The organism is Streptomyces hokutonensis, assembly GCF_000376565.1.
Lineage (GTDB): Bacteria > Actinomycetota > Actinomycetes > Streptomycetales > Streptomycetaceae > Streptomyces > Streptomyces hokutonensis.
In genome coordinates this window covers 1-56,799 of record NZ_BARG01000004.1, presented here as the reverse complement: position 1 = coordinate 56,799, position 56,799 = coordinate 1, and the positions used below count along the sequence as shown (strand labels likewise).

Here is a 56,799-nt window from a genome sequence, read left to right as displayed (position 1 = left end):
CGTAGGTGTCGTGGAAGTGCACGCCCAACACATCGGTGGGGACGTGCTGTTCGTTGAGCGCGGCGAGAAGTTCCAGGACATGCCCGGGAGTTGCCACGCCGATCGTGTCGCCGAGACTCAGCTCGTCGCAGCCCATGTCGACCAACGCCCGGCAGACCCGCACCACTTGGGCGATGGGGACCTCGCCCTCCCAGGGGTCGCCGAAGCACATCGAGAGATAGCCGCGCACATGGGCGCCCTCGTCCTTGGCGCGGGCCACGACCGGGGCGAACACGGCCAGCGACTCGTCCACCGTGCGGTTGAGATTGGCCTTGGCGAAGGACTCGGTGGCGCTGGCGAAGACGGCGACGCGGTTCGCGTCCAGGGCCAGGGCCCGGTCCAGGCCACGACCGTTCGGCACGAGGACGGGCAGGTGCACGCCCTCCAGGTCCCGCACGAGCGGGAACAACTGCTCGGCGTCGGCCAGTTGGGGCACCCACTTGGGGTGGACGAAGCTGGTGGCCTCGATGGTGGTCAGGCCCGCGTCGGCCAGCCGCCGGATGAACTCGGCCTTGACCTCGGTGGGCACGGTCGACTTCTCGTTCTGGAGTCCGTCACGGGCCCCCACCTCGTGGATGCGCACCCGCGCGGGCAGATCGGGGGCCGGTACGACCATCGGGAGTGTCACTGGTCCTCCTCCGCAGGTGTGACGATCACGGGTGTGTCGATCAGGGGTGTGTCGATCAGGGGTGTGACGACCGCCAGCACCTGGTCCATGGCGACCGTCGCGCCGGGGGTCACATCGAGTTCGGCGACGGTGCCGGCGTGCGGCGCGGAGACGACGTGCTCCATCTTCATCGCCTCGACCACCAACAGGCTCTGCCCGGCGGTCACTTGATCTCCTACGGCGACCTTCACCACGGTCACCGTCCCCGGCATCGGCGCGGTCAGCGAACCGGCACCGGAGCGGTCGGCCCCACTGAGGGAGGCGGCCACCGGATCGTGGTCCCGCACCTGCCAGGCGTCCCCGTTCCGGCCCAGCCAGTCACCGGCCCGCCAGAAGGTGTGCCGGACCCCGTCGAGGGTGACGGCGACCTGGTCCGCGGTGACGGCGTGGGTGCCGCGCGGGACGTACTCCACGGGCTCGGTCACCCGCAGCTGGAATCCGACGGGCTTCGGAGCACCGCCCAGCCGCCAGCCGCTCGGCACCGAGAACGGGTCGGTCCAGCCCTCGCCCGTCGGCCGCAGAGCGTCCAGCCGTACGGCGGCCGCCGCCTCGTAGACCTCCTCGGGCACCTCGTCCGGGATGAGGGAGTCCGCCTCGCGCTCGACGAGCCCGGTGTCCAACTCGCCCGCCACGACCGCCGGATGGGCCAGCAGCCGCCGTAGGAAACCGGCGTTCGTCGGCACGCCCAGGGTGACCGTGTCCGCGAGGGCGGCCCGGAGTTTCCGCAGCGCGGTCGCGCGGTCGGGGCCGTAGGCGATGACCTTGGAGAGCATCGGGTCGTAGAGGCTGCCGACCTCGGTGCCCTCGGAGAGCCCGGAGTCGGTGCGGACGCCGTCGCCGGAGGGTTCGTGCAGCGTCAACACCGTGCCGCCGGAGGGCAGGAACCCGCGCGCGGGGTCCTCAGCACAGATACGGGCCTCGATCGCGTGCCCGGTGAGCGTGATGTCCTCCTGTGCGAAGGGCAGCCGCTCGCCCGCCGCGACCCGCAGCTGCCACTCCACCAGGTCGAGTCCGGTCACCAACTCCGTGACCGGGTGCTCCACTTGGAGGCGGGTGTTCATCTCCATGAAGTAGTACGACGACGGGTCGTTCCCGGGGACGATGAACTCCACCGTGCCCGCGCCCGCGTACCCGCACGAGCGGGCCGCCTGGACCGCCGCCTCGCCCATCGCCGCGCGCGTGGCCTCGTCCAGGAGGACGCTCGGGGCCTCCTCGACGACCTTCTGGTGCCGGCGCTGCAGGGAGCACTCGCGTTCGCCGAGGTGGACGACGTTGCCGTGGCCGTCGGCCAGGACCTGGATCTCGATGTGGCGGGGCCGGTCCACCCACCGCTCTACGAGCAGCGTGTCGTCGCCGAAGGATGCGCGGGCCTCGCGGCGGGCGGCGGCGATCTCGTCGTCCAGGAGGGTGAGGTCGCGGACCAGGCGCATGCCCTTGCCGCCCCCGCCGGCGGATGGCTTGAGGAGGACGGGCGCGCCCAACTCATGTGCTGCTTTGGCGAGTTCGGGGTCGCGGCCGCCGGGGACGACCGGAACGCCGGCCGCCTCCACCGTCTCCTTGGCGCGGATCTTGTCGCCCATGAGGGCGATCGCGTCCGCCGGGGGACCGATGAAGACCAGCCCGGCGTCGGCGCACGCGCGCGCGAAGGCCGCGTTCTCGGCGAGGAAGCCGTAGCCGGGGTGCACGGCCTGCGCGCCGGTGCGGGCCGCCGCCTCCAGGAGCCGTTCGACCGACAGATAGCTCTCGGTGGCCGGGGCGGGACCGATCCGTACCGCCGTGTCGGCCTCCCGGACGTGCCGGGCGTCCGCGTCGGCGTCGGAGAAGACGGCCACCGAGCGCACACCGAGCGAGCGCAGGGTGCGGATCACGCGGACCGCGATCTCGCCCCGGTTGGCCACCAGGACCGTCTCGAACATGTCGACCATCTCGGGCACCCTCATCACATCCGGAAGACGCCGAACTGGGGGTCTCCCAGGGGCGCGTTGGCACAGGCGGTCAGGGCGAGGCCCAGCACCTGGCGGGTCTCCAGGGGGTCGATGACCCCGTCGTCCCAGAGGCGGGCGGTCGCGTAGTAGGCGTTGCCCTGGCGCTCGTACTGCTGCCGGATCGGGTCCTTGAAGGCGTCCTCGTCCTCGGCGGGCCAGGACTCGCCGCGCGCCTCCAACTGGTCGCGCTTCACGGTCGCGAGGACCGACGCGGCCTGCTCGCCGCCCATCACGGAGATCTTGGCGCCGGGCCACATCCACAGGAAGCGGGGGGAGTACGCCCGGCCGCACATCGAGTAGTTGCCCGCGCCGTACGAGCCGCCGACCACGACCGTCAGCTTCGGCACGCGCGCGCAGGCGACGGCGGTGACCATCTTGGCGCCGTGCTTGGCGATGCCGCCCGCCTCGTAGTCCTTGCCGACCATGAACCCCGAGATGTTCTGGAGGAACACGAGCGGGATGCCGCGCTGGTCGCACAGTTCGATGAAGTGGGCGCCCTTCTGGGCGGATTCGGAGAACAGGATGCCGTTGTTGGCGACGATGCCCACCGGGTGGCCGTGGATGCGGGCGAAGCCGGTGACCAGGGTCTGCCCGAACTCGGCCTTGAACTCCGAGAAACGGGAGCCGTCGACCACGCGCGCGATGATCTCCCGTACGTCGTAGGGGGTACGGGAGTCGACCGGGACCGCGCCGTAGATCCCGTAGGGGTCGACCTTCGGCTCCACCGCCTCGGTGACCTCCCAGGGCAGCGGCCCGCGCGCGGGGAGCGTGGCCGCGATGTTCCGCACGATCCGCAGGGCGTGCGCGTCGTCCTCCGCGAGGTGGTCGGTGACGCCCGACACGCGCGCGTGGACGTCGCCGCCGCCCAGCTCCTCGGCGGTGACGACCTCGCCGGTGGCGGCCTTCACCAGGGGAGGCCCACCGAGGAAGATCGTCCCCTGATTCCGGACGATGACGGCTTCGTCGCTCATCGCCGGGACGTAGGCGCCCCCGGCGGTGCACGACCCCAGCACGGCGGCGATCTGCGGAATGCCCGCCCCCGACATCCGGGCCTGGTTGTAGAAGATCCGCCCGAAGTGCTCGCGGTCCGGGAACACCTCGTCCTGCATGGGCAGGAAGGCACCCCCGGAGTCGACGAGATAGATGCACGGAAGCCGATTCTCCAGGGCGATCTCCTGGGCCCGCAGATGCTTCTTCACGGTCATCGGGTAGTACGTCCCGCCCTTGACCGTGGCGTCATTGGCGACGATCACGCACTCGCGCCCGCTGACCCGCCCGATCCCGGCGATGACGCCGGCGGCCGGGGCGGCCCCGTCGTACATCCCGTCGGCGGCCAGCGGCGCCAGCTCCAGGAAGGGTGAGCCGGGGTCGAGAAGCGTGTCCACGCGGTCGCGGGGGAGCAGCTTGCCGCGCGCGGTGTGCCGTTCCCGGGCCCGCTCACCCCCGCCGAGCCGGGCCGCAGCGAGCTTCTGCCGCAGCTCCTCGCCCAACGCGCGGTGCGCCGACTCGTTGGCCCGCCACGCCTCCGACGCGGGATCGGCCGCGCTCGTCAGCTCCGGTGCCTCTTGCATTCTGTGGTCCCCTCGCACAGCGATCGGCTGCTCTCGACTGTTAATGAGCGTTAACCATTCCCTCCAGGTTAACGACCGCTAACCTCCCTGTCTAGAATTGCTTTCATGACCACGAGAACCGACGCCCCCACCCGCCGCGAGCAGATCCTCAAGGAGGCCGCGCGGCTCTTCGCCGAGCGGGGATTCCACGGCGTCGGTGTCGACGAGATAGGCGCCGCGGTCGGCATCAGCGGCCCCGGCCTCTACCGCCACTTCCCCGGCAAGGACGCGATGCTCGCGGAACTCCTGGTCGGCATCAGCGGCCAGCTCCTGACAGGCGCGAAGCGCCGACTGGCCGAGGCGGAGGGCGTGACCTCCTCGGAGACCCTCCTCGACTCCCTCATCGAGGGCCACATCGACTTCGCCCTGGACGACCGCCCCCTCATCACCCTCCACGACCGCGAACTGGACCGCCTCCGCGACACCGACCGCAAACTGGTCCGCCAGCTCCAGCGCCAGTACGTGGAGCTGTGGGTGGAGGTCGTACGGGACGTCTACCCGGACCTGGCCGAACCCAGCGCGCGATCAGCGGTCCACTCGGTCTTCGGCCTGCTCAACTCGACGCCGCACCTGGGTCGACCGGGCTCGCTCCCCGGGCGGGGGGCGACGGCGGAACTGCTGCATCGGATGGCGCGCGGGGCGTTCGGGGCGGCGGCTTCGGCGGGGTGACGGGGGCGAAGCCGGGCCGGGGCCGACGGGCGAGAGAGGGAAGCCGGAAGCCGCAAGCCGGAGGCTGGAGGCTGGAGGCGCGAAGCCGAAAACCGCAAGCCAAGGTCCAAGGGCCGAAGACCGGAAGGGGTCGGGCCGCAGGCTGCGGACCGGGTGCGGTCGACGGATGCAGCCGCGGCCGGCGACGAGGGCGAGGGCGAGCAGCCCCCGGGGTCCGGGGCAGAGCCCCGTGTCGGGCCCTCTCGGCCCACCGAGTCGGGCGGGTGGGTGGGCAAAGGCGGCGTGACGAGCGTTACGTGCCCGATCCGCTGGACGCTCCCCCTACTCGCCGGTACCGTGATGTTCTGAGCAAGCGCTTAGAAATGCGTCAGGTATCCATGCGGAGGTGGCGGCGGTGCGCCGTACTGTGTTCAACGAGGACCACGAGGCGTTCCGGGAGACCCTGCGGGCCTTCATCGAGGCCGAGGTCGTCCCCGTCTACGACGAGTGGTTCGCCGCCGGCCAGGCGCCGCGCGAGTTCTACTACAAGCTCGCCGAGCTCGGCGTCTTCGGCATCCGCGTGGACGAGGAGTACGGCGGCGCGGGCATCGACTCGTACAAGTTCGAGGCCGTCCTCTACGAGGAGACCGCGCGCGCGGGTGTCTCCTTCGGCGGCTCCGGTGTGCACGTGCTGCTCGGCCTGCCCTACATCAAGCTGCTCGCCAACGACGAGCAGAAGAAGAAGTACCTCCCGAAGTTCGTCTCCGGCGAGGAGATGTGGGCCATCGCGATGACGGAGCCGGGCACCGGTTCCGACCTCGCGGGCATGAAGACCACCGCCAAGCTCTCCGAGGACGGCACGCACTACGTCCTCAACGGCGCCAAGACCTTCATCACCGGCGGTGTGCACGCCGACCGCATGATCGTCTGCGCCCGCACCTCCCCGTCCACCAAGGAGGACCGCCGCCACGGCATCTCCCTCTTCGTGGTGGACACCAAGGCCGAGGGCTACTCGGTCGGCCGCAAGCTCGACAAGCTCGGCCTGAAGACCTCCGACACCGCCGAGCTGGCGTTCGTCGACGTCAAGGTGCCCGTCGAGGACCTCCTCGGCGAGGAGAACAAGGGCTTCTACTACCTCGGCCACAACCTCGCCTCCGAGCGCTGGGGCATCGCCTTCGGCGCCTACGCGCAGGCCAAGGCCGCCGTCCGGTTCGCCAAGCAGTACGTCCAGGACCGCGTGGTCTTCGGCCAGCCCGTCGCCGCGTTCCAGAACACCAAGTTCGAACTGGCCGCCTGTCAGGCCGAGGTGGACGCCGCCGAGGCCGTCGTCGACCGCGCGACCGAGGCCCTGGACGCCGGCGAGCTGACCCCCGCCGAGGCGGCCAGCGCCAAGCTGTTCACCACTGAGGTCGCCCACCGCGTGATCGACCGCTGCCTCCAGCTGCACGGCGGCTACGGCTTCATGAACGAGTACCCGATCGCCCGCCTGTACGCGGACAACCGCGTCAACCGCATCTACGGCGGCACCAGCGAGATCATGAAGACGATCATCGCCAAGGACATGGGTCTGTAAGGTCCCGGCAATTACTGCCCGGTACAACTAACCCCATGAACCAGGCACTACAGGATCTCCTCGATCTGCTCGACCTCGAGCAGATCGAGGAGAACATCTTCCGCGGCGAGTCCCGCTCCGCCGTCGTCCCCCGCGTCTTCGGGGGCCAGGTGGCGGCCCAGGCCCTGGTCGCCGCCGGACGGACGGTCCCCGCCGACCGGTACGCGCACTCCCTGCACGCGTACTTCCTGCGCACGGGAGACCCCGGAGCGCCCATCGTCTACACCGTCGAGCGCATCCGCGACGGCCGTTCCTTCACCACCCGCCGCGTGCTCGCCGTCCAGCACGGCCGGCCGATCTTCGCGCTGTCGGCGTCCTTCCAGGCGTACGAGGAAGGCCTCGACCACCAGGCTCCCATGCCACCCGCGCCCGACCCGGAGACGGTGCCCACGGGCCGTGAGCGGCTGCTCGGCTACGACCACCTCGATCAGAGGATCGTTGAACGATTCCTGGAGGCGCGTGAGGCGATCGACCTCCGGTACGTCGACGACCCGCCGTACGGCCGCTTCGGCGAACCGCGCGAACCGCACTCCCAGGTCTGGTTCCGCACCAACGGCAAGCTCGTGGACGACCCGCTGCTCCACGTAGTACTCGCGACCTACGTCTCCGACATGACCCTCCTCGACTCGATCCTCCTCGCGCACGGCCGCGGCGGCTGGGCCGTAGGGGATGTCGTAGGAGCGTCGCTCGACCACGCGATGTGGTTCCACCGGCCGTTCCGCGCGGACGAGTGGCTGCTCTACGACCAGGAGTCGCCGTCGGCGTACGGCGGGCGCGGGCTCGGGCAGGCCCGGATCTACACCCAGGACGGTCGGCTGGCCGTTTCGGTCATCCAGGAGGGTGTCGTGCGGGTTCCTCGGGAACACTGAGGGGCATGGCAGAAGCAGAGGAAACCGAGGGCGGCGGCGAGTCCACCCTCACGGTGATCGTCGCGGCCGTCGCCAACCTGGGGATCGCGCTGGCCAAGGCGGTCGCGGGCGTCATCAGCGGCTCCAGCGCGATGCTCTCCGAGGCCGCGCACTCCGTCGCCGACACGGTCACCGAACTCCTCCTCCTCACCGCCCTGAAGCGCAGCGAGAAACCCGCCGACGAGGAACACCCCCTCGGCTACGGCCCCGAGCGCTACATCTGGGCGATGCTCGCCGCCGTAGCCACCTTCGTCGGCGGCGCCGTCTTCTCGATCTACGACGGCATCCACACCCTGGTCGCCGGCGAGGACCTCGGCGACCCGCTCATCTCCTACATCGTGCTCGGCGTCGCCTTCCTCCTGGAGGGCTACTCCCTGCGGACGGGCGTACGCCAGGCGCGCGGCGAGGCGGCCCGCTTCGACGCCTCCTTCAAGCGCTACCTCCGCTACACCCCCGACACCGCGGTGAAGGCCGTAGTACTGGAGGACTCCGCCGCCCTGGTCGGCCTGGTCCTCGCGGCCGGCGGCCTGCTCGGCGGACAGCTCACCGGCTCCGGCGTCTGGGACGGCCTCGCGTCCCTCTGCATCGGCCTGCTCCTGCTCTACGTCGCCTGGGTGCTCGGCCGCTCCAACGCCGAACTCCTCATCGGCCGCCCGCTGCCCAAGGCCATGCGGGACCGCATCCGCGAAGAGCTGCTCGGGGTCGAACACATCGAAGCCGTACTGGAGTTGACGACCCTCGTGCAGGGCCCGCGCGAGGCACTGGTCGCCGCGAAGATCGACTTCCGGGACCGGTCGAGTGCCGCGCAGATCGAGTGGGCCTGCGAACAGGCCGAGCAGCGGCTGCGGGAGGCGTTCCCCTCGGTGAACCGGGTCTATCTCGACCCGACACCCGGGTACGCGCAGCGACGGGCCGAAGGGCTCAACCCCTGGCCGTGAGAGGGGAGTTGAGCCGGGCGGTCAGGACAGTCCCGCCTCCGCCAGCAGATACGCGGTCAGCGGGTCGTAGTACCTGGGGCTGACCACATGGTCGTCGAGCGGGACGGCCACCTGGAGAGTGCCCTCGGACTCGGCGAGGAAGAGCGCCGGGTCGTTGCAGTCCGCGTAGCCGACGGAGTCGACGCCGTGGCGGCCCGCGTAGCCCGCCCAGCCGTGGTCGGCGACGACGAGGTCGGGCAGCGGGCGGCCCTCGCGTTCCATGGCGGTCAGGATCGCCTTCATCGGCTCACCGGAGTGCGTGTGCCAGAGCGTGGCGCCGTGCTCCAGGACGGCCACGTCCGCGAACTGCATGACGTATCCCTCCTCCGTCTGCAGCCCCTCCGGGATCACCACGATCTCGCAGCCGGCCGTGCGCAGCGCGGCGGCCGTGGAGTGGTGCACTTCGAGCAGCCCGCCCGGGTGGCCGGTGGCGAAGAGGACCCGCTGCTGTCCGTCGGCCGCCTTGCGCAGCCGCGCGGCGAGGCGGTCGAGCGCCGCGACCGTCAGCTCCGGGTCGATGGTGTCCTGGCCGTAGCGGTACTCGGGATCGTCGTTCACCCCCACCCGCTCCGCCATCACCGCGAGCACGTCCTGCTCGTCGGACCAGCGGTTGCCGAGCTCCAGGCCGAGCCAGTAGTGGCGGTCGCCGTTGGCCAGCTTGCGGTAGTGGGAGAGGTTGTTCTCGCGGGGGGTGGCTACGTCGCCCGCGATACGGGTCTTCACAAGGTGATCGACGAGCTCGGCGCGGCTTGGGGTCCCGGGTATCGGCATGGTTCCCATTGTGGAGCAGCGGGCTGTGCCGGTGCCCGACGTCCCGCACGCTGGGATGTGGATCACTCGCCCCCCCGCTCACAGATGGCGCAGGCCGAACCACAGCTCCATCCGTACGTCCGGATCGTCCAGATCCGCGTCCAGCAGCGCCGCGCACCGGGCGATCCGCTGCCGCACGGTGTTGCGGTGCACGGCCAGCGCGACCGCCGTACGGTCCCAACTCCCGTGCAGGGACAGCCAGGTGCGCAGGGTCTCGGTGAGCGCGGGGCTCGCGGCGAGCGGGGCGAGGAGGGTGCGGGCGTGTGCCTCGGCCTCTCCGTGGGGGAGCAGTCCGGCGAGGCCGGGGCGGCCGGCGGCGCCGTGCCGGACCAGCGGGGCGCGGGTCGCACGGGCCCGGGCCAGGGTGCGGGCCGCCTGGGTGTCGGCGGCGGACCAGTCCTGTGGAGCTACGGGGGCACTGACACCGAGGGTCCAGCCGGGCTGCGGGCCGGGTTCGCGGTCGGCGGGGACCAGTACCCGTACTACCTCCGGCGTCAGGTCGATCAGCGCGGAACCGAGGGCGGCGCCGAGCGCGGACGCGGCGACGGGGTCGGAAACAGGGGTGTCGGGCGCCGCGTGCACGACGACCCACCGGTCCGTGCCGAGCAGCGGCGCGACCTCCTCCGGTGCGGCGCCCAGCAGCAGTCGTACCAGCGCCGACGAACGGTTCGCTCCCGTGCGGCTCTGGTGTTCGCCGGTGAGGAGGGAGAGCAGTACGGCGGCGACGGAGGCGATGGTGTGGTCGCCGGGGTCGCGGTGCGGGGCGGCGACCCCTAGGACGAAACCCTGACCGGTACCCAGGGCGTAGGCCGCGAGATGGGCGCCGGGGACGGTGTCGGTGGCGGAGGCGGGGGGCGTGGCGGAGGCGGGCGTTTCGGAGGGGCGTACCACCTGCGCCAGCTCTGCCAGCGCCTCCGTTCCCGCCGCCCCCCGCCCCGCCGCCGCGATCTCCGTGCCGTCGGGCCCGTACAGCACCGCCCGGCCGCTCACCCGCTGGGCGAGCTGCCGTAGCACCGAAGGGACCGGATCGGGGCGGGAGGCCGCTGCCGCCAGGCTCTGCTGGGCCTCGGTGACGCGGCGGAGTTCGGCGAGGCGGGCCTGGGCCATCAGCTGCCAGACCGCGCGGGCCACGCGGGAGAAGGGGGTGGGCGGCGGGACCTCGAGGAGCGGCAGGTCGTAGTGGTCGCAGGCCGCGACCAGGGCCCTCGGTACGGTGTCGTGGACCGGCGCGACGCCGAAGCCGAGGGCCACCCCGCCCGCCTCGACGATCCGGGAGACGTAGTCGGCGAAGTACGTGCCGGAGCCCGCCGCCTCCGGGATGTGGACGCCCGCCGTCAGCAGCAGCTCACCGCCCAGCAGATACGGATACGGGTCCGGCATCTCCGACGTGTGCGCCCAGTGGATGACGATGTCCGGGTCGGTGGGCCCCGCGATCTGCCGCAGCCCCAGGTCCTCGCGGGCGAGGAGGGCGGTGAGGGGTACGGGAGGTGTAGGGGGCGTCGGGGGAATCGTGAGGTCCGGCATGGTGGACGTTTCCTCCATCACCTCGTGCTCGAATGGATGAAACGTACACTTCGCAGCCGCTTTCCGGCCACCTAGGGTCAGTCGCGACGCAAGCCCCCCGAGACATCGGGACGACCCCGAGAGTGCGCGAAGGAGGCCCCCGTATGGCCGTCGACTACACCGTCATCGTCGTCTACCTGGCCGGCATGCTGGCCATGGGCTGGTGGGGCATGCGCCGCGCCAGGACCAAGAGCGACTTCCTGGTCGCGGGCCGCCGCCTGGGTCCCGTCATGTACTCCGGCACCATGGCCGCCATCGTCCTCGGCGGCGCGTCCACCATCGGCGGGGTGGGCCTCGGCTACCAGTACGGGTTGTCCGGGGCGTGGATGGTCTTCACCATCGGCCTCGGCCTGCTCGCCCTCTCCGTCTTCTTCTCCGCCCGCATCGCCCGCCTCAAGGTGTATACCGTCTCCGAGATGCTCGATCTCAGGTACGGCGGCCGCGCGGGAGTGATCTCCGGCGTGGTCATGTGGGCCTACACCCTGATGCTCGCGGTCACCTCGACCATCGCCTACGCCACGATCTTCGACGTCCTCTTCGACATGAACCGCACGGTCGCGATCGTCCTCGGCGGCTCGATCGTCGTCGCGTACTCGACGCTCGGCGGCATGTGGTCCATCACGCTGACGGACATGGTCCAGTTCGTGGTGAAGACGATCGGCGTGCTCCTGCTCCTGCTTCCGATCGCGGTCGTCAAGGCGGGCGGCTTCAGCGAGATGAAGGCGAAGCTGCCCACCGGGTACTTCGACCCGCTGGGCATCGGCGGCGAGACGATCTTCACCTACGTCCTGATCTATACGTTCGGCATGCTCATCGGCCAGGACATCTGGCAGCGCGTGTTCACGGCCGGCAGTGACAGGACCGCCAAGTGGGGCGGCACGGTCGCTGGCACCTACTGTCTCGTCTACGCCCTCGCAGGCGCCGTCATCGGCACCGCGGCGAAGGTCCTCTACCCCAACCTCGGCAGCGCGGACGACGCCTTCGCGACCATCGTCAAGGACGAACTCCCGGTCGGTGTACGGGGGTTGGTGCTGGCCGCCGCCCTCGCCGCCGTGATGTCGACGTCCTCCGGCGCGCTGATCGCCTGCGCCACGGTCGCCAACAACGACATCTGGTCCAAGCTGCGGGGAGCCGTCACGCGGGACGGCGAGGAGGAGCAGCACGACGAGGTGCGCGGCAACCGTGCCTTCATCCTCGTCATGGGCGTCGCGGTGATCGTCACGGCGATCGCGCTCAACAACGTCGTCGAAGCGCTGACCGTGGCGTACAACCTGCTCGTCGGCGGTCTCCTCGTCCCGATCCTCGGCGGCCTGCTGTGGAAGCGCGGTACCGCACAGGGCGCGCTCGCCTCCGTCGCCGTCGGCGGCCTCGCGGTCGTCGGCCTGATGGCGGGCTACGGCATCCTCGCCAACGAGCCTGTCTACTACGGCCTGTTGGCGTCCCTCGCCGCCTACGTCGCCGTGTCGCTCGCGACGCCCGCGACCGACGCGGCGGTACTGGCCGCCTGGCGGGAGCGGCTCGCCGGGCGTGGCGCCCCCGAACTGGCGTCCGAGCCGGTCGCCGCCCACCAGTAGAGTCGTAGCAGACGCACAAGAAGCCCATACGCGACGAAGCGTAGGAAAGAAGGCAGTCCCCATGACCAGCAACGAGACGCCCCGCGGCCCCGTCGACTCCTCGCGCACCCCGCGCTACGCCGGGCCCGCGACCTACGCCCGGCTGCCGCGGCTGGACGAGGTCGGCAGCGCGGATGTCGCCGTGGTCGGGGTGCCGTTCGACGCCGGTGTCTCCTACCGGCCGGGCGCGCGCTTCGGCGGCAACGCGATCCGCGAGGCGTCCCGGCTGCTGCGGCCGTACAACCCGGCGCAGGACGCGTCCCCGTTCACCCTCGCGCAGGTCGCGGACGCCGGTGACATCGCGGCGAACCCGTTCAACATCAACGAGGCCGTCGAGACGATCGAGGAGGCCGCGGACCAACTCCTGGACACCGGCGCCCGGTTGATGACCCTGGGCGGCGACCACACCATCGCGCTGCCGCTGCTCCGCTCCGTCGCGAAGAAGCACGGCCCGGTGGCCCTGCTGCACTTCGACGCCCATCTCGACACCTGGGACACGTACTTCGGCGCCGAGTACACGCACGGGACGCCGTTCCGCAGGGCAGTTGAGGAGGGCATCCTCGACACCGAGGCGCTCTCGCACGTCGGCATCCGCGGCCCGCTGTACGGCAAGCAGGACCTCAAGGACGACGAGAAGATGGGCTTCGGCATCGTCACGTCCGCCGACGTCTACCGGCGCGGCGCCGACGAGGTCGCCGACCAGCTCCGCCAGCGCATCGGGGACCGCCCCCTCTACATCTCCATCGACATCGACTGCCTCGACCCGGCCCACGCGCCCGGCACCGGCACGCCCGAGGCCGGCGGCCTGACCTCCCGCGAACTTCTGGAGATCCTGCGCGGCCTGTCATCCTGCAACCTGGTGTCGGCGGACGTCGTCGAGGTGGCACCGGCGTACGACCACGCCGAGATCACGTCGGTGGCCGCGTCCCACACCGCGTACGACCTGATCACCATCATGTCCCGTCAGATTGCCGAGGCCCGTTCGAAGTGACCCACGACCACGACCTGGAACTCCGCCCCACGGCCGCGCAGATCACCGCCGCGCTGAACCCGCCCCCCGGGCGCAACGGCGGCGACCTGGTCGTGGAGACCCTGGCGGGCCTCGGCGCGACGACCGTCTTCGGCCTGCCCGGCCAGCACGCGCTCGGCATGTTCGACGCGCTGCGCCGCTCCGACCTGCGGTACATCGGCCTGCGGGTGGAGAACAACGCCGGGTTCGCGGCGGACGCGTACGGCCGCATCACGGGCGAGGCGGCACCGCTGCTGCTGTCCACGGGGCCGGGTGCGCTGACGTCACTGGCCGCACTCCAGGAGGCACGCGCGGCCTCGGCCCCCGTCCTGGCGATCAGCAGCCAGATCCCGACGGCGGGCCTGGGCGGCGGCCGTCACGGCTATCTGCACGAACTCCCGGACCAGTCCGCCTCGTTCAGGGGCGTGGTGAAGTCGGTGCACACGGTCCGCACGCAGTCACAGATCCCGTCCGCGATCGCGGAGGCGTGGAAGTCCGCGCTGACGGCCCCGCACGGCCCGGTGTGGGTGGAGATCCCGCAGGACGTCCTGCTGGCCGAGACCCAACTCCCCGTGGTGACGGCGGTGGACGCGACCCCGGAGGACCTGGTCCCGCGCCCCGAACTGACCGCCGTGGCGGCTGACTTGCTGTCGAAGGCTTCCCGTCCGGCGATCATCGCGGGCGGGGGAGTCGTACGGGCGGACGCGTCGAAGAAGCTGCGGCAGCTGGCGGAGAAGCTTCAGGCTCCGGTGGTCACGACCCCCGGCGGCAAGGGCGCGTTCCCGTGGACGCACCCCCTGTCCCTCCAGTCCTGGCTCGAGGACCGCCACACGACGGACTTCCTGGAGGAGGCGGACGTACTGCTGGTGGTGGGGTCGGGGTTGGGTGAACTGTCCTCGAACTACCACACGTTCGCCCCGCGCGGCCGGGTGATCCAGATCGAGGCGGACCTCGGCAAACTGGAGTCGAACCACCCGGCGTTGGGCATCCACGCGGACGCGTGGCACGCGGTGCAGGCGCTGTTGGAGACGGTGACGGAACGTCCTGATCCGACGGCGGCGGAGCGGGTGGCCGAGCTGCTCGGCCGCGTCCGGGAACGTATCGTCGCTCAGGAACTGACCCTGGAACAGGGCGTGTTGGAGTCGGTGCGCCGGGCCCTGCCGGCCGACTCCCCGTCCTTCTGGGACATGACGATCCTCGCCTACTGGGCCTGGTCGGCGTTCGACGCGAAGGGCCCCAACCACCTCCACTCCGCCCAGGGCGCGGGCGGCCTCGGCTACGGCTTCCCGGCGGCACTGGGCGCGGCTGCGGCTGACCCCACGCGGCCGGTGCTGGCGGTGTCGGGGGACGGGGGCGCGCTGTACTCGATCGCGGAGTTGGCGACGGCCAAGCAGTACGACCTGAACGTCACGTGGCTCATCGTCGACGACGGCGGCTACGGGATTCTGCGGGAGTACATGACGGACGCGTTCGGCGAGGCGACGGCGACGGAACTGACCCGGCCGGACTATGTGGCGCTGGCGGAGTCGTTCGGGGTGCCTGGGGTGCGTACGTCGCCGGAGGCACTGGAGTCGGACCTGGCGAAGGCGTTGGCGGAACCGGGGCCTTCCGTGGTCGTACTCCCGGCTGTGTTGCGGATGTTCGCGGCCACGCACTTGGGGTGACGGGGGGCGGCCGTCTTTGCCGGCCCCCCTCCCACGTTCTTCGTCACATCCGCGGGTCCGGCTTCAGCAGGGCGAAGGCCGCGCCGAAGGGGTCCGCGAGCCAGGCGATGCGGCCGACCTCCGGTACGTCCGCCGCCGGCATCAGTACGGAACCGCCGTTGGAGCGTGCCGAGTCGATCGTGGCGTCGACGTCCGTCGAGTGGAAGTACGGTACCCAGCGCGGCTGTTCGCCCTCGCCGGGGTTCAACGGCGCGACCCCGCCGAAGGAGGCGTCCTGCTGGTCGCCGGCGCTGGTGCTCAGTACGCGGTACGTCATGCCGGGGGCCTGCATGTCCTGGCTGCGCCAGCCGAACAGGCCCTGGTAGAAGGCGATGTCGGCCTCCGGGTCGGTCGCGTGCAGTTCCACCCAGAGCAGGGTGTTCGGGGCCGAGGTGAGTTCCAGGCCCGCCGTCCTGCCGGGCTGCCAGAGCGCGAACTGCGCGCCCTGCGGGTCGGTGGCCTGCGCCAGCATGCCCTCGCCCATGACGTCCATGGGCTCCATCCGCACGGTGCCGCCGCCGGCCGTGACCGCCTGGACGGTGGCCGCGATGTCGTCGGTCTTGAAATGGATCATCCAGGCGGAGCGCGCCCCTTCCTCGGTGAGCGGTCCGAGGGCCGCGACGGTCCTGCCGTCCACCTGGAAGAACCCGTATCCGCCCGTGTCGGGCCCGGCGGAGACGAACTGCCAGCCGAGTACGGCGCCGTAGAACGCGGCGGCCGCGTCGGTGTCGGGGCTGCCGAGGTCGAGCCAGTTGGGTGATCCGGTGATGAAGTCGGTACCGAGCATGAGGTCCTCCTGGAGTGCGGGTCGGGAGCCACGATGCCGTTCCGGTCGCCGCCGTTCGCGTACGAGCACCGGCGGGACTCCGGTTTCCACCGAACGGGCGAACGCCTGGGCCGCCGGAGTGGACGGTGGATGGAGGCCGGCTCGGAGGCCGCAGCAGTTCAGGGATTTACGGAGAACCGGCTTTCCCGATCCGCGCAGGATCGCGTAGTGAGCACGCGCCGCCGTCCGCCCGTCAGACGAAGTCGGCCGGGCTGTCGCTCCGGGGATCGGAGACGCGGCGGCTGCGGTAGATGTCGCCCTGGCGGGCGCCGGCTCGCCAGGGGCGGGCCTTGTTGAGGGCGATGTCGAACTCGGGTGCGTCGCGGTCCAGTTCGCCGATGATCAGCTCGGTCGTGGCGTCGGCCCGGGCCAGGACGACGCCGTCCGGGCTGATCAGTTCGGAGTTGAGGAGAGCGGTGGTCTGGGCCGGCGTGGCCATCGCCAGCCAGTAGTTGTTGATCGCGGCATGCGCCCGGGCCTTGACCTCGAAGACCGAATCGACCGGGTAGGCCGACAGCAACACGCAGTCCACCCCGAGGCGTTCGTACTCCACGAACAGTTCCGGGAAGTTGATCTCGATGCAGATGGCACAGCCGAACCGGTATCCGTCGACCGTGAAGGTGGTCGGTGTGAACCCCGGTGTGTAGTAGTGGAGGATCTCGGTGTTGGAGCAGTAGCGCTTGTCGTAGCGGTCCACCACCCGGCCGTCGTCGGCGATGACGTACAGGCTGTTGTGCGGGCGGTGCGGCGGGGTGAGCCGGTGGGCGCTGCCCAGCACCACCCACAGCCGCAACTCGGCCGCCAGCGCGGCCACTTGACGGAGCTCCTCCTCGACCGCGGGCCAGTCCACCTGGTCCCAGTCCCGGATCTGTTCCTTGGCGTAGCCCGACAGACAGCCTTCGGGAAACAGGATCAGGCGGGCACCCGCCTCGGCGGCCTCCCGCATCAGCCGTCGGATCACCGGACCGTTCCGGCGGGCGTCGTCGCTGATCATTACCTGGGCTGTCGCAATGCGGAGCGACGACGGGGAGGCCATGGATCCATCGTAGATATGGGGGGCTGGGGCGTGCGTCCGCACTGGCAGACTCCCGCACATGGGTGGACGCGAGGTGGGCGAGGACGGCCGGGCGGTCGAAGTCGGTGGGACCCTCGGGCTGTTGGCGGCCTGGGCAGTGCATGATCTGGAGGAACTGGCCGCGATGCCCGGCTGGGCCCGAGGGCGGGTCCCCGAGCTACGGCAGCGTTACCCGCGCGTGCCGGAACTGGTGTGGCGGCGGCTGGAGGCCATCGACGGGCGGGAGTTCGCCACGGCCGTCGCCGTGATGGGCGGGGTGGTCGCGCTCGCCGCCGCCGACGGGCACCGTACGGGTGGACGGTCAGGCTTCTACCAGGCGGCTCTCAACGGATTCGGGCTGCACACCCTGGCGCATATGGCCCAGGCCGCCGCCGTCCGTGGGTACACACCCGGGGTGGTGACCTCGCCGCTGGTGGTCGTCCCGTTCACGCTGTGGGCACGGGGGCGGTTGCGGCGGGCCGGTGTCCTGCGTCCCGCGCGACCGCGTGACGTGGCACAGGGGCGGCGCTCGCCGTGGCGGCGACCGTCGGGACGCATGCGGTGGCGCGGCTTCTGCTGCGGCGGAGGTGATCGAGGAACAGTTGAACTCCCCCTGTATCAGGGGGAGTTCAACCCGGTACCGCCGTCTACCAGATCGCCTCGACCCACTCCGGGTGGTCGATGAACGGGTTCCGGTTGTGCTGGTACGTGTTGTAGATGACGTTGTTGCGGTTCTCCTCGAAGGCGCTCGGCGGGTCCGCCTCGTTCCAGGCCTTGAGGACGGAGAGCTTGCCCATGTAGGGGTTGCTGCCGTTGCCCACCTTCTCGTTGGGCTCCAGGTCGGCGAAGCCGTCGTCGCCCTCGTAGCGGACGGCCATGTAGAGGATCATGCGGGCCACGTCGCCCCGGTCCGCCGCGCGCGGCGAGAAGGAGTCGGAGTCGACCGTGCTGCCGCCGCCGTTGGTGACCGCGCTGCCGCCGTTGTCGAAGTCCAGGTTGCCGCGGATGCTGTTGACCTGGACGTCGGCGGGACGCAGGTGGTGCAGGTCCGTGCCGGGGCCGACGACCTCGCCGAAGTCGCCGTGCGACTTGGCCCAGGTGTGCTCGCGGTTCCAGTCGCCGACGTCGCCGCCGTTCAGGGACTTGGCGCGGGAGACACCGCTGTACAGCAGGATCACGTTGCTGCTGTTGTTCGGGTCCTGGTCGGTGGCCTTCAGCGCGTCCCAGACCGCCGCGTACGAGATCTTCGTGACGCCGGTGCTGATGATCGTGTGCAGCGAGGACTTCAGGGTCGTCCCCGTCTTGCCGACCGCGTTCTTGTAGTACGTCGAGTCGTACGCCGTGGTCGTGGCGGAGGCCGGAGTCGCCGTCAGGGTCGGGGCCGCGAGGCCCACCAGGACCGCGGCGGTGGTCAGCGCCACCGTTTTCCAGCGGTGCATGCGAGTCACCAACAACATAAAGAGTGTCCCATCTACGCGGGTTGAATGGGGCGGCAAACGGAGCGTGACATGCACATGCGGTCCTGTAAATAAACGAGACGTGTCGATCAGGTGACCGGGCGCGACAATTTGCCTCGTGTCTACGCGAGTTGACTGCGCGGAGGCATACGGGAACGGCCCCCGACCGTGTGGTCGAGGGCCGTTCTACCCGTGCTTGGGTCAGCTGACGTCGGACGGGTCCAGCCGGTACAGCGTCGAGGTGTTGGTGGTGGAGGTCGTAGAAGAAGACGACGAACTCGAAGAGCTGGACGCGCTCTTGCTGTACGCGCTCTCCTTCACCGCCGTGCCGTTCTTCTGCACCCACGAGTTCACGGCGGAGCTGACGGAGTTGCCGCCGCCCATGCCACCGCCCATCCCGCCGCCGCTGCTGATCTGGATGTAGTGCAGCTTGCCCGCCTTCACCAGTTCCTTCAGCTTGGCGACGGTCATCGCCTTGTCGCTGCTGGTGAAGCCCCACATGGAGATGACGGGCTTGCGCGTGCTCAGCTCGATCTGCGCCGAGGACTGCGAGTTGGAGACCGCCAGCAGCCAGTAGGCGCCGTCCTGGTGCTTCTCCAGGTAGGAGATCAGGTCGCTGCTGACGCTGCCGCCCATGCCGCCGCCACCGCCGCCGAAGCCGCCGCGCGTACCGCCGGCCGTGCCACCCGGAGCCGTACCGCTGCCGGTGCCGGTGCCGCCCGGAGCCGTGCCGCCGCCCGGGAACTCCCCGGTGGTGCCGCCCTGTTGGCCGCTCGGCGCGCCGCTCGGCGCCCCGCCGCCCTGCGGCAGTTCACCGGTGCCGCCGCCACCCGGCGTCATCCCGCCGGGAGCCTCGCCGCCCGCCTGTCCGCCGGCCCGGGTGCCGCCGGGCATCTCGCCGCCGAAGCCGCCGCGCGTGCCGCCGGTGCCCCCGCCGGGCCCGCCGCCGAAGCCGCCGCTGCCCGTCGAGGGGCCGGCCGTCGGGTTCGTACCGCCCATGCCGCCGCCGGCGGAGCTGCCGAACGGGTCGGCCGCCGCGTACGCCGTCGGGCCCGCGAGGGCGGCGACCACGGCCGCCACCAGCGAGGCCGCCAGCAGCCGGCTCCGGTTGCCGGAGCGGAACAGCAGCATGCCCACGATGCCGGCCACCGTCAGGACGCCGATCGTCGGCCACAGCCAGGTGTTCCAGCCGGAGGCGCGGCGCAGCAGGACGATCGCCCAGATTCCGGTCACTCCGAAGGCGAGGGGGAGCACCCAGATCCACCGCTTGTCGCTGCGGAACGCGTTCAGCAGCATCACGCCACCGCCGCCGACCAGCACGGCGATGCCGGGGGCCAGCGCGGTCGTGTAGTACGGGTGCATGGTGCCCTGCGCGGTCGCGAAGATCACGTAGTGGAGGAGGGTCCAGCCGCCCCACAGGACCAGTCCCATCCGGCGCAGGTCGGTGCGCGGGGCGCGCCCGCACAGCACCAGGCCGCCGATCAGGGCGATCGCGGAGAAGGGCAGCAGCCAGGAGATCTGGCCGCCGAGGATGTCGTTGAACATCCGGCCGAGACCGGCGGAGCCGGAGAAGCCGCCTCCGCCGCCACCGCCTCCGCCACCGCCTCCGTTGCCCTCGCCGCCGAAGACGCGGCCGAGACCGTCGTAACCCATGATCAGGTTCCAGGCGGAGCCGTCCGTCGAGCCGCCGATGTACGGGCGGTCGGAGGCCGGGACCAGGGAGACGGCGACCGCCCACCAGAAGCTGGAGACGGCCAGGACGACCGCGGCCAGCCCCAGGTTGACGATCCGCTTCACCCAGGGCGCCTTCGACGCGTACAGGTAGAGCGCGAAGACGGCCGGGAGCGCGATCCAGCCGGCGAGCAGTTTGGTGTTGAAGGCGAGGCCGAAGCAGGCCGCCGCGCCGAGCAGCGGGAGCAGCTTCTCGTCACGGGTGGCGCGGAACGCGAGCGCCGCGCCCGCGACCATGAGGAAGACCAGGATCGTGTCGGGGTTGTTGTCGCGGTTGATGGCGACGGTGATCGGCGTCAGGGCGAGGACCAGCGCGGCGACGGTCGCCGCGCCGTGGCCCCAGATCCGCTTCACGTTCGTGTGCAGGATCCAGATCGTGCCGAGGCCGGCCGCGATCTGAGGCAGCATCATCTGCCAGGTGCCGAAGCCGAAGATCCGGCAGGACAGACCCATGACCATGAGCGCGAACGGCGGTTTGTCGACCGTCAGGAAGTTGCCCGGATCCAGCGAACCGAAGAACCAGGCCTTCCAGCTCTGCGTCCCGGCCCAGATGGCACCGCTGTAGAACGTGTTCATGTTGGAGCCGGACAGGCCCCAGGAGTACAGCGCCGCGGCCAGGACCATGATCGCGACCAGCGCGGGCAGCGACCAGCGGGGCGCCTTCTCGGGCGGTGCCGTCTCGGGTGGGGCCGGCGGCGGCCAGTCGGCGGACGCGGGTTCGATGTGGGGGTGTGGATCGGTGGCAGATGTCACCCGGCCATCGTGCGAAGGCAGGGTGGGTGCGTGCTGTGCCGGACCTGGTACTCGGCTGTGAATTCGCAAAGGCCCGGGTAACGGGTCGTACAACCGTTCCCCAACCCGTACAACCTTTCATGCCTTCCTGTGAGTCAAGTCATGCATGACTCAATGGATATCCCGCCGAGCCAGAGTGCTGGCGGCCGGCGTGGGCGCCGGGGTGCTCATACCCGTGCTGGCCGCCGCAACGCCCGCTGCCGCGGCCACCCCGACGGTCAGCTGTACGTCCGCCAGGGCCGGCCTCGCCGACAAGCTGAAGAAGGACATCACCGCCGCGCTCGCGACCCGTAAGGGAACCGTCGCCGTCGGCCTCTACGACCGCAAGACCAACACCACCTGCACCCTGCGGGCGACCACCGCCTACGACTCGGCCAGCACCGTCAAGGTGACCGTGCTCGCCACGCTGCTGTGGGACGCGAAGAAGCACAACCGGCTGCTGACGTCCCGCGAGACGACCCTCGCCAAGGCCATGATCACCAAGTCGGACAACGACGCGACCTCCACCCTGTGGAGGCAGTTGGGCCTGACGAAGATCAAGGGCTTCCTCGCCGCCGCCGGCATGACCCAGACCAAGCCGGGCGCGAACAACTACTGGGGCCTGACCCAGGAGACCGTGACCGACGAGCAGAAGCTGCTCAAGCTGGTCACCGCCAAGAACACCGTGCTGAGCGACAACTCCCGTGCGTACATCCTGAAGTTGATGAACCAGGTGATCTCCAGCCAGCGCTGGGGCACGCCGTACGGTGCTCCGTCGACCGTCACCGTGCACGTCAAGAACGGCTGGCTGCAGCGCTCCACGCACGGCTGGCGCGTGCACAGCCTGGGCACCTTCAACGGCGGCGGCCACGACTACATGATGTCCGTGCTCACCCAGGACAACAGCACGATGAGCTACGGCATCACCACGATCCAGGGCGTCGCAAAGGCGATTCACAAGGACCTGGCTTAACCGACGGGTCTCCCGCCCGTCACCCGCCCGTCCTACGGTGGCGCCCATGCGCCTGAGAACCGTACTCGCGACCGCGACCGCCGGCCTGGCGGCGGCCACCTGTCTCACCGCCGCCGGGCCCGCGAGCGCCGTCAGCAACTCCAGCACCAACTCCCGTACCGCCAACGCCTGTTCGTCGTCCGTCTCGATCGACCGCTTCTCCGATGCGCTCGACAAGACGACGTACGACGGCACCTTCGTCGGCAACTTCTCCGCGCTCGCGGTGGACAAGGACGGCTCGCTCGCCGCGCTGGAGGACCGTTCCTCCCTGTTCGACCTCGACGCGAAGACCCTCCAGCCGAAGCGGGTCGTCCCGCTCGCCGACGAGAACGGCGCCGCGCTCGACTCCGAGGGCCTGGTCGTCGACCGGGACGGCACCCGCCTGATCACCTCCGAGACCGAGCCGTCGATCCGCCGCTACTCCGTCGACGGCAGGATCCTCGACCGCCTCCCGGTCCCGTCCTCGCTGCTGGTCGCCCCGGCCGGCCGGGCCGTCTCCAACCAGACCTTCGAGGGCCTGACCCTGCTGCCCGGCGGCCGTACGCTCCTCGCGTCGATGGAGTACCCGATCGCCGGCGACACCTCCGGGGCCGTCCGCTTCCAGACCTGGACCCGGACCAAGGGCGACCACTTCGAGCTCGCCGCGCAGTACGCCTACAAGACCGACGCGGCCTTCCTCGGCGTCCCCGAGGTGCAGGCCCTCCCCGACGGCCGCCTCCTCGTCCTGGAGCGCGGCTTCACCAGCGGCGTCGGCAACACCGTCCGCCTCTACCTGGCCGACCCGCGCCACGCGACGGACACCAGCAAGATCGACACCCTCACCGGCCAGCCCGGCGTCCGCCTCGTCAAGAAGACCCTCCTCGCGGACATCGCCGACTGCCCGTCCCTCGGTGCGACGGCGAAGCAGCCCCAGCCCAACCCCCTCCTCGACAACATCGAGGGCATGGTGATCACGGGGAAGGAGAAGGGCCGCTACAAGGTGTTGCTGGTGAGCGACGACAACCAGAACGCGGTCCAGACGACACGGTTCTACTACCTCCGGGTGCGCACAACGCCCGCCCCTTAGGGGCGCGAGGAAAGTCTTTTGGGGGCGCGGGGCTGTATCGATATGCGGCTCCGCCGCGTGGGCGCGACCAGCCACGACGCACCCGCACCCGACAACCGGCCCTCGCGAAGCGTTTTGTTGCGGAGGGATGAAATCCGCTCCGCCGCGCGTTGGTGCCTTCCGTAGATCGGCGAACGGAAGGCACCCGCGTGGCAGCGAAGCAGGGGGAACCGCAGGGCTGGGCCAGAAGGCTCGCCGGGTACGCCTGGCGATACCCCAAGGACGTGGTCCTGGCCCTCGGCGCCTCGCTCGCCGGCATGGCGGTCATGGCCGTCGTCCCGCTGGTCACCAAGGTGATCATCGACGACGTGATCACCGGCCACACCCGCTCCATGGCCCCCTGGGCGGCCGCCCTGATCGTCGCCGCCCTCCTCGTCTACGTCTCGACGTACGTCCGCCGCTTCTACGGCGGCCGCCTCGCCCTGGACGTCCAGCACGACCTCCGCACCGAGATGTACGGCACGATCACCCGCCTCGACGGCCGCCGCCAGGACGAGCTGTCCACCGGCCAGGTCGTCGGCCGCGCCACCAGCGACCTCCAGCTGATCCAGGGCCTGCTCTTCATGCTCCCGATGACCATCGGGAACGTGCTGCTCTTCCTGATCTCCCTCGCGATCATGGCCTGGCTGTCGCTGCCGCTGACCCTGGTCGCCCTGGCCGTCGCCCCCGCGCTCGGCTTCATCGCCCGCCGCAGCCGCAGCAAGCTCCACCCCTCCACCTGGTACGCGCAGGCCCAGGCCGCCGCCGTCGCGGGAGTCGTCGACGGCGCCGTCAGCGGCGTACGCGTGGTGAAGGGCTTCGGCCAGGAGGACCAGGAGACCGGAAAGCTGCGCGAGGTCGGCCGCCGCCTCTACGCGGGCCGCCTCCGCACCATCCGGCAGAACGCCCGCTACACCCCCGCCCTCCAGGCCGTCCCCGCCCTCGGCCAGGTCGCGATGCTCGCGCTCGGCGGCTGGCTCGCGGTGCGCGGTCACATCACGCTCGGCACGTTCGTCGCGTTCTCCACCTACCTCGCGCAGCTCGTCGGCCCGGTCCGCATGCTGGCCGTGGTCCTCACGGTCGGCCAGCAGGCCCGCGCCGGCACCGAGCGCGTCCTGGAGCTCATCGACACCGAGCCCTCGATGACGGACGGCACCAAGGAACTCCCCGCCGACGCCCCGGCTACGGTTGAGTTCGACGACGTCTCCTTCGGCTACGACGACGACCGCCCCGTCCTCAACGGCCTCAGCTTCGAGATCCGCCCCGGCGAGACCCTCGCGGTCGTCGGCTCCTCCGGCTCCGGCAAGTCCACGGTCTCGCTCCTGCTGCCCCGCTTCTACGACGTCACCCACGGCGCCGTCCTCGTCGGCGGCCACGACGTCCGCGAACTCACCCTCGACTCCCTCCGGGCCGCGATCGGCCTGGTCCCCGAGGACTCCTTCCTCTTCTCCGACACGGTCCGCAACAACATCGCCTACGGCCGCCCCGACGCGACCGAGGAGGAGATCCTCACCGCCGCGCGTGCCGCCCAGGCCGACCGGTTCATCAAGGAACTCCCCGACGGCTACGACACGACGGTCGGCGAGCAGGGCCTCACCCTCTCCGGCGGCCAGCGCCAGCGCGTCGCCCTCGCCCGCGCGATCCTCACCGACCCGCGCCTGCTGGTCCTCGACGACGCGACCTCGGCGGTGGACGCGCGCGTCGAGCACGAGATCCACGAGGCCCTGAAACAGGTCATGGAGGGCCGGACCACCCTGCTGATCGCGCACCGGCGCTCCACCCTCAACCTCGCCGACCGCATCGCCGTCCTCGACGGGGGCCGCCTCGCCGCCATCGGCACGCACGACGAACTCCAGCAGCGCTCACCGCTCTACCGGCGCCTCCTCACCGACCCCGACGAACTCGGCGGCGTCTCGCCCGGCCACGCCCTGCCCGCCTGCGAACCGGCCGAAGACACCTCCGTACGCGCGGAGTTGGACGCCGAGTTCGACGCCGAGCGCGGGCTCACGCCCCGCCTGTGGACCGGTGACCGCGAGCCCAAGGACACCGCGCTGTCCGGGATGCCCGCGACACCCGAACTCCTCGCCCAGGTCGACGCGTTGCCCCCGGCGACCGACACCCCCGACATCGACGAGGCGCGCGCGGTGCGTGCCGAGGACTCGTACGGACTGCGCCGACTGCTGCGCGGTTTCGGCGCCCCGCTGCTGATCAGCCTCGGCCTCGTCGCCGTGGACGCGAGCATGAGCCTGCTGCTGCCGGTCATGATCCGGCACGGCATCGACCAGGGCGTGACGAAGATGGCGATCGGCGCGATCTGGTCCGCCTCGCTGCTGGCGCTCGTCGCGGTGGCCGTGCAGTGGGTGGCACAGCGCGGCGAGACGCGGATGACCGGACGCACCGGGGAGCGGGTCCTCTACACGCTCCGCCTGAAGATCTTCGCCCAGCTCCAGCGCCTCGGACTCGACTACTACGAGCGGGAGTTGACCGGCCGGATCATGACGAGGATGACGACGGACGTCGACGCCCTCTCCACGTTCCTCCAGACGGGCCTGGTCACGGCCTTCGTCTCGGTCGTCACCTTCTTCGGCATCATGGTCGCCCTGCTGGTGATCGACGTACAGCTCGCGCTGGTCGTCTTCGCGACCCTCCCGCCCCTCGTCATCGCCACGTTCTTCTTCCGCCGCGCGAGCGTGAAGGCGTACGAACTCGCCCGTGAGCGCGTGTCGTTGGTCAACGCCGACCTCCAGGAGTCGGTGTCGGGGCTGCGGATCGTGCAGGCGTTCCGGCGCGAGCGGGACGGCGGCAGGCGGTTCGCCGAGCGCAGCAGCAGCTATCGCGCGGCCCGCACCAGGGGCCAGCGGCTGATCTCGGTCTACTTCCCCTTCGTGCAGTTCCTGTCGTCGGTGGCGGCGGCGTCCGTACTGATCGCGGGTGCGGGACGGGTGGACGACGCGACCCTGACGACAGGCGCCCTGGTCGCGTACCTCCTCTACATCGACCTGTTCTTCGCCCCGGTCCAGCAGCTCTCGCAGGTCTTCGACGGCTACCAGCAGGCCACGGTCTCCCTGGGCCGCATCCAGGAACTCCTCCAGGAACCGACCTCCACCCGAGCCGCCGACGAACCCCTCGAAGTCCTCTCCCTGCGCGGCGACATCGCCTTCGAGGACGTGCACTTCGCGTACGGCGACGACGAAGAGGCCATCGGGGGCGTCGAGTTGAGGATCCCGGCGGGCCAGACGGTCGCGTTCGTCGGCGAGACGGGCGCGGGCAAGTCGACGCTCGTGAAACTGGTGGCCCGCTTCTACGACCCGACGGGCGGCCGGGTCACGGTCGACGGCACCGACCTCCGCTCGCTCGACATCACGTCGTACCGCCACCACCTGGGCGTCGTCCCCCAGGAGGCGTACCTCTTCCAGGGGACCGTCCGCGACGCCATCGCCTACGGCCGCCCCGACGCGAGCGACGCCGAGGTGGAGGCGGCGGCCCGCGCGGTCGGCGCGCACGAGATGATCGCCACGCTGGACGGCGGCTACCTCCACGAGGTCGCCGAGCGCGGCCGCAACCTCTCGGCGGGCCAGCGCCAGCTGATCGCCCTGGCCCGCGCGGAGCTGGTCGACCCCGACATCCTCCTCCTGGACGAGGCGACAGCGGCCCTGGACCTGGCCACGGAAGCCCAGGTCAACCAGGCCACCGACCGCCTCGCAGGCCGCCGCACCACCCTCGTCGTCGCCCACCGCCTGACAACGGCGGCCCGCGCGGACCGGGTCGTGGTGATGGATCACGGCCGGGTGGTGGAGGACGGCACGCACGACGAGTTGCTGGCGCTGGGCGGGTACTACGCCGAGCTCTGGCGGACGTTCGTCGGCGAGGACGCGCCCGCGACCGCCGCCTGACCTGCGCGGGCTCGCGGCCGCCGTCTCGATGCCCGAGAGGTGCGAGAGCGGCATGGGGAGGCTCTGCCGGCACGCACGACGAGTTGCTGGCGCTGGGCGGGTACTACGCCGAGCTGTGGCGGACGTTCGTCGGTGCCCCCGAGACCGAGGAGCCGGTCGGTACGGTCCGCTGAGGGGCGGTCGGTACGACTCGCCGAGGGCCGCGCAACCGTTCGACATACGTCGTGCGTCCGTACATCAGTACGCTGTTCGGCTGCTGTGCGGGAGGGATGACTGTGGACATGGGTGCGCTACGACGGCGGGTGGCGCTCGGCATGGCCGTGCTCACCGCGTCCGGACTGCTCGCGCTCGCGGCCCCCGGCAGCGCCCAGGCGGCGTCGGTCTGCCCGGGGCGGGAGGTGGCGACGCTGCCCTTCTCCACCGGCACCGTCCATGTCTTCCGCCGGGGCGACTACATCTGCGCGTACACCGCCCCCAAGAACCCCGGCGCCAAGCGCACGATGTCGGTCAGCGTCCAGGCCCGCGGCAGCCGCCCGGTCGTCGACAAGGGGCGGTACGTCCGCCGGGCCGGACCGGTCACCGTGCACGCCGGCCACCGCTGCGTACGGATCAAGGGCGCGGTCGCGGGCGGCTCGGTCGGCTCGGGCTGGATCCTGTGCTGAACCGACGCACAGCTCCCTGAGTGAACAACCTCCTCTGGTGTGACGGTAGTTGCTCCGATAGCTTCCGGTTCACAACTGCCTCACAGGGGAGATCGCATGCGCAAGGCGCTCAGATGGCTGCTGGCGCTCACCGTGCTCATAGGCACGCTGAGTACGGCCGGGGTGGCCACCGCCGCCCAGGCCGGCCAAGTCACTGACATCAAGGACCAGTTGCTGGCGATACCCGGCATGAGCCTGGTCCAGGAGAAGCCGTACACCGGCTACCGCTACTTCGTCCTGAACTACACCCAGCCGATCGACCACCGGCACCCGTCCAAGGGCACGTTCCAGCAGCGGATCACCGTGCTGCACAAGGACGTCTCGCGCCCGACGGTCTTCTACACCAGCGGCTACAACGTCTCCACGACCCCCAGCCGCAGCGAACCGACCCGGATCGCGGACGCCAACCAAGTCTCCCTGGAATACCGCTACTTCACGCCGTCCCGGCCCGAGCCGGCCGACTGGTCCAAGCTCGACATCTGGCAGGCGGCCAGCGACCAGCACCGCGTCTTCAAGGCCCTCAAGTCGATCTACACCAAGAACTGGATCGCCACCGGCGGCTCCAAGGGCGGTATGACGGCCACCTACTTCGAGCGGTTCTACCCCCGCGACATGGACGGCGTCGTCGCCTACGTCGCCCCCAACGACGTGGTGAACAACGAGGATTCGGCCTACGACCGCTTCTTCACCAAGGTCGGCACCAAGGAGTGCCGCGACCGCCTGGACGCCGTACAGCGCGAGGCGCTGGTGCGCCGTGAGCCGCTGGAGCAGAAGTACGCGGCCTACGCGGCCGAGAACGGGTTCACCTTCACCACCGTCGGCAGCCTGGACAAGGCCTACGAGGCCGTCGTCCTCGACTACGTCTGGGGCTTCTGGCAGTACAGCCTGCTCTCCGACTGCGACACCATCCCCGCGAACGCACAGGCCGCCACCGACGACGAGATCTGGACCTCGGTCGACACGATCTCCGGCTTCTCCTTCTACACCGACCAGGGCCTGTCCCCGTACACCCCGTACTACTACCAGGCGGGCACCCAACTCGGCGCGCCCACCATCCAGTTCCCGTACATCGAGAAGAAGTACATCCGCTACGGCTACCAGCCGCCCCGCAACTTCGTCCCGCGCTCCATCCCGATGAAGTTCCAGCCGGGCGCGATGCGGGACGTGGACAGCTGGGTCCGCCACCACGCCGACCACATGCTCTTCGTCTACGGCCAGAACGACCCGTGGGGCGCCGAGCGCTTCGCCGTCGGCAAGGGCGCGAAGGACTCGTACGTCTTCACCGCGCCCGGCCTCAACCACGGCGCGAACGTCGCGGCCCTGACCGCCGACCAGAAGGCGCTGGCCACCGCCCGCATCCTGGCCTGGGCCGGTGTCCCCGCCGCGACGACGGCACAGGCGAAGCCGCTGGCACCGTACGACGCGCGGCTGGACCGGCAGGGCGTCGAGCGCGAGCCGACCCTGCGCCCGTAACACCCGTGCTGCGCCCGGCCGTTGACTACACGGGCCGGGCGCAGCCCACCGGTCGGCTGCCGCCGAGCTGGACGTACAGGGCCGTCGAGGCCGGGCAACTCGCGCGTTTCAGCACGGCCTTGACCACCTTGTACTGCGGCTTCTTCTGCCCCGAGCCGTCGCACGCGGTCTCCCGGACCTGACCGCTGCCCGAGCTGTAGACGCAGTCGCCGACGATCGTGCGCGGCCCGCCCCCGCCGCCCGGGTCGCCGGGATGCGGGGGTTCGAGGTTGCGCATACAGGCGTAGCCCTTGGGTACGGCGCTGTCGCGGCCCGTGCCCGGGGTGCCCTGGGCGCTGATGTGCAGCACGAAGTCGGTGGTCGCCGGGCAGGCGGGACCGCTGCCCACATCGCCGTCGTGGCGGGCGATGACCCGGGCGGCGGCCCGCTCGCTGGTGCAGGGCACCTCGGTGAAGCTCGTCGTACCGAAGGAGCTGCACTCGTCGACGCCGAGGAACACCGCGCCGTAGCCGGAGGGTTGGGTGGTCGAGGACGCGGACGCCCTCGCGCCGGGGCTGCTGTCACCCGCGTCGGAGCCGGACGAGCAGCCTGCCAGCAGGGCGGCGAGCAGCGCGCACACTGCCCCCGCGCTCCATCTCTCACCCATCGTTCCCCCCGGACTTCCCCCGCCCAGCGTGACCCTCGGTGGCGGGCGCACGCCAGCGGTGTGGGGGGCTTTGGGCTATTTGGCGGGGGTGGGGAGGGTTGCCGACGTACCTCTAGTACGACAGTCCGTGACCGACCGGATACAGCACCTGCGCCGGGTCGTCCGCGCGCTGCACGGCCACCGGGAGCTTCCCGCGCGGGGCCGCTCGGCCCGCGATCACCCGTGCCGCCGCCCGCAGTTCGACGTCGGTCCAGGAGTAGGACGCCAAGTAGGCCGGGACAGCGGGCAGTTGGGCAACATCGTAGGGGTTGCGGACGGCGACGGCCACGACCGGTGTGCCCGTCGCGACCAGGTGCTCGACCAGGGCCTTCTGCGGGTCGGTTGCCGTGACGTTGTAGGTCGCCGCCACCACCGCGTCCGCCGCCCGCGCCGCTGCCACGGCTTTCGTGACGGTCTCGGCGGAGGGGGTGGTCCCGGTGGACAGGACGGTCGCCGTGAAGCCCAACTCCCGTAGCGCGGCGGCGAGTACACCGGTCGGCGGTCCCGTCGTACCGGAGGGGGAGGCCGGATCGGCGCCGACGACCAGGACGTTCCCGTGCGTACGGCGGGACAGCGGGAGCAGCCCGGCCTTGTTGACCAGCAGGGTGGTGGTGCGCTCGGCGATGCGGTCGGCGGTGGCGAGATGTTCGGCGCTGCCGACCACGTGGTCCACGCCCGCCCGGCTGACGTACGGCTCCTCGAAGAGGCCGAGCCGGGCCTTCAGCCGGAGCACCCGCAGCACCGACTCGTCGAGACGGGCCTCGGCCAACTCCCCGTCCCGCACTGCCTTGAGGACGGCGTTCCACGCGATGTCCAGGGAGGGCGGGTCGAGGAGTTGATCCACCCCGGCCTTCAGCGCGAGCACCGGCACGCGGTCGTCGCCGTACTTCTGGCGGACGCCCGCCATGCCCAGCGAGTCGGTGACCACGACGCCGTCGTAGCCGAGTTCGCCGCGCAGTACGCCGGTGACGATCGGGTGGGAGAGGGTGGCCGGGTCGCCGGAGTCGTCGAGGGCCGGGACCTTGAGGTGCGCGGTCATGATCGCGTCGATCCCGGCCTTGACGGCGGCCCGGAAGGGCACGGCGTCCAGCTTTCCCCACAGCTCGCGGCTGTGTGTGATGACGGGGAACCCGGTGTGGCTGTCGACGGCGGTGTCCCCGTGCCCGGGGAAGTGCTTGGCGGTCGCCGCGACCCGGCTGTCCTGGTACCCCGTGACCTCGGCGGCGACCAGGCCGGCCACCGCGTCCGGGTCGGCGCCGAAGGACCGCACGCCGATGATCGGGTTGGCCGGGTTCACGTTCACGTCGGCGTCGGGGGAGTAGTCCTGGTTGACGCCCATCGCGCGCAGTTCGGCGCCGGAGATCCGGCCGACCGTGCGGGCGTCGGCGCGGGAGCCGCCGGCGCCGAGCGCCATCGCGCCCGGGAAGAGGGTCGCGGGCTTGCCGATCCGGCAGACGATGCCGTGCTCCTGGTCGGTGGCGATCAGTACGGGCAGCCCGCGCGGCTGGGCCAGGGACGCCTTCTGGATGCCGTTGGAGAGGCCGGCGATCTGGTGCGGATCGCGGGTGTTGTGCGCCCAGCTGAAGTAGATGATCCCGCCGACCCGGTACTTCGCGATCAGCTCGGCGGCCGTGCGCACCCCGAGCTCGCTCAGGTTGGCGTCGGCATCGGCCTGGTCGGGGGCGGTGGCGGAGTGGCCGTAGACCCGCGTCACGAAGAGCTGGCCGACCTTCTCCTCCAGGGGCATGCGGGAGATCAGCGAGCGGAGTGCGGTGTCGTCGGCGTGGGCGGGGGTGCCGACCGCGAGGGACGCGGTGACGCCCATGGTCGCGGCGAGGACGGTGCGTCTGGAGGGCACGTGCGCTCCTTCGGGAGGTGATCCGATGAAGGAAACTTCCGAGCTTTCAGCAGTATCCGGGAAGTTTCTGCCAGTCAAGGGAGCGCACAGTAAACCCGAGGAGGGGCCGCCATCGGCGCAGTTGGAGGGGGGCGCGCCGATGACGGCTTGCTGCCGGCCGCGGTACGGAGGAGAGGGTTGGTCAGCGTTCGCAGCCAGCAGCGAGGCCGACGCCGTACCGCGGAGACTCATCCGGCAGCATGCCGGTTGGACGGAGTCGAACGGGCCCGGGTTCCCGTCCGGGGGCCGATTCCCGGAAGTTGGTGAACCCGTGCACAACGGGACGGATGTGGTCACGCACAGGTACGCGTGGGCGAACGGAGGTCGTCCATCCCGTGGACGTCCCGGCGCGGCGGGCGGCCACGGACCGATCATGAGGGCATGACCGTAGTCGACATTCCCGGTTCCAAGTCCGTCACCGCCCGCGCGCTCTTCCTGGCCGCCGCGGCCGACGGCGTCACCACCCTCCGGCGTCCGCTCCGCTCGGACGACACCGAGGGCTTCGCGGAGGGCCTTACCCGGCTCGGCTACCGGGTCGGCAGGACCCCCGACGTCTGGCAGATCGACGGCCGCCCGCAGGGGCCGGCGGTCGCCGAGGCCGACGTGTACTGCCGGGACGGCGCGACCACGGCCCGCTTCCTGCCCACCCTGGCGGCGGCCGGCCGCGGCAGCTTCCGCTTCGACGCGTCCGCGCAGATGCGCAGGCGTCCACTGGGTCCTTTGAGCAAGGCGCTCCGCGACCTGGGCGTGGACCTGCGGCACGAGGAGGCCGAGGGCCACCACCCGCTGCGCATCGAGGCGTCCGGTGTCGAGGGCGGCGAGGTGGTGCTCGACGCCGGCCAGTCCTCGCAGTACCTCACCGCCCTGCTCCTGCTCGGCCCGCTGACCAGGAAGGGCCTGCGGATCAGGGTCACGGACCTGGTCTCCGCGCCGTACGTCGAGATCACCGTCGCGATGATGCGGGCGTTCGGGGTGGAGGTGCGCAGGGAGGGCACGGTCTACGTCGTCCCGGCGGGCGGCTACACCGCGACCACCTACGACATCGAGCCCGACGCCTCCACCGCGAGCTACTTCTTCGCGGCGGCGGCCGTGACCGGCGGCGAGGTCACCGTCCCCGGACTCGGCACCGGCGCGCTCCAGGGCGACCTGGGCTTCGTCGACGTACTGCGCCGCATGGGCGCGGAGGTGACGACCGACGCGCACGGCACCCGGGTGCGCGGCACCGGCGAACTGCGCGGCCTCACGGTCAACATGCGGGACATCTCGGACACCATGCCGACCCTGGCCGCCATCGCCCCCTTCGCCTCGGGACCGGTCCGCATCGAGGACGTCGGCAACACCCGCGTCAAGGAGTGCGACCGCCTGGAGGCGTGCGCGGAGAACCTCCGGCGGCTGGGCGTGGAGGTGGCGACGGGGGACGACTGGATCGAGATCCGGCCGGGTGCGGAGGCTCCCGTCGGCGCGGAGATCAAGTCCTACGGCGACCATCGCGTCGTCATGTCCTTCGCGGTGACCGGGTTGCGGGTGCCGGGTATTTCGTTCGACGACCCGGGGTGCGTACGCAAGACTTTCCCGGGTTTCCACGAGGCGTTCGCCGCGCTGCGGGGGCAGTTGCCGGCATGAGGGGATCAGTGTGGGGTTCGAACTGAAGGCACCGGTCCTGACGGGTGAGCTGGTGCGGCTGGAGCCGCTCGACCACCGGCACGCGGCCGAGCTGGCGGTGGCGGCGGAGGAGGACCGGGGGTCGTACGCGTTCACCTGGGTGCCTCGGGCGGACCAGGTCGGCGCGTACATCGATGCCCAGCTGGCCCGCGCGGCCACGGGCATGCTCGCGCCGTACGCCCAGATCTCGACGGCGACCGGGCGGGCGGTCGGCGCCACGGCCTACTGGGAGCCCCGGTCCTGGCTGACGGACGATCAACTCGACGCCGTCGAGGTCGGGTTCACCTGGCTGGCGCGTTCGGCGCAGGGCACCGGCATCAACACGGAGGCCAAACTCCTGCTGTTCCGGCACGCCTTCGAGGAGTGGCACGTCTCCCGGGTCGACCTCAAGACGGACGCCCGCAACGACCGCTCCCGCGCCGCGATCCAGCGCGTCGGCGCCCGCTTCGAGGGCGTCCTGCGCAACTGGTCCCGCTCCTGGGCGCCCGGCGAGGAGGGCCGGCTGCGGGACTCCGCGATCTACTCGATCACGGCGGAGGAGTGGGCGGAGTGCCGGGTGCGGCTGGAGGAAAGGGTGTCCACGTCATGACCGCCTGTCTCATCCTGCACGGCTGGCAGAACCACCGCCCCGAAGGTCACTGGCAGCACTGGCTCGCCGACCGGCTCCGCACGCTCGGCCACCAGGTGACATATCCCCAGCTGCCCGATGTCGACGACCCCGACCTGGAGGTGTGGCTCGGGGAGCTGCGCCGCCATCTCGACGGTATCGACGGACCGCGGGTCGTCCTCGCGCACAGCGCCTCCGCCCTGCTGTGGCTGCACGCCGTCGACCGCGGGGTGGTCCGGGACGGTGACGCGGACCGGGTACTGCTCGTCGCACCGCCGTCCGCGTCCGTCGTCGTACAGCATCCCGAGATCGCCGAATTCGCGCCGCCCACCGGTGAGTTGACGCTCCCCGGAGCCACCCGGCTGGTCGCCGGCGACGACGACCCGTACTGCCCGGAAGGCGCCCGCACGATCTTCGGCGACCCGCTCGGCATCCCCACCGAGATCATCCCGGGCGCGGGTCACCTGGACCTGGACGCGGGGTACGGGTCCTGGCCGGCGGTACTGGAGTGGTGCCTGGACGGGACGGCGCGGCTCACGGCTCGATGAACTTGGAAATCGCGGGTCGAGCCTACGCCGAGTCGTTGAGCAGCCGCGCCAGATGGTGCTGACCGGCGGCCAGCAGTTCAGGCAGCGGGGCGGCGGTCTCGTACCAGCGCTTCTCGTACTCCCAGCACAGCCAGCCGTCCCAGTCGTGGCGGGTCAGGAGTTCCACGCACTCGGCGAGGGGGAGGACGCCCGCGCCGAGGGGGAGCGGGGTGGTGTCGTCGGGGGACGCGATGTCTTTGACCTGGACGTATCCGAGGTACGGGCCCAGTGCGGCGAGCGTCTCCGCCGGCTGCTCGCCGCCCAGCCAGGTGTGCATGACGTCCCACAGGGCGCCCACCTGCCGGTGTCCGACCGGGCCGAGCACGCGGAGTGCGTCGGCGCCGGTGCGGTGCGAGTCGTGGGTCTCCAGCAGGATCCGTACGCCGAGGTCGGCGCCCCACTCCGCCGCCGTGCCGAGCCGTCGCGCGGCGGTCGCGTCGGCTTCCTCGGGAGGCCGCTCACTGCTGCCGCCGGGAAACACCCGTACGAACGGAGCTCCCAAGTCCCGGGCCAGTTCCAGGAGTTCGCGGATCTCCGTGAGTACGGGGGCGTCGTCGCCCGGTGCGGCCACGCGTGCGTACCCGGCGAGGCCCAGGACTTCGACCCCGGCGGCCTTGAACTCGGCGGCCACGTCGGCCCGTTGGGCGGCGTCGAGGCCGGGGTGCACGGGCTCCTCCGGATGTGCGCGCAGTTCCACGCCGTGGTAGCCGTGGGTGACGGCGAGGTGCAGCACGTCGGCCACGGGGAGCCCGGGGACACCGAGGGTGGAGAAGGCGAGCTTCATGGTCACGACCCTACTCGTCACTCTCCGGTTCCGTGCAGGTCGAGGCGCCAGTCCTGGCCGACGAGGTCCTGGCCGAAGGAGCGGTGGGGTTTCTCGGCGACCAGGACGAAACCGTGCCGCTGGTAGATGCGGCGGGCGGCGCCGAGGATGTCGTTGGTCCACAGCACGAGGTCGCGGTAACCGACACCGCGCGCGAACTCGACCACCGCGGAGACCAGTTGGTCCCCGATGCGAAGCCCTCGGGCATCCGGCTCGACGAGCAGCAGCCGCAGCCGCGCGGCCCCCGGGGCGTCGTCCCGCACGCACATCACACACCCGACCGGCCGCCCGTCGAGCTCGGCGATCCACACCCGCTCCAGATGCGGGTCGTGGTCTTCGGCGAAGTCGGCGACGATCCGTGCCACGAGCCCCTCGTAGTCGGCGTTGAAGTCGTACTCGGCGGCATACAGCGCCGCGTTGCGCTGCACGATCCACCCCAGGTCACCGGGCCCGGGCTCCCGCAGCACGACATCCTCGGGCCGGGTGGGTCGAGGCTCGTCCGACAGGAGGGTGCGTACGGTGTGCAGCGCCTCGGAGAGCCGGGGCCGGTCGGCGGCCGGCACGGTCGCGAGCAGCGCGCCGACGGATTCGTCCGCCCGCTCGGCCAGCAGGTCGGCGGTCTCCCGCCCGCGCGCGGTGAGCGTGATCTGCCGCCGCCGCGGATCCCGCCGCGAGGGCGCCCGCTCGATCAGCCCGTCCTGCTCGAACCGGTTCAGGATCCGGCTCAAGTACCCGGCGTCCAGGGACAGTTCGGAACGGAGGTCGGCCGCGTCCGTGTGCGGGGAGTGCGCGAGTTCGTACAGGACGCGGGACTCGGTGAGGGTGAAGGGGGCGTAGAGGTGGCGGCTGTAGTCGAGGGCGCCGATGACGTTCGTGTAGAAGCGGTTGAAGGCACGGATGTCCTGGACGGTCATGATCAGTCCCCGGTGCTCGCTCAGGGTAGTTGACTCAGTCAGAGGTATTGCGGTTCCGACGGTAGTCCTCCGGGGTGGGCAAGGCAACGGGCTAGTCCCACCAGAGGCGCCACAGATACCGCCCCGGAAGTTCGTTCGCGTACTTCGGGAACGGGGTCGGCGGATCGTCCACGATGTTGTCGGCGGTGGTCAGCACATGCTCCAGGGCGAGCCGTTCGGCCTGCGCGAGGTCCTGGGGCGGTCGGGCGACCGACACGGTCAGGGCGCCCCCGAACCCGGACAGGACCCGGGCCCCGAACCGTTCCTCCCAGCTCCGCAGCAGCGCGCACAGCAGCGGAAGGGGACCCCCGGCCGACCACCCGACGATCGCCGGCACGTCGGCGCCACGGCGGGCGGGCACCAGCGCCAGCTGGCAGGTGCCCACGAAGGGCTCGGTGCGGAGCAACTGGTCCACGGCCCACCCCGCGGTCTCCGCGGGGCTCAGTCCGGTACGGCTCGCCGGCTCGGCCGGCGCGAGCCCGGGCCAGGACTCGAAGGGCGGTCCCGGGTCGTGCGGCCAGGGTGCGACGTACTCCCGGACCTCCTCCGGCACGCTCGCCGCCCACTCCTCGTCCGACACCGGATTCGACCAGCTCGGCAGCCGTCGGCGCCGGTACTCGTCGAAGTCCGCCGCGAGCACGGCGTCGAGCCGGACCGCGTCGACCTCGCTCAAGTCCTCGGGCCGGTAAGGGTCGTCCCGCCAGCAGATGAACGGATACAGCCCGCCGGCCTCGGCCCGCTCCAGCAGCCGCGGCCACAACTCCGCAATGTCGTCGGGCAGTTCGTCGGCGAACCAGACCTCCACCTCCCCCCGGGTCTCGAAGCGACCGGAGGACAGGGACAGTTCGTCGGGCAGTGGGAAGACCATGGCCGGACGATAGGGGGAGGCACTGACAATGCGATCGGCCGCGCTACTTCCGAGGCACCCCCGAAGACCCCCGCACCATCAACTCCCCGCGAACCGTGGCGATCCCGCCCGGCGGCGGCTCCTCGCGCCCCATCGCGATCCGCCCGGCCCTCGCGCCCGCCTCCGACAGCGGCAACCGCACCGTCGTAAGAGAAGGCACCGCGTCCACGCTGAACGGCAGATCGTCGAAGCCGGCGACCGAGACGTCGTCCGGGATGCGGCGGCCGGACTCGCGCAGGGCCGCGCACGCGCCCACCGCGACGGAGTCGTTCGCCGCGACCACGGCCGTCAACGACGGGTCGCGGCGCAGGAGTTCGAGGGTCGCCTCGTAGCCGGACCGGCGGTCGTAGCGCCCGTGCACGGTCCAGCGGGGGTCCTCCGCGATGCCGTGCGCGGCCAGCGCCTCGCGGTGGCCCTCCAGCCGGTGCCGGGTGGTCGTCCGTTCCTCCGGCCCGGCGATATAGCCCAGCCGTCGATGCCCGAGCCCGATCAGGTGCTCGGTCAGCTCCCGCCCGCCCCCGCGGTTGTCGAAGGTCAGCGCGAACGCCCCGGTGTCCGGCGCCGGCGGGCGCCCGCACAGCACCACTCGCGTCCCGGCCTCCCCGAGCTTCCGCAGCTTCGCCGCGACGGCGGCCGCGTGCGGCGCGTTCTCCATGGCGCCGCCGGTCAGGACGACGGCAGCCGCCCGCTGCCGCTGGAGCAGGGTCAGGTAGGTCAGCTCACGCTCCGGGGAGCCCCCTGTGTTGCACACCACAGCCAGCCGCTCCCCGCCCGCACGCCCGCCGGGCCCCCCGATCTCGGACTGGATCGCGCTCGCCATGATCCCGAAGAAGGGGTCGGCGATGTCGTTGACCAGGATGCCGACCAGGTCGGAGGTGGCCGCCGCGAGCGCGCTCGCGGGACCGTTGAGGACGTAGTCCAGCTCGTCGACCGCCCGCAGCACACGCTCGCGCGTGGTGGCCGCGACCGGGTAGTTGCCGTTCAGTACGCGCGACACCGTCGCGGGGGAGACCTGGGCGCGGGCCGCCACGTCCGCCAGGGTCACCGTCATGTCGTTCGTCCTCCGGTCGCGCATCTTCGGTCGCGCATCTTGTCGTACGCCGTTGTACATAGGCTGCTCAAAGGAAGCCCCCGTCCGAGCAGACGATAAGGCCATCCACCCCTGTCGTTCGCCCCCTCGAACAACTCGACCCCATCACGGTCTTGTACAGACCTGTGTGCAAAGGCTAGCTTCTGCATATATAGAAAGCGCTTGCTGCATTCTTGGAACGTACGTGGAAACGTACGAGGCCGAAGGGAAACACGTGACACGCAAGACGGTGCGTATCGCCATGAACGGCGTGACCGGGCGCATGGGCTACCGCCAGCACCTCGTCCGCTCGATCCTCGCACTGCGGGACCAGGGTGGTCTAGACCTCGGCGACGGAACCGTGCTGTGGCCGGAACCGATCCTCGTCGGCCGCCGTGAGCACGCGCTGAAGGCGCTTGCCGAGCAGCACGGGCTCGACCCCGAGAACGTCTCCACGGACGTCGACGCGGTGCTCGCCGACCCGACCGTCGAGATCTACTTCGACGCCCAGGTCACCTCCGCCCGCGAGGAGGCGCTCAAGAAGGCGATCGCCGCGGGCAAGCACATCTACACCGAGAAGCCGACCGCGACCGGTCTCGACGGCGCCCTGGAGCTGGCCCGCCTCGCCGACGCCGCCGGCATCAAGCACGGCGTCGTCCAGGACAAGCTGTTCCTGCCGGGCCTGCTCAAGCTCAAGCGGCTCATCGACGGCGGCTTCTTCGGCCGGATCCTGTCGATCCGGGGCGAGTTCGGCTACTGGGTCTTCGAGGGCGACTGGCAGAGCGCCCAGCGCCCCTCGTGGAACTACCGCGCCGAGGACGGCGGCGGCATCGTCGTCGACATGTTCCCGCACTGGGAGTACGTCCTCCACGAGCTGTTCGGCCGCGTCAAGTCCGTCCAGGCCATCGCCACCACCCACATCCCGCAGCGCTGGGACGAGAACGGCAAGCCCTACGACGCCACCGCCGACGACGCCGCCTACGGCATCTTCGAGCTCGACAGCGGTGCCATCGCCCAGATCAACTCCTCCTGGGCCGTCCGCGTCAACCGTGACGAGCTCGTCGAGTTCCAGGTCGACGGCACGGAGGGCTCGGCGGTCGCGGGCCTGCGCAACTGCCGTGCCCAGCACCGCAGTTCCACCCCCAAGCCGGTCTGGAACCCCGACATCCCCGCCACCGAGGTCTTCCGCGACCAGTGGCAGGAGGTCCCCGACAACGCCGACTTCGACAACGGCTTCAAGGCGCAGTGGGAGCTGTTCCTCCGCCACGTCTACGCCGACGCCCCCTACCACTGGGACCTGCTGGCCGGCGCCCGTGGCGTCCAGCTCGCCGAGCTGGGCCTGAAGTCGTCCGCCGAGGGCCGCCGTCTCGACGTCCCGGAGATCTCGCTGTGACCATCCAACTCCCGGACGCGTCAGGGGCCTTGAAGGCCTACGAGCCCCGCTCCGAACCCCTCGCCGTCACCACCGGCACCCCCTTCACCTCTCGTACGGTGTTCTCGGCGGCGCATGTCGTCGCGGACCCCTTCGCCGACACGAGCCCCGACTCGCCCGCCGCCGTCGACTGGGACGCCACCCTCGCCTTCCGCCGCCACCTCTGGTCCCACGGCCTCGGTGTCGCCGAGGCGATGGACACCGCCCAGCGCGGCATGGGCCTGGACTGGGCGGGCGCGGCCGAGCTGATCCGCCGAAGCTCCGCCGAGGCCAAGGCCGTCGGCGGCCGGATCGCCTGCGGGGTCGGCACCGACCAGATCACCGGCGGCACCCTGGCCGACGTACAGGCCGCGTACGAGGAGCAGTTGGCCCTCGTCGAGGAGTCGGGCGCGCAGGCCATCCTGATGGCCTCGCGGGCGCTCGCGGCCGTGGCGAAGGGTCCCGAGGACTACCTGGAGGTCTACGGCCATCTGCTCCGCCAGGCCACCGAACCCGTCGTCCTGCACTGGCTGGGCCCGATGTTCGACCCGGCGCTGGAGGGCTACTGGGGCTCGTCCGACCTGGACGCGGCCACCGACACGTTCCTCGAAGTCATCGCGGCCCACCCCGACAAGGTGGACGGCATCAAGGTGTCGCTCCTGGAGGCTCAGCGGGAGATCGACATCCGGCGCCGTCTGCCGCAGGGCGTCCGCTGCTACACCGGCGACGACTTCAACTACCCCGAGCTGATCGCGGGCGACGACCAGGGCTTCAGCCACGCCCTGCTCGGCATCTTCGACCCGCTCGGCCCGCTGGCGGCGGAGGCGGTGCGTGTCCTGGACACCGGGAACACGGCCGGCTTCCGTGAACTCCTCGACCCCACCGTCGAGTTGTCCCGCCACCTCTTCCAGACCCCGACCCGCTTCTACAAGACGGGCGTGGTGTTCCTGGCCTGGCTGGCGGGCCACCAGGCGCACTTCACGATGGTCGGCGGCCTCCAGTCGGCCCGCTCCCTCCCGCACTTCGCCCGCGCCTACCGACTCGCCGACGGCCTGGGCCTGTTCCCCGACCCGAAGCTCGCGGAGGAACGGATGAAGAACCTGCTCGCCCTGTACGGAGTGACCCAGTGAGCAATCCGGAGCTGTCCCGCTTCTCCATCAACCAGATGACGGTGAAGCAGCTGTCGATGCCCGAACTGGTGGACGCCTGCCTGGAATTGGGCGTCCCCGGCGTGGGCCTGTGGCGCGAGCCGGTCCAGGCGTACGGCCTGGACGCCACCGCGAAGCTGGTCCGCGACGCGGGCCTCGCGGTGACAACGTTGTGCAGGGGCGGCTTCTTCACGGCACTCGACCCGGCCGAGCGGGCCGCCGCCCTGGACGACAACCGCAAGGCGGTCGACGAGGCCGCCACGCTCGGCACGGACACCCTGGTGCTCGTGTCCGGCGGCCTCCCGGCCGGCTCGAAGGACCTGCACGGCGCGCGGGAGCGGATCGCCGACGCGCTGGGGGAGTTGGGGCCCTACGCCGAGGAGCGCGGCGTACGGCTGGCCATCGAGCCGCTGCACCCCATGTTCGCCTCCGACCGCTGTGTGGTCTCGACGCTCACCCAGGCCCTCGACCTCGCCGAACGCTTCCCCGCCCAGCAGGTCGGCGTCACGGTCGACACGTACCACATCTGGTGGGACGACCAGGCCCCGGCGCAGATCGCCCGGGCGGGCGCGGGCGGCCGTATCCACACCTTCCAACTCGCCGACTGGACCACCCCGTTGCCCGAGGGCGTCCTCAACGGCCGCGGCCAGATCGGCGACGGCGCGATCGACATGCGGGAGTGGAAGTCGTACGTCGAGGCCGCCGGATACACCGGCCCCATCGAGGTCGAGCTGTTCAACGACGGCCTGTGGGCACGGGACGGCCGCGAGGTCCTGGCGGAGACGGCTGCGCGCTTCGTGGAGCACGTGCTCCCATAGGTCCGTGAGCGACTCGAACACGTCACCGGGCCCGCTGGGACGGGCGGACGCGCGTTGGGACTCCCTGACGCGGGCGTCCGCCCAACCCGTGATCGTCCTGGAACGGGTCGCCCGCGCGGCCGGCCGGACGAACTGGTTCGCCTGCCGGACGGCCGCCGAGTACGACGGGATCGTGTCCGGGTTCCTCCCCGGCAGCAAGGTCAGTGCCTACTTCGACGGCCGTCTGTCCTTCCATCGCTACGACGACTCGGTGCGCGCCGAGATCCTCCGCATCGCGCGCCGGGACCACGACTGCGTGGTGGCCGTCCTCGGGGCGGCCCCTCCGCGGTTGGAGGTGGAGTTCATCGCGGGCGCGGGCGAACTCGACGAGTTCGAGGAGACCCTGGGCGACCTGTCGGAGGTCTGCTTCGGCGCCTACCCCGGCGACGAGAACGACGGCACGAACGCCCTCACCTGGACGGTCCCGGACGCGGACGGGGTCGTACGGATGCATCCGCACTGATCCGAGTGTTCTGCCCCGCATCGGAGATTCGTCCTGCGGGGCAGTTTCATGTCCGGCGCCGAATGTGAGAGTCACCTTCACACAGGTCCCTTTAATAAATGCAGTTCACGACGTGTGTATTGGCGGCAATTCCTGTGACTGAGCTGTCGATTCACCTTTTTCGGAGCCTTCCGGAACCGTATCTCCCCAGGTCGTGTCTATAGGATCGTGCTCGCCGCGGGGCCGGGAGAAATCCCGGAAACGCGGCGGGCCGGGCTTTCTCTTGCATGAGAGAAGTCTGAGAGCCGCATAAGAGAAGTAATTCTCGGAATCGAACAAGGAGTTATCTGTGAACGTGCGTATCGCCGCCGTCTCCCTGGCTTCCGCCGCGCTCGTCGCCGTCGGCGCCACCGCCGCCGTCGCCGCGCCCGCCCCGGCGCCGAGCATCACGCTCAAGGCCAACCACACCACCGTGAAGCTCGGCGACGTGGTGACCTTCACCGGCAAGTCCGCCGGTCTGAAGGAGGGCTCCAAGGTGACGCTCCAGGTCAAGTCGGGCGCGACCTGGAAGTCCCTCCCCGTGACCGCCAAGGTCAACCACAGCGCCTACAAGCTGACCGACAAGTTCCAGAAGAAGGGCGTCTCGGTCCTGCGCGTCAAGGACGGCGCCACCGTCTCCAAGGCGGTCTCGGTCACCGTCCGCTGACGTCGGCCGCCCCGCGCCGAAACACCCCTGAGGTACCCCTGAGCCCTGCCCCACCCCGTTCGATCCGGGGTGGGGCAGGAGGTCAGGAGTATGCCGTACCCGCCCGCCCTACTTCTTCGCCGCCCGCTTCGTCAGCACCGCCAGCACCACCGGGACCAGCATCTCGACGACCCGTGTGACGGTCGCCGGCGGCAGCCCCGTCTTCTTGGCCACCGCGTTCGCCACCGGCTTGGCCGCCTTGGCCAGCACCCCGGCCATCAGCCCGCCGGTCGCGAAACCGCCCAGTGTGGCCACGCCCTGGAGGGGAGCCTCCTGGGGCGTCTCCACGGTCGCCGCCTCACCGGACAGCGCCGAGACCGTCGTACCGACAACCTCCCTGGCGCCCGCCTCGTCCGTCCCCAGCAGGCCCGCGATCTCCTGGACCTTGGCGTCGCCCAGCTCGTCGAGGACCTCGCCCTGGAAGGCCGTAGCAGAGTCTTCGCTCATGCCTGAAACGCTACGTCTGCCCCGATCGGTCGGCATCTGGAAGCGGTTTTGAAAAATTCTCAAGACGGCGTACAACCCTCCCCGCAGTCCGCGGGTCCTACTTGGCATCAGGACTCTTGGAGGGGGATCTGGGGGGATCTTGAGGGGTCCTGATGTTGGAGGGGAATAGCCGAGGGGGCTTGGTCGACGGACCAGGCCCCCTCGAATGTGTCCGGGGCCGCGCCGGCCCGACGGGACTCTGCGGACGCGACCTAGAAGAACACCCCGCACCGCAGCAGCACATTCGCGTACGGCCGTGCCTCGCCCGTCCGTACGATCAGCCGCGCACCCGCCGACAGCTCCTTGAGCTTCTCGTGGGGGACGAGGTCGAGGTCGGGGAAGCGGGCGTCGAGGAGGGCGGTGGCGGCCCGGTTGGCACCGCGGATCTCGCGGGCCGCCGTCGCGCCCTCGACGACCAGCTCGGCCAGCAGCCCGTCCAGCACCTCCGCGAACGACGGCACCCCGGCCCGGAACGCCAGGTCCACCACCCGGGGGCCGGACGGGATCGGCATCCCGGCGTCGCACACCAGCACCCCGTCCCCGTGCCCCAACTCGGCCAGCGCGCCGGAGAGATGACGGTTGAGAATCCCTGCCTTCTTCACAGCGCGGCGACCTCGTCCGCCGTCGGGAAGGACTCCTGCGCACCCTTCCTGGTGACGGCCGCCGCGCCGACCCGGGCCGCGTACGCCGCCGCCTCCGCCAGGCCGGAGCCCGTGCCCAGCTTCCAGGCCAGCGCCGCGGTGAACGCGTCGCCCGCACCCGTCGTGTCCACGGCGTCCACCTTCACGGACGGCACCCGGGTGACCCCCTCCCGCGAGGCCACCAGCGCGCCCTCCGCGCCCAGTGTCACGACCACCGAACGCGGCCCCTTCGCCAGCAGGATCCGCGCCCAGTCCTCGGGCCGCTCGCTCACACACGCGTCCCCGAGGATCACCTTCGCCTCGTGCTCGTTGACGATCAACGGGTCGCAGGCGGCCAGGACTTCGGACGGCAGCGGCCGGGGCGGCGACGGGTTCAGCACGAACCGGCTGTCGGGCGCCAGACTCCGTACGACCTCCACGACCGTCTCCAGCGGGATCTCCAGCTGTACGGAGACCACGCGGGAGGCGTGGAAGAGGCAGGCGGCGGCCTGGATGTCGACCGGGAACAGCTTCCCGTTGGCCCCCGGCGACACCACGATGCTGTTGTCGCCGGACGGGTCCACCGTGATCAGCGCGACCCCGGTCGGCGCCCCGCCCACCAGCACACCCACCGTGTCGACCCCGGCGGCCCGCTGCGAGTCCAGCAGCAGCCTGCCGTACGCGTCGTCGCCGACCCGGGCCAGCAGGACCGTACGGGCCCCCAAGCGGGCGGCGGCGACCGCCTGGTTGGCGCCCTTGCCGCCGGGGTGGACGGCCAGGTCGGAACCGAGGACCGTCTCGCCGGCGCCCGGCCGCCGCTCGACGTCGATCACGAGGTCGGCGTTGGCCGATCCGACGACCAGGAGGTCGTAGTCGTACATGAAATGACTCCCCACAGTGGTGACTTGGTGTGGTGACCGGTCCGCTGTCAGCCGGTGAAACCGGCCACGTTCTCCTTGGTGACCACCTTCACGGGCACCTTCACCGTCGTCTCCACCTTCTTGCCCTGAGCCGCGCGCAGCGCGTTGTCCACGGCGATTTTGCCCAACTGGCTCGGCTGCTGCGCCACGGACGCGTACAGCGTCCCCTGCTTCACGGCGGTCAGCCCGTCGGGCGTGCCGTCGAAGCCTACGACCGACACCGACCTGCCCGCCTTGGAACCGAGCGCCTTGATGGCGCCGAGGGCCATCTCGTCGTTGGCCGCGATGACGCCCTGGACGTCGGGGTGCGCCTGGAGCAGGTTCGACATCACGTCGAGGCCCTTGGTGCGGTCGAAGTCGGCGGGCTGCTGGGCGAGGACCTGGATGCCGGGGTAGGCCTTGAGCCCCTTGGCGAAGCCCTCGGCCCGCTCGCGTGCCGCCGACGTACCCGCCTGGCCCTGGAGGATGACGATCTTGCCGGTGCCGCCCAGCTTCTCGGCGATCGTCTTGGCCGCGAGTTCACCGCCGGCGATGTTGTCGGAGGCGACGAGGGTGTCCACGGCCGCCTTGTTGACGCCCCGGTCGACCGCGATCACCGGGATCTTCGCCTTGTCGGCGGCCTTCACGGAGTTGCTCGCCGCGTCGGAGTCCACCGGGTTGACGATGATCGCGCCGTAGTTCGAACTGGTGAAGTTCTGCAGCTGGTTGGCCTGCTGGGAGGCGTCGTTCTGCGCGTCCGTCACCGTCAGGTCCAGGCCCAGCTTCTTCGCCTCGGCCTGCGCGCCGGACCGGATCTGCACGAAGAACGGGTTGTTGAGCGTGGAGAGGGAGAGGCCGAGCTTGGGCTTGGACGTCGTGGAGGAGTCGTTGTGCAGGAAGGAGGTGGCGCCGACGATCGCGATGGTGACGACGGCCGCGAGGGCGTACGTGGTCGCCTGCTTGCCCTTGCCACCGCCGCCAACACCCGTACCACTGACGGGAGTTGCGCCCGCCTTGCGCCGCACGGTGTCGAGGAGGACGGCCAGCGCGATGACGACACCGATGACGACCTGCTGCCAGAACGCCGACACCGAAAGGAGGTTGAGGCCGTTGCGCAGCACCGCGAGGATCAGCGCGCCGATGAGCGTGCCGGACGCCTTGCCGGTGCCGCCCGCCAGCGAGGCACCGCCGATGACGACCGCGGCGATCGCGTCCAGCTCGTAACCGTCGGCGGCCTGCGGCTGCGCGGAGGAGAGCCGGGAGGCGAGGACGATGCCCGCGGCGGCGGCGAACACGCCGGACAGGGCGTAGATCGCGAGCTTCTGCTTCGAGACCCGCAACCCCGAGAGCCGCGCGGCCTCTTCGTTGCCGCCGATCGCGTACATGGACCGGCCGATGTACGTCCGCCCGAGCACGAAGGCCGCGATCAGCCCCATCACGATCATCACCAGGACCGGCACCGGCAGCCAGCCGCCGAGCGTGTCACCGAGGTGGGAGACCGAGTCGGGGAAGGCGATCGGCGAGCCCTGCGAGATCACCAGCGACAGCCCGCGCGCCACCGACAGCATCGCCAACGTCGCGATGAACGGCGGCAGTTTGCCGTAGGCGATGAGGAAGCCGTTGACGAGACCGGCCGCGATACCCGTGGCGATCGCGAGGATCACGGCGAGGAAGACCGGGACGCCGTGCTGCGTGGCGCTCCACGCGAGCACGGTGGCGGACAGGGCGGCCACCGAACCCACCGACAGGTCGATGCCCGCCGAGACGATCACGAAGGTGACACCGAAGGCGAGGATCGCGGTGACGGCCGCCTGGACACCGACGTTGAGGAGGTTGTCGGTGGTGAGGAAGTCGCCGGAGAGCGCCGACATGGCGATGACGAGGACGATGAGCGCGGTCAACGCGCCGTTGTCCAGGAGCAGTCGGCGGATCCCCGAGGCGCCACTCGCGCCCGGCGTGCTCTTGAGCGTTTCAGTGGCCACGGTGGCCCTCCACGGCGGTAGTTGCTTGAGTCGGTGTGCTGACGGCGAGCGCCATCACGGAGTCCTGCGTGGCCTGTTCGGCGGAGAGTTCGCCCGCGATGCGCCCCTGGGCCATCACGAGCACCCGGTCGCTCATGCCGAGGACTTCGGGCAGATCGCTGGAGATCATGAGCACGGCGGCACCGGCGGCCGTGAGTTCATTGATGAGTTGATAGATCTCGACCTTGGCCCCGACGTCGATCCCGCGCGTCGGCTCGTCGAGGATCAGTACGTTGGTGTCGGCGAGCAGCCACTTGCCGATGACGACCTTCTGCTGGTTGCCGCCGGACAGCGTCCGCACCTGCTGCCCAAGTCCCGCCATCCGCACGCCCAGTTGCTCGGCGATCCGCGCGGCGGCGACCCGCTGCCCCTTGAGGTCGACGAGCCCGCCGTGGGTCGCGGCCCGCATGGTGACGAGCCCGAGGTTCTCCTCCACGGACTGGTCGAGGACGAGCCCCTGCCCCTTGCGGTCCTCGGGCACGAGCCCGATCCCCGCGGTCATCGCCGCGTTGACGTCGTGCCCGCGCAGCGCGGAGCCGCCGACCTTCACGGCCCCGTGGTCGTACGGGTCTGCCCCGAAGACGGCCCGTACGACTTCGGTACGACCCGCTCCCACGAGCCCGGCGATCCCGACGACCTCACCGGCCCGCACCTCGAAGCTGATGTCGTGGAAGACACCGTCCCGGGTGAGCCCCTCGACGGAGAGCAACGCGGCGCCGGTGTCGGCCCGTTCGCGCGGATACTGCTGCTCGATGGACCGCCCGACCATGAGTCGTACGAGCTCGTCCTCGGGGGTGGAGGCGGGCACCTGCCCCACGCTCTTCCCGTCCCGGATGACGGTGACGCGGTCGCCAAGGGCGGCGATTTCCTCAAGATGATGGGTGATGAAGACGACCCCGACCCCGTCGGCGCGCAGTTGACGGACGATGGAGAAAAGCTTCTCGACCTCCTCGGAGGTCAGCACGGCGGTCGGCTCATCCATGATCAGCACGCGCGCGTCGAGGCTGAGCGCCTTCGCGATCTCGACCATCTGGAGCCGCGCGATACCGAGTTCACGCACCCGCGCACGCGGCGACACGTTCACACCCACGCGCTCCAGCAGCACGGCGGCGTCGGCCTCCATCCGCTTCCGGTCGATCATCCCGAGGCGGCGCGGCTGCCGCCCCAGGAAGATGTTCTCGGCGACCGTCAGATCGGGAACGAGGTTGAACTCCTGGTAGATGGTGGCGATCCCGAGCTGCGCGGAGTCCTGCGCACTGTGGATGCGCACCTCCTCGCCGCCGGCCAGGATGCGACCGCCGTCGGGACGGTAGGCGCCGGAGAGCATCTTGATGAGGGTGCTCTTGCCGGCGCCGTTCTCGCCGAGCAGCACATGGACCTCGCCCCGGCGCAGATCGAAGTCGACGCCGTCCAGCGCGACGACACCGGGGAAGGTCTTGCGGATGCCCTCGATGCGCAGCAACTCGTCGTCGTTGCTCACGACTTGCTCCTTCGAACAGGGGATGGTGAGGGGTTCGTCTCGCCGCACGAGCGGCGCACGACGAGCCGGGCGGGAAGGGTGACGGACTCCGGCACCCGCCCCTCGATCCGGTCGACGAGGGCGCGCACGGCGGCCCGCCCCAGCTCGGGGGTCGGCTGGGCGATCGCGGTGATCGGCGGATCGGTGTGCACGAACCACCGGATGTCGTCGAACGCGGCCAGCGCGAGGTCCTCGGGAACCCGCAGCCCCCGCGCGCGTACGGCGTCCAGGGCGCCGAGCGCCATCAGGTTGTCGGCGGCGAAGACGACCTCGGGCGGCTCGGGCAGGTCGAGGAAGCCCTCGGTGGCCCGCCGCCCGCTCTCGGCCTGGAAGTCGCCCTCCCCGATGTAGGCGTCGGGGAGCGGGATGCCGTACTCGGCGAGCGCGTCCCGGAAGGCGGCGACGCGCTCACTGCCGGTGGTCGTGGCGGCGGGGCCCGCGATGATGGCGAGCCTGCGATGCCCGAGCCCGTACAGATGCGCGACGAGATCCCGGATCGCGGCCCGCCCGTCGGCCCGCACGACGGGCACGTCGAGCCCCGGGATCCACCGGTCCACGAACACCATGGGCGTCCCCGCACGGGCGGCGTCCAGAATCCCGGGGGAGCCGCCGTCGGTGGGGGAGAGCAGGAGGCCGTCGATACGACGGTCCAGCAGCGTCCGTACGTGGTGGTCCTGGAGCTCCGGCCGCTCGTCGGCGTTGCCGATGATGACGCTGTACCCGAGCGCGCGGGCCTCCTCCTCGACGGAGCGGGCCAGCTCGGTGAAGTAAGGGTTCAGCACGTCGCTGATGACCAGGCCGAGGGTGCGGGTCTGATCGGTGCGCAGCGACCGGGCGACGGCGTTCGGACGGTAGTCCAGCGCCTCTACGGCGGCCAGGACGCGCGTACGTGCGTCGTCACTGACCGACGGATGGTCGTTCAGCACGCGCGACACCGTGGCCACGGAGACCCCGGCCTCGGCGGCGACGTCCTTGATGCTCGCCATCGCCGTTCCACCTCCTCGTGGAATCGATTACATGGAGGATTGGAATCGATTACATGTGAGTTAACAAGGGGGTGTGACCGGATTGTGATGTGGGGGGTGGGGGTGCGGGCGGCCCTGAACGGCAACGCCGGCCACTTGATCAACAGGACTTCGAATCAGCCCCGTTGTCCGGGGCGACCCGCTCTCCTAACCTGGCGGGCAGACCCGGGCGTGAGATGCCCGATCCCTCCTTGGCACGGGCGCGTCTGTTCCGCGTATCGCGGAGTCACTCTCGACAGGAGCCGGAATGGCGCTCGGAAATCTCTCGCGACGATCCTTCGTTCTGCTGGCCTCCGCCTCGGCGGGCGCCTTGGTGCCGGGCTCGAGGGCGTGGGCCGCCGACCCTTCTGCCGCCCCGGCCGCACTCGCCGATTCGTCTCCGCCCCTGGTCCGTGTCCGCTCCGCTTCGAGATCGCTGCCGATTCTGGCCGCCATCGCCAACCAGTACTTCGTCGAGGAGAACCTCGACGTCGACTACGCCCAGTTCGTGTCGTCCCGCCCCACGTTCATCCAGGTCGACCAGCGCGAAATCGAGTTCATCGTCTCGGCGACGGACAACGCCATCAACTACCAGCTGAACCCCGGCAATCCGGCCGGGCGGATCCTGGACAACGTCATCGTCGCGGCGCACGACCTCGGCCTGGGGCTGGCGTTGGTGGGGGCGGCCGGGTACCCGACGGCGGAGAGCCTGCGGCATCAGCGGGTGGGGGTCGACGTCCCGCACTCCGGATTCGGACTGCCCGCCGAGAAGATCATGCTCAACGCCGGCCTGGCCGCCGGAACGGACTACACACTGCTCTCGGCCGGTAGCACGCCGGCCCGTTTTCAGGGCCTGCTCGACGGGCTGTGGGAAGCGGCCATCATCAACGCCGAAGGCGTGGTGCGCGCCCGGGAAGCCGGCCTGCCCGTCATCGGGGTCGTGGCGGACACCGTCCAGCCGTACCAGGGGGGAATGCTCGCGTCGAGTCGCGGCTGGCTCCAGGACAACCCCGGCACGGCGGTCCGCTTCCTCCGCGCCTTCATTCGCGGCATGACGTGGGTGTTCGACCGACGTCACCGTGACGCGGCCGTTCAGTTACTGGTGGACGACGAGACCTCGCCCGAGCTCGCCGCGAAGATCTACGACCTCAACGTCGCCGCCGACGGCCTCTCCAGACGTGCCGCCCTGAGCCCGGCGGGCTTCCGCAACGTGCTGGAACTGCGTGCCGAGTTCAACGGCTTCGAGCTACCGCAGGACCTCGACCTGCTCGCCTCGCCGCAGGGCGGGTTGTACGACCTCGGCTATTACCGCGAGGCGGCGCGGAGTTGTGGATACCGGCCGGCCTCGGGTGCGCTCCTGTAGGGCAGGGCGGGCCGGTGTGAACGTCTGACCCGCCCCCCGGACTGGCCCGCCCTGCGCGGCAGTCCCGGCAGGCCAGCGCCTCAAGCCGCGCCGAGCTCGCACCACACGAGCTTCCCCCGGTTGCCGTTCCGGGACAGCGGCTGCCAGCCCCACTGATCGGCACAGGCCCGGACCAGCGCGAGTCCGCGCCCGTCCTCCGAGTCGCCGAGTTCCTCCAACGACCTTGGCGAGTGCGGCGGTTCGGGATCGGCGTCCCAGGCCCCGAGCCGGAGGACTCCGTCGGACCATTCGACTCGCAGGGCGGCGGGCCCCTTCGTGTGCTGCACGGCGTTCGCGACCAGCTCCGTCGCGAGGAGCTCGGCGGTGTCCGCCAGGCGGATCAGGCCGTGCATGGTGAGGATCAGTCGGAGGGTGCGACGGCTGATGGTGACGGCGCGCGGGTCGTTGGGGACGTAGAGGCAGTACTCCCAGGGGCTGGGTGGGATTGGGTTTTCGGGCATGCGTCAACTCCGGTTCAGTGGTGGGGAGTTCGGAGGACTGCGGGGTGTCGCGGGCGGTGGCAGTGCCACAGCCGCCGTGGCAGGACGGAGTGGTGCGCTTCCGGTGTCCCGGGGGTTCCGCAGGGTGTGCGTCGCGTCACTGACGGTAGGGGTTACATTTTCGGTCGCGCAAGCCAATCGCGTAATCTGACCCCTGAATGGGTTGCGCCCACTGGCGTGTTGCACCAAGGAGCGGTCGATGACGACAAGGCGTGAACCGACGGCACGTCAATTGCGACTGGCTGTTGAATTGCGCAGACTCCGCGATGCGGCAGGTCTCACGGCCAAGGGAGCGGCAGCGCTACTGGGGGTGAGTCACGTCCAGGTCAGCCACATCGAGTCCGGCCTCTCTGGGGTGAGCGAGGATCGATTGCGCCGCTTGGCATCCCAATACGCCTGCACGGACAGCGAGTTCATCGACGCCCTGGCCGCTATGGCCACCGATCGGACGCGCGGCTGGTGGGAGGAGTACCGGGGCCTCCTCCCTACGTCGTTCTTGGACTTGTCCGAACTGGAGCACCACGCCACATGCCGTTGGGACGTGGACTTCCTGCATGTCCCCGGTCTTCTCCAGACGGAGGACTACGCGCGAGCGCTTTTCTCCCGGCGGGTTCCCCAACTACCCGAGAACGAGCTGGAGTTGCGTGTCCGTCACCGGATGCAGCGGCGAGTCGCCATCGGGGCGGCACGACGCGTTCCGTACGAAGTGCTCGTCCACGAGGCCGCCCTGCGGATCCGCGTCGGCGGGCGCGCCGTCTCGCGTGCCCAACTTGCCAGCATCCTGGAACTCTCCGAGGCGGATCACGTCACCGTACGCGTCATCCCCTTCGAACTGGAGGAGTTCGCCGATGTCACAGCCGCGATGGTGTACGCCGGAGGCGCTGTCCCGAGACTGGACACCGTGGTACGTGACGGTCCTCACGGCAGTGTCTTCATTGACTCCGAAGCCCAACTCGGCGTCTTCCGAACGCTCTTCCGTAGAGTGGAGGCGGTGTCACTAGAGCCTGAGCGTTCGCGTGACCTTATCCATAGGCTGGCCAAGGAGCTGTGAGGCGCCCGGTGATCACCTCTGACAACTGGCGTAAGTCGTCCTACTCCGGCAGTGGCGACGGTAACGCCTGCGTAGAGATCGCCCATCGTCATGCGCACATAGCCATCAGGGATTCCAAGATCCCGAGCCACGCGACCCTCACCTTCCCCGCCGAGGCCTTCACCGCCTTCATCAACAGGCTGGCGAAGGAGCTGTGACCGCATGGTCACTCCTGACAACTGGCAGAAGTCGTCCGACTCCGGGGGCGGCCAGGGTGATGCCTGCGTGGAGGTTGGCCATCGCCACCTGCACATAGCCGTCAGGGACTCTAAGGTCCCGACCCGCGCCACCCTCACCCTTCCCGCCGAGGCCTTTACCGCTTTCATCGACGGGCTCGCCAATGAGCTGTGAGGCATCCCATGGGCACCCCCGACCACTGGCGGAAGTCGTCCTACTCCGGCGCGGGCGACGGTGACTCCTGTGTGGAGATCGCGAACACCCTGACCCACGTAGCGGTCCGCGAAACGAAAACCCCCTCCACCGACTCCCCTGAGCGCTGTCACACCCGCCCGGTACCGTCGACTCATGTCCACCCAGGCGGCAGATCGAGGCAACCCCACCGGCGAGCGCCGCCTCGCCGTCCTCGAAGGTGTCCTGGAGCGGATCACCTACGCCAACGAGGAGAACGGCTACACGGTCGCCCGTGTCGACACCGGCCGCGGCGGCGGCGATCTGCTCACCGTCGTAGGCGCGCTGCTCGGCGCCCAGGCCGGTGAGTCCCTCCGGATGGAGGGGCGTTGGGGGTCGCACCCGCAGTACGGCAAGCAGTTCACCGTGGAGAACTACACGACCGTCCTCCCGGCCACCATCCAGGGCATCCGCCGCTACCTCGGCTCCGGCCTCGTCAAGGGCATCGGACCCGTCTTCGCCGACCGCATCACCCAGCACTTCGGCATGGACACCCTCCAGATCATCGAGGAGGAGCCGAAGCGGCTGATCGAGGTGCCGGGGCTCGGGCCCAAGCGGACCAAGAAGATCGCCGACGCCTGGGAGGAGCAGAAGGCGATCAAGGAGGTCATGCTCTTCCTCCAGACCGTCGAGGTGTCCACGTCCATCGCCGTGCGCATCTACAAGAAGTACGGCGACGCCTCCATCTCCGTCGTCAAGAACCAGCCGTACCGCCTCGCCTCCGACGTCTGGGGCATCGGCTTCCTCACCGCCGACAAGATCGCCCAGTCCGTCGGGATTCCCCACGACAGTCCGGAGCGCGTCAAGGCGGGGCTGCAGTACGCCCTCTCCCAGGCCACCGACCAGGGCAACTGCTATCTCCCCGAGGAGCGGCTCATCGCCGACGCGGTGAAGCTGCTCCAGGTCGACACCGGGCTCGTCATCGAGTGCCTCGCCGAACTCGCCCTCCCGGACGAGGAGTCGGGCGACCCCGGTGTCGTACGGGAGAAGGTCCCCGGGCCCGACGGCGACTCGGAACCCGTCACGGCCGTCTACCTCGTCCCCTTCCACCGCGCCGAACTCTCCCTCGCCGCCCAGCTCCGCCGGCTCCTGCACACGCAGGCCGACCGTATGCCCGGCTTCCACGACGTGGCCTGGGACAAGGCGCTGGGGTGGCTGAAGGGGCGTACGGGCGTGGAGTTGGCGCCCGAGCAGGAGGCCGCCGTCCGGCTCGCGCTCACCAAGAAGGTCGCCGTTCTCACCGGCGGCCCCGGCTGCGGAAAGTCCTTCACCGTGCGCTCGATCGTCGAACTCGCCCGCGCCAAGAAGGCCAAGGTCGTTCTCGCCGCCCCAACCGGCCGTGCCGCCAAGCGACTTGCCGAACTCACCGGCGCCGACGCCTCGACCGTCCACCGTCTCCTCGAACTCAAGCCCGGGGGCGACGCCGCCTACGACAAGGACCGGCCCCTGGACGCCGACCTCGTGGTCGTCGACGAGGCCTCCATGCTCGATCTCCTCCTCGCCAACAAGCTCGTCAAAGCCGTCCCCCCGGGAGCCCACCTCCTCTTCGTCGGAGACGTGGACCAACTCCCCAGCGTCGGCGCCGGCGAGGTGCTGCGCGACCTGCTGGCCGAGGGCGGTCCCATCCCCGCCGTGCGCCTCACGCGCGTGTTCCGGCAGGCCCAGCAATCCGGAGTCATCACCAACGCGCACCGGATCAACTCCGGCCAACATCCCATCACCGACGGCATGAAGGACTTCTTCCTCTTCGTCGAGGACGACACGGAGGAGGCCGGCCGGCTCACCGTGGACGTGGTGGCGCGCCGGATTCCGGCCAAGTTCGGGCTCGACCCGCGCCGGGACGTACAGGTGCTCGCGCCCATGCACCGGGGTCCGGCGGGCGCGGGCAACCTCAACGGGCTGCTCCAGCAGGCGATCACGCCCGGCCGGCCCGACCTCGCGGAGAAGCGGTTCGGCGGCCGGGTCTTCCGGGTCGGCGACAAGGTCACCCAGATCCGCAACAACTACGAGAAGGGCGCCAACGGCGTCTTCAACGGCACGGTCGGCGTCGTCACCTCACTCGACCCGGTGGACCAGCGCCTCACGGTGCTGACGGACGAGGACGAGGAGGTTCCGTACGAATTCGATGAACTGGACGAGCTGGCGCACGCGTATGCGGTGACAATCCATCGTTCGCAGGGCAGTGAGTATCCGGCGGTGGTGATCCCGGTCACCACGAGCGCGTGGACGATGCTCCAGCGGAACCTGTTGTATACGGCCGTCACCCGGGCCAAACAGCTGGTTGTGCTGGTCGGATCGCGCAAGGCGATCGGACAGGCCGTGCGTACCGTGTCGGCCGGGCGGCGCTGCACGGCACTGGACTTCAGACTGACCGTAAAAAATGATCGATCAAATGAGTCATGAAGGTCACACAGCACTTCCAGTTGCCGGGGTGGAGGGGGCAGGATGAGGAAGTTGGCGGCACTGAGTGCCGCCAATAGGCCCAATGGTCGACCCCGAGTGCACTCTCCTGCGCCAAATGGGGGATGGTAGAGACAGTCAGGGCAACCTCGAAGAAGAGGCACAACGTCGGTGAGGGATGACGTGAGCGACAACTCTGTAGTACTGCGGTTCGGCGACGGCGAGTACACCTACCCGGTGATCGACAGCACCGTCGGCGACAAGGGCTTCGACATCGGGAAGCTCCGTGCTCAGACCGGTCTGGTGACGCTGGACAGCGGATATGGGAACACCGCCGCCTATAAATCCGCCATCACCTACCTCGACGGTGAGGAGGGCATCCTCCGGTACCGCGGCTACCCGATCGAGCAGCTGGCCGAGCGCTCCACGTTCGTCGAGGTCGCCTATCTGCTGATCAACGGCGAGCTGCCGACCGTCGACGAGCTCACCGTGTTCAAGAACGACATCACGCAGCACACCCTGCTGCACGAGGACGTCAAGAACTTCTACAAGGGCTTCCCGCGCGACGCCCACCCGATGGCGATGCTGTCGTCGGTCGTCTCGGCGCTGTCCACCTTCTACCAGGACAGCCACAACCCGTTCGACGAGAAGCAGCGCAACCTCTCCACGATCCGGCTGCTCGCGAAGCTTCCGACGATCGCGGCGTACGCGTACAAGAAGTCGATCGGCCACCCGTTCGTCTACCCGCGCAACGACCTCGGCTACGTCGAGAACTTCCTGCGCATGACCTTCTCGGTCCCCGCCCAGGAGTACGACCTCGACCCGGTCGTCGTCTCCGCGCTCGACAAGCTGCTGATCCTGCACGCGGACCACGAGCAGAACTGTTCGACCTCCACGGTCCGCCTCGTCGGCTCCTCGCAGGCCAACATGTTCGCCTCGATCTCGGCCGGCATCAACGCGCTGTGGGGCCCGCTGCACGGCGGCGCCAACCAGTCCGTCCTGGAGATGCTGGAGGGCATCCAGGCCAACGGCGGCGATGTCGACTCCTTCATCCGCAAGGTGAAGAACAAGGAGGACGGCGTCCGCCTGATGGGCTTCGGCCACCGGGTGTACAAGTCCTTCGACCCGCGTGCGAAGATCATCAAGGCCGCCGCGCACGACGTCCTCTCGGCCCTCGGCAAGTCCGACGAGCTGCTGGACATCGCGCTGAAGCTGGAGGAGCACGCGCTCTCCGACGACTACTTCGTCTCGCGCAACCTCTACCCGAACGTCGACTTCTACACCGGCCTGATCTACCGCGCCATGGGCTTCCCGACCGAGATGTTCACGGTCCTCTTCGCCCTGGGCCGCCTCCCGGGCTGGATCGCCCAGTGGCACGAGATGATCAAGGAGCCCGGTTCGCGTATCGGGCGCCCGCGTCAGATCTACACGGGGGTTGTCGAGCGGGACTTCGTGCCGGTCGAGGGTCGCTGACCTCGACTCCGCTGGGTCCGCAGTTCGTTTGCTGCGGG

The 56,799-nt window shown here is 70.3% G+C and carries 48 protein-coding genes and 2 pseudogenes (1 of these 50 only partly in view); 28 read left to right on the top strand and 22 right to left on the bottom strand.

All coding sequences use genetic code 11. The annotated features are described in order from the left end of the window. The 3 genes in view from SSP08S_RS01290 to SSP08S_RS01280 are tightly spaced (at most 23 nt apart) and all read right to left on the bottom strand, a layout consistent with a single transcriptional unit that may run on beyond the window. Positions 1-655 carry the 5' portion of a hydroxymethylglutaryl-CoA lyase gene (locus tag SSP08S_RS01290; protein WP_043259215.1) on the bottom strand. Its footprint begins 284 nt before the window's first position, so 655 of the gene's 939 nt are visible here — the first part of the coding sequence; it begins with the start codon at positions 653-655; its stop codon lies beyond the left edge, outside the window. 8 nt (positions 656-663) lie between these two features. Beyond that, positions 664-2,622 (bottom strand): acetyl/propionyl/methylcrotonyl-CoA carboxylase subunit alpha, encoded by a 1,959-nt coding sequence (locus SSP08S_RS54660; protein WP_051105838.1) that lies wholly within the window; start codon positions 2,620-2,622, stop codon positions 664-666. 23 nt (positions 2,623-2,645) lie between these two features. Continuing rightward, positions 2,646-4,262 carry a carboxyl transferase domain-containing protein gene (locus tag SSP08S_RS01280; RefSeq protein ID WP_019065761.1) on the bottom strand — a complete coding sequence of 539 codons (1,617 nt, stop codon included), beginning with the start codon at positions 4,260-4,262 and terminating at the stop codon, positions 2,646-2,648. A gap of 105 nt (positions 4,263-4,367) precedes the next feature. Here SSP08S_RS01280 and SSP08S_RS01275 point away from each other — a divergent pair, with 105 nt between their 5' ends. From SSP08S_RS01275 to SSP08S_RS01260, 4 genes are all read left to right on the top strand, one after another. Continuing rightward, positions 4,368-4,970, top strand: coding sequence for an SACE_7040 family transcriptional regulator (locus SSP08S_RS01275; RefSeq protein ID WP_019065760.1), 603 nt, complete (start codon positions 4,368-4,370; stop codon positions 4,968-4,970). A gap of 394 nt (positions 4,971-5,364) precedes the next feature. Continuing rightward, positions 5,365-6,522: an acyl-CoA dehydrogenase family protein gene (locus tag SSP08S_RS01270; protein WP_026178084.1), complete on the top strand. Its 1,158-nt coding sequence runs from the start codon at positions 5,365-5,367 to the stop codon at positions 6,520-6,522. A 35-nt stretch (positions 6,523-6,557) separates the two neighbouring features. Further along, entirely contained in the window at positions 6,558-7,430 is an 873-nt protein-coding gene (locus SSP08S_RS01265) for an acyl-CoA thioesterase (RefSeq protein WP_019065758.1), read from the top strand. A 5-nt stretch (positions 7,431-7,435) separates the two neighbouring features. Further along, positions 7,436-8,407 (top strand): cation diffusion facilitator family transporter, encoded by a 972-nt coding sequence (locus SSP08S_RS01260; protein WP_019065757.1) that lies wholly within the window; start codon positions 7,436-7,438, stop codon positions 8,405-8,407. A 21-nt stretch (positions 8,408-8,428) separates the two neighbouring features. On the opposite strand, the gene SSP08S_RS01255 is transcribed toward SSP08S_RS01260, so the two are convergent. Both SSP08S_RS01255 and SSP08S_RS01250 read right to left on the bottom strand, forming a co-directional pair. Continuing rightward, on the bottom strand, positions 8,429-9,217 hold the full coding sequence (locus SSP08S_RS01255) for a phosphatase (protein ID WP_026178083.1): 789 nt from the start codon (positions 9,215-9,217) through the stop codon (positions 8,429-8,431). 78 nt (positions 9,218-9,295) lie between these two features. After that, positions 9,296-10,780 carry a PucR family transcriptional regulator gene (locus SSP08S_RS01250; protein ID WP_026178082.1) on the bottom strand — a complete coding sequence of 495 codons (1,485 nt, stop codon included), beginning with the start codon at positions 10,778-10,780 and terminating at the stop codon, positions 9,296-9,298. 143 nt (positions 10,781-10,923) lie between these two features. On the opposite strand from SSP08S_RS01250, the gene SSP08S_RS01245 reads away from it, so the two are divergent. The 3 genes from SSP08S_RS01245 (at position 10,924) to SSP08S_RS01235 (ending at position 15,105) form a co-directional block, all read left to right on the top strand. Next, positions 10,924-12,393, top strand: coding sequence for a sodium:solute symporter family protein (locus tag SSP08S_RS01245; protein ID WP_019065754.1), 1,470 nt, complete (start codon positions 10,924-10,926; stop codon positions 12,391-12,393). A gap of 61 nt (positions 12,394-12,454) precedes the next feature. Then, positions 12,455-13,423 (top strand): agmatinase, encoded by a 969-nt coding sequence (gene speB / locus SSP08S_RS01240; protein ID WP_019065753.1) that lies wholly within the window; start codon positions 12,455-12,457, stop codon positions 13,421-13,423. Beyond that, positions 13,420-15,105, top strand: coding sequence for a thiamine pyrophosphate-binding protein (locus SSP08S_RS01235; RefSeq protein ID WP_019065752.1), 1,686 nt, complete (start codon positions 13,420-13,422; stop codon positions 15,103-15,105). The genes speB and SSP08S_RS01235 overlap by 4 nt, the downstream gene beginning before the upstream one ends. 43 nt (positions 15,106-15,148) lie before the next feature. On the opposite strand, the gene SSP08S_RS01230 is transcribed toward SSP08S_RS01235, so the two are convergent. Further along, positions 15,149-15,931 carry a VOC family protein gene (locus SSP08S_RS01230; protein WP_019065751.1) on the bottom strand — a complete coding sequence of 261 codons (783 nt, stop codon included), beginning with the start codon at positions 15,929-15,931 and terminating at the stop codon, positions 15,149-15,151. A 232-nt stretch (positions 15,932-16,163) separates the two neighbouring features. Beyond that, entirely contained in the window at positions 16,164-17,006 is an 843-nt protein-coding gene (locus SSP08S_RS01225) for a carbon-nitrogen hydrolase family protein (RefSeq protein ID WP_078532303.1), read from the bottom strand. Between the two features lie 58 nt (positions 17,007-17,064). Here SSP08S_RS01225 and SSP08S_RS58935 point away from each other — a divergent pair. Beyond that, positions 17,065-17,615, top strand: a pseudogene (locus tag SSP08S_RS58935) (HXXEE domain-containing protein). Between the two features lie 56 nt (positions 17,616-17,671). Here the strand turns inward: SSP08S_RS58935 and SSP08S_RS01220 are convergent. Next, positions 17,672-18,463, bottom strand: coding sequence for an endonuclease I family protein (locus SSP08S_RS01220; RefSeq protein WP_245607811.1), 792 nt, complete (start codon positions 18,461-18,463; stop codon positions 17,672-17,674). A 219-nt stretch (positions 18,464-18,682) separates the two neighbouring features. Then, positions 18,683-20,965 carry an ArnT family glycosyltransferase gene (locus SSP08S_RS01215; RefSeq protein WP_019065748.1) on the bottom strand — a complete coding sequence of 761 codons (2,283 nt, stop codon included), beginning with the start codon at positions 20,963-20,965 and terminating at the stop codon, positions 18,683-18,685. A gap of 145 nt (positions 20,966-21,110) precedes the next feature. Here SSP08S_RS01215 and SSP08S_RS01210 point away from each other — a divergent pair, with 145 nt between their 5' ends. The 5 genes from SSP08S_RS01210 to SSP08S_RS01185 all read left to right on the top strand — a co-directional run bounded on the left by SSP08S_RS01210 (position 21,111) and on the right by SSP08S_RS01185 (position 29,146). Next, positions 21,111-21,956: a serine hydrolase gene (locus tag SSP08S_RS01210; protein WP_026178079.1), complete on the top strand. Its 846-nt coding sequence runs from the start codon at positions 21,111-21,113 to the stop codon at positions 21,954-21,956. Between the two features lie 46 nt (positions 21,957-22,002). Further along, complete coding sequence (locus SSP08S_RS01205; RefSeq protein ID WP_019065746.1) at positions 22,003-23,061, top strand: esterase-like activity of phytase family protein; 1,059 nt, start codon at positions 22,003-22,005, stop codon at positions 23,059-23,061. 188 nt (positions 23,062-23,249) lie between these two features. Then, a complete protein-coding gene (locus SSP08S_RS01200; protein WP_019065745.1) occupies positions 23,250-26,972 on the top strand; it encodes an ABC transporter ATP-binding protein in 3,723 nt (1,240 codons plus the stop codon). A gap of 269 nt (positions 26,973-27,241) precedes the next feature. Beyond that, on the top strand, positions 27,242-27,634 hold the full coding sequence (locus tag SSP08S_RS01190) for a hypothetical protein (protein ID WP_439654567.1): 393 nt from the start codon (positions 27,242-27,244) through the stop codon (positions 27,632-27,634). A gap of 96 nt (positions 27,635-27,730) precedes the next feature. Continuing rightward, a complete protein-coding gene (locus SSP08S_RS01185) occupies positions 27,731-29,146 on the top strand; it encodes a S28 family serine protease (RefSeq protein WP_019065742.1) in 1,416 nt (471 codons plus the stop codon). 25 nt (positions 29,147-29,171) lie between these two features. Here SSP08S_RS01185 and SSP08S_RS01180 read toward each other — a convergent pair whose 3' ends face one another. Together SSP08S_RS01180 and SSP08S_RS01175 are read right to left on the bottom strand one after the other, a co-directional pair. Continuing rightward, complete coding sequence (locus SSP08S_RS01180) at positions 29,172-29,792, bottom strand: hypothetical protein (RefSeq protein ID WP_026178077.1); 621 nt, start codon at positions 29,790-29,792, stop codon at positions 29,172-29,174. Positions 29,793-29,904: 112 nt separating this feature from the next. Next, positions 29,905-31,689: a glycoside hydrolase family 3 protein gene (locus SSP08S_RS01175; protein WP_019065740.1), complete on the bottom strand. Its 1,785-nt coding sequence runs from the start codon at positions 31,687-31,689 to the stop codon at positions 29,905-29,907. A gap of 420 nt (positions 31,690-32,109) precedes the next feature. Here SSP08S_RS01175 and aroA point away from each other — a divergent pair, with 420 nt between their 5' ends. The 3 genes from aroA to SSP08S_RS01160 are packed head-to-tail and all read left to right on the top strand — an operon-like array spanning position 32,110 to position 34,545. Next, a complete protein-coding gene (gene aroA / locus SSP08S_RS01170; protein ID WP_019065739.1) occupies positions 32,110-33,351 on the top strand; it encodes a 3-phosphoshikimate 1-carboxyvinyltransferase in 1,242 nt (413 codons plus the stop codon). Between the two features lie 10 nt (positions 33,352-33,361). Beyond that, a complete protein-coding gene (locus SSP08S_RS01165) occupies positions 33,362-33,979 on the top strand; it encodes a GNAT family N-acetyltransferase (RefSeq protein WP_019065738.1) in 618 nt (205 codons plus the stop codon). Next, entirely contained in the window at positions 33,976-34,545 is a 570-nt protein-coding gene (locus SSP08S_RS01160; RefSeq protein WP_019065737.1) for an RBBP9/YdeN family alpha/beta hydrolase, read from the top strand. The genes SSP08S_RS01165 and SSP08S_RS01160 overlap by 4 nt, the downstream gene beginning before the upstream one ends. Before the next feature lie 22 nt (positions 34,546-34,567). Here the strand turns inward: SSP08S_RS01160 and SSP08S_RS01155 are convergent, their stop codons facing one another. The 4 genes from SSP08S_RS01155 to SSP08S_RS01140 form a co-directional block, all read right to left on the bottom strand. Next, positions 34,568-35,368, bottom strand: coding sequence for a sugar phosphate isomerase/epimerase family protein (locus SSP08S_RS01155; protein ID WP_026178076.1), 801 nt, complete (start codon positions 35,366-35,368; stop codon positions 34,568-34,570). Between the two features lie 17 nt (positions 35,369-35,385). Next, entirely contained in the window at positions 35,386-36,321 is a 936-nt protein-coding gene (locus SSP08S_RS01150) for a bifunctional helix-turn-helix transcriptional regulator/GNAT family N-acetyltransferase (protein ID WP_019065735.1), read from the bottom strand. Between the two features lie 91 nt (positions 36,322-36,412). Continuing rightward, positions 36,413-37,228 carry a DUF4253 domain-containing protein gene (locus SSP08S_RS58930; protein ID WP_019065734.1) on the bottom strand — a complete coding sequence of 272 codons (816 nt, stop codon included), beginning with the start codon at positions 37,226-37,228 and terminating at the stop codon, positions 36,413-36,415. Between the two features lie 43 nt (positions 37,229-37,271). Further along, complete coding sequence (locus tag SSP08S_RS01140) at positions 37,272-38,318, bottom strand: LacI family DNA-binding transcriptional regulator (protein ID WP_019065733.1); 1,047 nt, start codon at positions 38,316-38,318, stop codon at positions 37,272-37,274. Positions 38,319-38,571: 253 nt separating this feature from the next. Here SSP08S_RS01140 and SSP08S_RS01135 point away from each other — a divergent pair, with 253 nt between their 5' ends. The 5 genes from SSP08S_RS01135 (at position 38,572) to SSP08S_RS01115 (ending at position 42,900) form a co-directional block, all read left to right on the top strand. Continuing rightward, positions 38,572-39,729 (top strand): Gfo/Idh/MocA family protein, encoded by a 1,158-nt coding sequence (locus SSP08S_RS01135; protein WP_026178075.1) that lies wholly within the window; start codon positions 38,572-38,574, stop codon positions 39,727-39,729. After that, positions 39,726-40,877 carry a dihydrodipicolinate synthase family protein gene (locus SSP08S_RS01130; RefSeq protein ID WP_019065731.1) on the top strand — a complete coding sequence of 384 codons (1,152 nt, stop codon included), beginning with the start codon at positions 39,726-39,728 and terminating at the stop codon, positions 40,875-40,877. Before SSP08S_RS01135 ends, SSP08S_RS01130 begins: the two co-directional genes overlap by 4 nt. A 35-nt stretch (positions 40,878-40,912) precedes the next feature. Next, positions 40,913-41,713, top strand: coding sequence for a sugar phosphate isomerase/epimerase family protein (locus SSP08S_RS01125; RefSeq protein ID WP_051105837.1), 801 nt, complete (start codon positions 40,913-40,915; stop codon positions 41,711-41,713). Positions 41,714-41,717: 4 nt separating this feature from the next. Further along, complete coding sequence (locus tag SSP08S_RS01120) at positions 41,718-42,215, top strand: hypothetical protein (protein ID WP_019065729.1); 498 nt, start codon at positions 41,718-41,720, stop codon at positions 42,213-42,215. A gap of 328 nt (positions 42,216-42,543) precedes the next feature. Then, on the top strand, positions 42,544-42,900 hold the full coding sequence (locus SSP08S_RS01115) for a hypothetical protein (protein WP_019065728.1): 357 nt from the start codon (positions 42,544-42,546) through the stop codon (positions 42,898-42,900). Positions 42,901-43,008: 108 nt separating this feature from the next. Here SSP08S_RS01115 and SSP08S_RS01110 read toward each other — a convergent pair whose 3' ends face one another. The 6 genes from SSP08S_RS01110 to SSP08S_RS01085 all read right to left on the bottom strand — a co-directional run bounded on the left by SSP08S_RS01110 (position 43,009) and on the right by SSP08S_RS01085 (position 49,470). Next, entirely contained in the window at positions 43,009-43,386 is a 378-nt protein-coding gene (locus SSP08S_RS01110; RefSeq protein WP_019065727.1) for a DUF937 domain-containing protein, read from the bottom strand. A 251-nt stretch (positions 43,387-43,637) separates the two neighbouring features. After that, positions 43,638-44,027 carry a D-ribose pyranase gene (rbsD, locus tag SSP08S_RS01105; protein ID WP_019065726.1) on the bottom strand — a complete coding sequence of 130 codons (390 nt, stop codon included), beginning with the start codon at positions 44,025-44,027 and terminating at the stop codon, positions 43,638-43,640. After that, complete coding sequence (locus tag SSP08S_RS01100) at positions 44,024-44,926, bottom strand: ribokinase (RefSeq protein ID WP_019065725.1); 903 nt, start codon at positions 44,924-44,926, stop codon at positions 44,024-44,026. Before SSP08S_RS01100 ends, rbsD begins: the two co-directional genes overlap by 4 nt. A gap of 47 nt (positions 44,927-44,973) precedes the next feature. Beyond that, entirely contained in the window at positions 44,974-46,926 is a 1,953-nt protein-coding gene (locus SSP08S_RS01095) for an ABC transporter permease/substrate-binding protein (protein WP_019065724.1), read from the bottom strand. Then, a complete protein-coding gene (locus tag SSP08S_RS01090; RefSeq protein ID WP_019065723.1) occupies positions 46,916-48,445 on the bottom strand; it encodes a sugar ABC transporter ATP-binding protein in 1,530 nt (509 codons plus the stop codon). Before SSP08S_RS01090 ends, SSP08S_RS01095 begins: the two co-directional genes overlap by 11 nt. Beyond that, positions 48,442-49,470, bottom strand: coding sequence for a LacI family DNA-binding transcriptional regulator (locus SSP08S_RS01085; protein ID WP_019065722.1), 1,029 nt, complete (start codon positions 49,468-49,470; stop codon positions 48,442-48,444). Before SSP08S_RS01085 ends, SSP08S_RS01090 begins: the two co-directional genes overlap by 4 nt. 286 nt (positions 49,471-49,756) lie before the next feature. Between SSP08S_RS01085 and SSP08S_RS01080 the strand changes: the two genes are divergently transcribed. Continuing rightward, positions 49,757-50,851 (top strand): ABC transporter substrate-binding protein, encoded by a 1,095-nt coding sequence (locus SSP08S_RS01080; RefSeq protein ID WP_019065721.1) that lies wholly within the window; start codon positions 49,757-49,759, stop codon positions 50,849-50,851. An 80-nt stretch (positions 50,852-50,931) separates the two neighbouring features. Here the strand turns inward: SSP08S_RS01080 and SSP08S_RS01075 are convergent, their stop codons facing one another. After that, positions 50,932-51,351: an ATP-binding protein gene (locus SSP08S_RS01075; protein ID WP_019065720.1), complete on the bottom strand. Its 420-nt coding sequence runs from the start codon at positions 51,349-51,351 to the stop codon at positions 50,932-50,934. A gap of 238 nt (positions 51,352-51,589) precedes the next feature. Here SSP08S_RS01075 and SSP08S_RS01070 point away from each other — a divergent pair, with 238 nt between their 5' ends. From SSP08S_RS01070 to SSP08S_RS01050, 6 genes and pseudogenes are all read left to right on the top strand, one after another. Beyond that, positions 51,590-52,441, top strand: a complete 852-nt coding sequence (locus SSP08S_RS01070) for a helix-turn-helix domain-containing protein (protein ID WP_026178074.1) — start codon at positions 51,590-51,592, stop codon at positions 52,439-52,441. A gap of 8 nt (positions 52,442-52,449) precedes the next feature. Then, positions 52,450-52,638: a DUF397 domain-containing protein gene (locus SSP08S_RS01065; protein ID WP_019065718.1), complete on the top strand. Its 189-nt coding sequence runs from the start codon at positions 52,450-52,452 to the stop codon at positions 52,636-52,638. 4 nt (positions 52,639-52,642) lie between these two features. Next, the gene (locus tag SSP08S_RS01060; protein ID WP_019065717.1) at positions 52,643-52,831 is read left to right on the top strand and encodes a DUF397 domain-containing protein; all 189 of its coding nucleotides are present in this window, start codon (positions 52,643-52,645) and stop codon (positions 52,829-52,831) included. Positions 52,832-52,839: 8 nt separating this feature from the next. Continuing rightward, a pseudogene (locus SSP08S_RS58925) lies at positions 52,840-52,947 on the top strand (DUF397 domain-containing protein); the annotation flags it as partial. Positions 52,948-53,005: 58 nt separating this feature from the next. Beyond that, positions 53,006-55,291: an SF1B family DNA helicase RecD2 gene (gene recD2 / locus SSP08S_RS01055; protein WP_019065716.1), complete on the top strand. Its 2,286-nt coding sequence runs from the start codon at positions 53,006-53,008 to the stop codon at positions 55,289-55,291. A 180-nt stretch (positions 55,292-55,471) separates the two neighbouring features. Further along, a complete protein-coding gene (locus tag SSP08S_RS01050; protein ID WP_019065715.1) occupies positions 55,472-56,761 on the top strand; it encodes a citrate synthase in 1,290 nt (429 codons plus the stop codon). Positions 56,762-56,799: the final 38 nt, after the last annotated feature.

Excerpts from the sequence above, each read along its gene's own strand:
- SSP08S_RS54660 (WP_051105838.1), bottom strand. The coding sequence starts at position 2,622 with ATGTTCGAGACGGTCCTGGTGGCCAACCGGGGCGAGATCGCGGTCCGC.
- SSP08S_RS01280 (WP_019065761.1), bottom strand. The coding sequence starts at position 4,262 with ATGCAAGAGGCACCGGAGCTGACGAGCGCGGCCGATCCCGCGTCGGAG.
- SSP08S_RS01275 (WP_019065760.1), top strand. The coding sequence starts at position 4,368 with ATGACCACGAGAACCGACGCCCCCACCCGCCGCGAGCAGATCCTCAAG.
- SSP08S_RS01265 (WP_019065758.1), top strand. The coding sequence starts at position 6,558 with ATGAACCAGGCACTACAGGATCTCCTCGATCTGCTCGACCTCGAGCAG.
- SSP08S_RS01260 (WP_019065757.1), top strand. The coding sequence starts at position 7,436 with ATGGCAGAAGCAGAGGAAACCGAGGGCGGCGGCGAGTCCACCCTCACG.
- SSP08S_RS01255 (WP_026178083.1), bottom strand. The coding sequence starts at position 9,217 with ATGCCGATACCCGGGACCCCAAGCCGCGCCGAGCTCGTCGATCACCTT.
- SSP08S_RS01250 (WP_026178082.1), bottom strand. The coding sequence starts at position 10,780 with ATGCCGGACCTCACGATTCCCCCGACGCCCCCTACACCTCCCGTACCC.
- SSP08S_RS01245 (WP_019065754.1), top strand. The coding sequence starts at position 10,924 with ATGGCCGTCGACTACACCGTCATCGTCGTCTACCTGGCCGGCATGCTG.
- speB (WP_019065753.1), top strand. The coding sequence starts at position 12,455 with ATGACCAGCAACGAGACGCCCCGCGGCCCCGTCGACTCCTCGCGCACC.
- SSP08S_RS01230 (WP_019065751.1), bottom strand. The coding sequence starts at position 15,931 with ATGCTCGGTACCGACTTCATCACCGGATCACCCAACTGGCTCGACCTC.
- SSP08S_RS01225 (WP_078532303.1), bottom strand. The coding sequence starts at position 17,006 with ATGGCCTCCCCGTCGTCGCTCCGCATTGCGACAGCCCAGGTAATGATC.
- SSP08S_RS01220 (WP_245607811.1), bottom strand. The coding sequence starts at position 18,463 with ATGCACCGCTGGAAAACGGTGGCGCTGACCACCGCCGCGGTCCTGGTG.
- SSP08S_RS01210 (WP_026178079.1), top strand. The coding sequence starts at position 21,111 with ATGACTCAATGGATATCCCGCCGAGCCAGAGTGCTGGCGGCCGGCGTG.
- SSP08S_RS01205 (WP_019065746.1), top strand. The coding sequence starts at position 22,003 with ATGCGCCTGAGAACCGTACTCGCGACCGCGACCGCCGGCCTGGCGGCG.
- SSP08S_RS01190 (WP_439654567.1), top strand. The coding sequence starts at position 27,242 with ATGACTGTGGACATGGGTGCGCTACGACGGCGGGTGGCGCTCGGCATG.
- SSP08S_RS01185 (WP_019065742.1), top strand. The coding sequence starts at position 27,731 with ATGCGCAAGGCGCTCAGATGGCTGCTGGCGCTCACCGTGCTCATAGGC.
- SSP08S_RS01180 (WP_026178077.1), bottom strand. The coding sequence starts at position 29,792 with ATGGGTGAGAGATGGAGCGCGGGGGCAGTGTGCGCGCTGCTCGCCGCC.
- aroA (WP_019065739.1), top strand. The coding sequence starts at position 32,110 with ATGACCGTAGTCGACATTCCCGGTTCCAAGTCCGTCACCGCCCGCGCG.
- SSP08S_RS01160 (WP_019065737.1), top strand. The coding sequence starts at position 33,976 with ATGACCGCCTGTCTCATCCTGCACGGCTGGCAGAACCACCGCCCCGAA.
- SSP08S_RS01155 (WP_026178076.1), bottom strand. The coding sequence starts at position 35,368 with ATGAAGCTCGCCTTCTCCACCCTCGGTGTCCCCGGGCTCCCCGTGGCC.
- SSP08S_RS01150 (WP_019065735.1), bottom strand. The coding sequence starts at position 36,321 with ATGACCGTCCAGGACATCCGTGCCTTCAACCGCTTCTACACGAACGTC.
- SSP08S_RS58930 (WP_019065734.1), bottom strand. The coding sequence starts at position 37,228 with ATGGTCTTCCCACTGCCCGACGAACTGTCCCTGTCCTCCGGTCGCTTC.
- SSP08S_RS01140 (WP_019065733.1), bottom strand. The coding sequence starts at position 38,318 with ATGACGGTGACCCTGGCGGACGTGGCGGCCCGCGCCCAGGTCTCCCCC.
- SSP08S_RS01125 (WP_051105837.1), top strand. The coding sequence starts at position 40,913 with ATGACGGTGAAGCAGCTGTCGATGCCCGAACTGGTGGACGCCTGCCTG.
- SSP08S_RS01110 (WP_019065727.1), bottom strand. The coding sequence starts at position 43,386 with ATGAGCGAAGACTCTGCTACGGCCTTCCAGGGCGAGGTCCTCGACGAG.
- SSP08S_RS01100 (WP_019065725.1), bottom strand. The coding sequence starts at position 44,926 with ATGTACGACTACGACCTCCTGGTCGTCGGATCGGCCAACGCCGACCTC.
- SSP08S_RS01085 (WP_019065722.1), bottom strand. The coding sequence starts at position 49,470 with ATGGCGAGCATCAAGGACGTCGCCGCCGAGGCCGGGGTCTCCGTGGCC.
- SSP08S_RS01080 (WP_019065721.1), top strand. The coding sequence starts at position 49,757 with ATGGCGCTCGGAAATCTCTCGCGACGATCCTTCGTTCTGCTGGCCTCC.
- SSP08S_RS01075 (WP_019065720.1), bottom strand. The coding sequence starts at position 51,351 with ATGCCCGAAAACCCAATCCCACCCAGCCCCTGGGAGTACTGCCTCTAC.
- SSP08S_RS01070 (WP_026178074.1), top strand. The coding sequence starts at position 51,590 with ATGACGACAAGGCGTGAACCGACGGCACGTCAATTGCGACTGGCTGTT.
- SSP08S_RS01060 (WP_019065717.1), top strand. The coding sequence starts at position 52,643 with ATGGTCACTCCTGACAACTGGCAGAAGTCGTCCGACTCCGGGGGCGGC.
- recD2 (WP_019065716.1), top strand. The coding sequence starts at position 53,006 with ATGTCCACCCAGGCGGCAGATCGAGGCAACCCCACCGGCGAGCGCCGC.